The sequence below is a fragment of the Stenotrophomonas veracruzanensis genome, assembly GCF_032911525.1.
Taxonomy (GTDB): Bacteria; Pseudomonadota; Gammaproteobacteria; order Xanthomonadales; family Xanthomonadaceae; genus Stenotrophomonas; species Stenotrophomonas africana.
The window spans coordinates 1-56934 of sequence record NZ_JAWJTI010000011.1; the positions used below are offsets into that span (position 1 = coordinate 1).

52 protein-coding genes and 1 pseudogene (1 of these 53 only partly in view) are annotated in these 56934 nt (G+C 67.2%); 13 read left to right on the top strand and 40 right to left on the bottom strand.

The genetic code is table 11. From position 1 onward, the window contains the following. Nucleotides 1–61 precede the first annotated feature (61 nt). Nucleotides 62–964: a LysR substrate-binding domain-containing protein gene (locus R1H25_RS09660; RefSeq protein WP_317223459.1), complete on the bottom strand. Its 903-nt coding sequence runs from the start codon at nt 962–964 to the stop codon at nt 62–64. Nucleotides 965–1069: 105 nt separating this feature from the next. Here R1H25_RS09660 and R1H25_RS09665 point away from each other — a divergent pair, with 105 nt between their 5' ends. Both R1H25_RS09665 and dkgB read left to right on the top strand, forming a co-directional pair. Beyond that, nucleotides 1070–2284: an MFS transporter gene (locus R1H25_RS09665; RefSeq protein ID WP_317223460.1), complete on the top strand. Its 1215-nt coding sequence runs from the start codon at nt 1070–1072 to the stop codon at nt 2282–2284. Nucleotides 2285–2410: 126 nt separating this feature from the next. Next, entirely contained in the window at nt 2411–3220 is an 810-nt protein-coding gene (gene dkgB, locus R1H25_RS09670; protein ID WP_057500862.1) for a 2,5-didehydrogluconate reductase DkgB, read from the top strand. A gap of 119 nt (nt 3221–3339) precedes the next feature. Here the strand turns inward: dkgB and R1H25_RS09675 are convergent, their stop codons facing one another. Then, nucleotides 3340–4041: an alpha/beta hydrolase gene (locus R1H25_RS09675; protein WP_317223461.1), complete on the bottom strand. Its 702-nt coding sequence runs from the start codon at nt 4039–4041 to the stop codon at nt 3340–3342. Nucleotides 4042–4181: 140 nt separating this feature from the next. Here R1H25_RS09675 and R1H25_RS09680 point away from each other — a divergent pair. After that, a pseudogene (locus R1H25_RS09680) lies at nt 4182–4561 on the top strand (YbjQ family protein). A 62-nt stretch (nt 4562–4623) separates the two neighbouring features. Here R1H25_RS09680 and R1H25_RS09685 read toward each other — a convergent pair. Both R1H25_RS09685 and mgtE read right to left on the bottom strand, forming a co-directional pair. Continuing rightward, nucleotides 4624–7344 carry a bifunctional acetate--CoA ligase family protein/GNAT family N-acetyltransferase gene (locus tag R1H25_RS09685; RefSeq protein WP_317223462.1) on the bottom strand — a complete coding sequence of 907 codons (2721 nt, stop codon included), beginning with the start codon at nt 7342–7344 and terminating at the stop codon, nt 4624–4626. 85 nt (nt 7345–7429) lie between these two features. After that, the gene (mgtE, locus tag R1H25_RS09690) at nt 7430–8800 is read right to left on the bottom strand and encodes a magnesium transporter (RefSeq protein WP_057500866.1); all 1371 of its coding nucleotides are present in this window, start codon (nt 8798–8800) and stop codon (nt 7430–7432) included. 341 nt (nt 8801–9141) lie between these two features. On the opposite strand from mgtE, the gene R1H25_RS09695 reads away from it, so the two are divergent. Continuing rightward, nucleotides 9142–10920: a monovalent cation:proton antiporter-2 (CPA2) family protein gene (locus tag R1H25_RS09695; protein WP_049443710.1), complete on the top strand. Its 1779-nt coding sequence runs from the start codon at nt 9142–9144 to the stop codon at nt 10918–10920. A gap of 39 nt (nt 10921–10959) precedes the next feature. On the opposite strand, the gene R1H25_RS09700 is transcribed toward R1H25_RS09695, so the two are convergent. The 26 genes from R1H25_RS09700 to R1H25_RS09825 all read right to left on the bottom strand — a co-directional run bounded on the left by R1H25_RS09700 (nt 10960) and on the right by R1H25_RS09825 (nt 36762). Next, nucleotides 10960–14298 carry an ankyrin repeat domain-containing protein gene (locus R1H25_RS09700; protein WP_317223463.1) on the bottom strand — a complete coding sequence of 1113 codons (3339 nt, stop codon included), beginning with the start codon at nt 14296–14298 and terminating at the stop codon, nt 10960–10962. Beyond that, nucleotides 14291–14551: a YcgL domain-containing protein gene (locus tag R1H25_RS09705; protein WP_014648833.1), complete on the bottom strand. Its 261-nt coding sequence runs from the start codon at nt 14549–14551 to the stop codon at nt 14291–14293. Before R1H25_RS09705 ends, R1H25_RS09700 begins: the two co-directional genes overlap by 8 nt. A 163-nt stretch (nt 14552–14714) precedes the next feature. Then, a complete protein-coding gene (locus tag R1H25_RS09710) occupies nt 14715–15953 on the bottom strand; it encodes a beta-ketoacyl-ACP synthase (protein ID WP_317223464.1) in 1239 nt (412 codons plus the stop codon). Beyond that, complete coding sequence (locus tag R1H25_RS09715; RefSeq protein ID WP_317223465.1) at nt 15953–16684, bottom strand: 3-ketoacyl-ACP reductase FabG2; 732 nt, start codon at nt 16682–16684, stop codon at nt 15953–15955. Before R1H25_RS09715 ends, R1H25_RS09710 begins: the two co-directional genes overlap by 1 nt. Next, nucleotides 16681–17136, bottom strand: a complete 456-nt coding sequence (locus tag R1H25_RS09720; RefSeq protein ID WP_049443719.1) for a dehydratase — start codon at nt 17134–17136, stop codon at nt 16681–16683. The genes R1H25_RS09715 and R1H25_RS09720 overlap by 4 nt, the downstream gene beginning before the upstream one ends. Further along, on the bottom strand, nt 17133–18317 hold the full coding sequence (locus R1H25_RS09725; protein WP_088480131.1) for a beta-ketoacyl-ACP synthase: 1185 nt from the start codon (nt 18315–18317) through the stop codon (nt 17133–17135). Before R1H25_RS09725 ends, R1H25_RS09720 begins: the two co-directional genes overlap by 4 nt. Next, nucleotides 18317–18802 (bottom strand): DUF3261 domain-containing protein, encoded by a 486-nt coding sequence (locus R1H25_RS09730; RefSeq protein ID WP_249341876.1) that lies wholly within the window; start codon nt 18800–18802, stop codon nt 18317–18319. Before R1H25_RS09730 ends, R1H25_RS09725 begins: the two co-directional genes overlap by 1 nt. Nucleotides 18803–19018: 216 nt before the next feature. After that, complete coding sequence (locus R1H25_RS09735; RefSeq protein ID WP_317223466.1) at nt 19019–21373, bottom strand: MMPL family transporter; 2355 nt, start codon at nt 21371–21373, stop codon at nt 19019–19021. After that, entirely contained in the window at nt 21366–21995 is a 630-nt protein-coding gene (locus R1H25_RS09740; protein WP_317223467.1) for an outer membrane lipoprotein carrier protein LolA, read from the bottom strand. Before R1H25_RS09740 ends, R1H25_RS09735 begins: the two co-directional genes overlap by 8 nt. Then, a complete protein-coding gene (locus R1H25_RS09745; RefSeq protein WP_317223468.1) occupies nt 21992–22423 on the bottom strand; it encodes an acyl-CoA thioesterase in 432 nt (143 codons plus the stop codon). Before R1H25_RS09745 ends, R1H25_RS09740 begins: the two co-directional genes overlap by 4 nt. Then, a complete protein-coding gene (locus tag R1H25_RS09750) occupies nt 22410–23960 on the bottom strand; it encodes an aromatic amino acid ammonia-lyase (protein ID WP_317223469.1) in 1551 nt (516 codons plus the stop codon). The genes R1H25_RS09745 and R1H25_RS09750 overlap by 14 nt, the downstream gene beginning before the upstream one ends. Next, nucleotides 23950–24891 carry an acyltransferase gene (locus tag R1H25_RS09755; protein ID WP_049443731.1) on the bottom strand — a complete coding sequence of 314 codons (942 nt, stop codon included), beginning with the start codon at nt 24889–24891 and terminating at the stop codon, nt 23950–23952. Before R1H25_RS09755 ends, R1H25_RS09750 begins: the two co-directional genes overlap by 11 nt. Nucleotide 24892: 1 nt before the next feature. After that, nucleotides 24893–25663 carry a glycosyltransferase family 2 protein gene (locus tag R1H25_RS09760; protein ID WP_088480126.1) on the bottom strand — a complete coding sequence of 257 codons (771 nt, stop codon included), beginning with the start codon at nt 25661–25663 and terminating at the stop codon, nt 24893–24895. After that, entirely contained in the window at nt 25653–27338 is a 1686-nt protein-coding gene (locus tag R1H25_RS09765; protein WP_317223470.1) for an AMP-binding protein, read from the bottom strand. Before R1H25_RS09765 ends, R1H25_RS09760 begins: the two co-directional genes overlap by 11 nt. Continuing rightward, nucleotides 27331–27882: a hypothetical protein gene (locus R1H25_RS09770; protein ID WP_317223471.1), complete on the bottom strand. Its 552-nt coding sequence runs from the start codon at nt 27880–27882 to the stop codon at nt 27331–27333. The genes R1H25_RS09765 and R1H25_RS09770 overlap by 8 nt, the downstream gene beginning before the upstream one ends. Before the next feature lie 22 nt (nt 27883–27904). Continuing rightward, nucleotides 27905–28162 carry an acyl carrier protein gene (locus R1H25_RS09775; RefSeq protein WP_046983476.1) on the bottom strand — a complete coding sequence of 86 codons (258 nt, stop codon included), beginning with the start codon at nt 28160–28162 and terminating at the stop codon, nt 27905–27907. Between the two features lie 18 nt (nt 28163–28180). After that, a complete protein-coding gene (locus R1H25_RS09780) occupies nt 28181–28438 on the bottom strand; it encodes a phosphopantetheine-binding protein (protein WP_046983475.1) in 258 nt (85 codons plus the stop codon). Then, complete coding sequence (locus R1H25_RS09785) at nt 28425–29222, bottom strand: lysophospholipid acyltransferase family protein (RefSeq protein WP_049443742.1); 798 nt, start codon at nt 29220–29222, stop codon at nt 28425–28427. The genes R1H25_RS09780 and R1H25_RS09785 overlap by 14 nt, the downstream gene beginning before the upstream one ends. Next, nucleotides 29215–29955, bottom strand: coding sequence for a beta-ketoacyl synthase chain length factor (locus R1H25_RS09790; protein ID WP_057500882.1), 741 nt, complete (start codon nt 29953–29955; stop codon nt 29215–29217). The genes R1H25_RS09785 and R1H25_RS09790 overlap by 8 nt, the downstream gene beginning before the upstream one ends. Nucleotides 29956–30169: 214 nt before the next feature. Continuing rightward, nucleotides 30170–31183, bottom strand: coding sequence for a cytochrome d ubiquinol oxidase subunit II (gene cydB, locus R1H25_RS09795; RefSeq protein ID WP_049443745.1), 1014 nt, complete (start codon nt 31181–31183; stop codon nt 30170–30172). A 1-nt stretch (nt 31184) separates the two neighbouring features. Continuing rightward, the gene (locus R1H25_RS09800) at nt 31185–32582 is read right to left on the bottom strand and encodes a cytochrome ubiquinol oxidase subunit I (RefSeq protein WP_317223472.1); all 1398 of its coding nucleotides are present in this window, start codon (nt 32580–32582) and stop codon (nt 31185–31187) included. 129 nt (nt 32583–32711) lie between these two features. Next, a complete protein-coding gene (locus R1H25_RS09805) occupies nt 32712–33911 on the bottom strand; it encodes an ABC transporter permease (RefSeq protein ID WP_317223473.1) in 1200 nt (399 codons plus the stop codon). A 1-nt stretch (nt 33912) separates the two neighbouring features. After that, entirely contained in the window at nt 33913–35208 is a 1296-nt protein-coding gene (locus R1H25_RS09810) for an ABC transporter permease (protein ID WP_317223474.1), read from the bottom strand. 321 nt (nt 35209–35529) lie between these two features. After that, a complete protein-coding gene (locus tag R1H25_RS09815; protein ID WP_317223475.1) occupies nt 35530–35745 on the bottom strand; it encodes a hypothetical protein in 216 nt (71 codons plus the stop codon). After that, nucleotides 35742–36395 (bottom strand): sigma-70 family RNA polymerase sigma factor, encoded by a 654-nt coding sequence (locus R1H25_RS09820; RefSeq protein WP_317223476.1) that lies wholly within the window; start codon nt 36393–36395, stop codon nt 35742–35744. The genes R1H25_RS09815 and R1H25_RS09820 overlap by 4 nt, the downstream gene beginning before the upstream one ends. Before the next feature lie 37 nt (nt 36396–36432). Continuing rightward, nucleotides 36433–36762, bottom strand: a complete 330-nt coding sequence (locus tag R1H25_RS09825) for a hypothetical protein (RefSeq protein WP_317223477.1) — start codon at nt 36760–36762, stop codon at nt 36433–36435. A 167-nt stretch (nt 36763–36929) separates the two neighbouring features. Here R1H25_RS09825 and R1H25_RS09830 point away from each other — a divergent pair, with 167 nt between their 5' ends. The 7 genes from R1H25_RS09830 (at nt 36930) to R1H25_RS09860 (ending at nt 45326) form a co-directional block, all read left to right on the top strand. Continuing rightward, complete coding sequence (locus R1H25_RS09830; protein WP_317223478.1) at nt 36930–39299, top strand: S9 family peptidase; 2370 nt, start codon at nt 36930–36932, stop codon at nt 39297–39299. Further along, entirely contained in the window at nt 39296–39715 is a 420-nt protein-coding gene (locus tag R1H25_RS09835) for an NUDIX domain-containing protein (protein WP_057500890.1), read from the top strand. The genes R1H25_RS09830 and R1H25_RS09835 overlap by 4 nt, the downstream gene beginning before the upstream one ends. Before the next feature lie 30 nt (nt 39716–39745). Beyond that, entirely contained in the window at nt 39746–40303 is a 558-nt protein-coding gene (locus R1H25_RS09840; RefSeq protein ID WP_317223479.1) for a hypothetical protein, read from the top strand. A gap of 35 nt (nt 40304–40338) precedes the next feature. Further along, nucleotides 40339–41460, top strand: coding sequence for a hypothetical protein (locus R1H25_RS09845; RefSeq protein WP_317223480.1), 1122 nt, complete (start codon nt 40339–40341; stop codon nt 41458–41460). A 37-nt stretch (nt 41461–41497) separates the two neighbouring features. Further along, nucleotides 41498–43114 (top strand): hypothetical protein, encoded by a 1617-nt coding sequence (locus tag R1H25_RS09850; protein WP_317223481.1) that lies wholly within the window; start codon nt 41498–41500, stop codon nt 43112–43114. 54 nt (nt 43115–43168) lie between these two features. After that, nucleotides 43169–44065, top strand: a complete 897-nt coding sequence (gene hemF / locus R1H25_RS09855; RefSeq protein ID WP_317223482.1) for an oxygen-dependent coproporphyrinogen oxidase — start codon at nt 43169–43171, stop codon at nt 44063–44065. Nucleotides 44066–44162: 97 nt separating this feature from the next. After that, entirely contained in the window at nt 44163–45326 is a 1164-nt protein-coding gene (locus R1H25_RS09860) for a hypothetical protein (protein ID WP_317223483.1), read from the top strand. 42 nt (nt 45327–45368) lie between these two features. Here R1H25_RS09860 and R1H25_RS09865 read toward each other — a convergent pair whose 3' ends face one another. Both R1H25_RS09865 and polA read right to left on the bottom strand, forming a co-directional pair. Continuing rightward, entirely contained in the window at nt 45369–45848 is a 480-nt protein-coding gene (locus R1H25_RS09865; RefSeq protein WP_317223510.1) for a YetF domain-containing protein, read from the bottom strand. A gap of 328 nt (nt 45849–46176) precedes the next feature. Then, nucleotides 46177–48951 carry a DNA polymerase I gene (gene polA, locus R1H25_RS09870; RefSeq protein ID WP_317223484.1) on the bottom strand — a complete coding sequence of 925 codons (2775 nt, stop codon included), beginning with the start codon at nt 48949–48951 and terminating at the stop codon, nt 46177–46179. Between the two features lie 98 nt (nt 48952–49049). Here polA and R1H25_RS09875 point away from each other — a divergent pair, with 98 nt between their 5' ends. Then, nucleotides 49050–49334, top strand: coding sequence for a DUF2782 domain-containing protein (locus tag R1H25_RS09875; protein ID WP_049443782.1), 285 nt, complete (start codon nt 49050–49052; stop codon nt 49332–49334). 135 nt (nt 49335–49469) lie between these two features. Here R1H25_RS09875 and R1H25_RS09880 read toward each other — a convergent pair whose 3' ends face one another. After that, complete coding sequence (locus R1H25_RS09880; RefSeq protein ID WP_005411629.1) at nt 49470–49916, bottom strand: universal stress protein; 447 nt, start codon at nt 49914–49916, stop codon at nt 49470–49472. A gap of 183 nt (nt 49917–50099) precedes the next feature. Between R1H25_RS09880 and R1H25_RS09885 the strand changes: the two genes are divergently transcribed. Next, complete coding sequence (locus tag R1H25_RS09885; protein WP_317223485.1) at nt 50100–50246, top strand: hypothetical protein; 147 nt, start codon at nt 50100–50102, stop codon at nt 50244–50246. Between the two features lie 85 nt (nt 50247–50331). Here the strand turns inward: R1H25_RS09885 and R1H25_RS09890 are convergent, their stop codons facing one another. The 7 genes from R1H25_RS09890 to rpmB all read right to left on the bottom strand — a co-directional run. Next, a complete protein-coding gene (locus tag R1H25_RS09890) occupies nt 50332–50886 on the bottom strand; it encodes a hypothetical protein (protein WP_317223486.1) in 555 nt (184 codons plus the stop codon). Between the two features lie 107 nt (nt 50887–50993). Then, the gene (locus R1H25_RS09895; RefSeq protein ID WP_057500899.1) at nt 50994–51320 is read right to left on the bottom strand and encodes a low molecular weight protein tyrosine phosphatase family protein; all 327 of its coding nucleotides are present in this window, start codon (nt 51318–51320) and stop codon (nt 50994–50996) included. A gap of 105 nt (nt 51321–51425) precedes the next feature. Beyond that, on the bottom strand, nt 51426–53618 hold the full coding sequence (gene uvrD, locus R1H25_RS09900; RefSeq protein WP_317223487.1) for a DNA helicase II: 2193 nt from the start codon (nt 53616–53618) through the stop codon (nt 51426–51428). A 9-nt stretch (nt 53619–53627) separates the two neighbouring features. After that, entirely contained in the window at nt 53628–55049 is a 1422-nt protein-coding gene (locus tag R1H25_RS09905; protein WP_317223488.1) for an FAD/NAD(P)-binding protein, read from the bottom strand. Nucleotides 55050–55094: 45 nt separating this feature from the next. After that, a complete protein-coding gene (cls, locus tag R1H25_RS09910; RefSeq protein WP_317223511.1) occupies nt 55095–56513 on the bottom strand; it encodes a cardiolipin synthase in 1419 nt (472 codons plus the stop codon). A gap of 192 nt (nt 56514–56705) precedes the next feature. Next, on the bottom strand, nt 56706–56873 hold the full coding sequence (gene rpmG / locus R1H25_RS09915; RefSeq protein WP_170272460.1) for a 50S ribosomal protein L33: 168 nt from the start codon (nt 56871–56873) through the stop codon (nt 56706–56708). 10 nt (nt 56874–56883) lie between these two features. After that, nucleotides 56884–56934 carry the 3' end of a 50S ribosomal protein L28 gene (gene rpmB, locus R1H25_RS09920; protein ID WP_005411638.1) on the bottom strand. It continues 186 nt past the right edge of the window, so only the last 51 of its 237 coding nucleotides appear in the window; its start codon lies off the right edge, out of view; its stop codon occupies nt 56884–56886.

Sequence of the window (56934 nt, forward strand, 5' to 3'; positions counted from 1 at the left end):
GTCCCGCACCCACCGTAACCTGCGGTAGTGCCGGCCGCTGGCCGGCAACCCCACCACGACCTCAGCGCACGTAATCGCTCTGCGCCATTGCTTCACCCAGGTAATCCACGAACGAGCTGATCCGTGAGGACACCGCGGTGTTGCGGTAGTACACCGCGTGGATCGGCTGGTACACATCCAGCGTCTGCGCCGCCAGCACCGACACCAGCGTGCCGGCAGCGCGGTCGCGGTCGGTGACGAAGTCGGACAGGCAGGTGATGCCGACGCCTTCCACCGCCAGTCGGCGTAGTGTTTCCCCGCTGGACACCGCGATATCCGGACGCACCCTCAGCAGGCCATTGGCATCGCCCGGCAGCGGCCAGTGATTCAACGATTCCGGCTCGTTGAAGCTGAGCAGCGTGTGCTGGCCCAGCGCGGCGACGCTGGTCGGTTCGCCGTGTGCAGCCAGGTAGGCCGGGCTGGCCACCAGTCGCAGCTGGCACCGCCCCAACGGCCGCGCATGCAGGGTGGAGTCGGCCAGCGGCCCGATCCGGATCGCCAGATCGGTGCGCCGCTCGAGCAGGTCGATGTAGCGGTCGGAGCTGTTCAACTCCAGCTGCACTTCCGGGTAGCGCGCACGATAGCCGCTCACCAGCGGCGCGATCACGTGCAACACGAACGGCATCGCCGCATCCACCCGCAGGCGCCCAGCCGGGCGCTCGCGGCGCGCCGCCATCTGTTCCTCGGCCGATTCCACCGCATCGATGATCGCCCGTGCATGGCGCAGGAATGCCTCGCCCTCGGCGGTCAGGTGCAGTCGGCGGGTGGTGCGGGTCAGCAGGGTGATCCCCAGCTTGTCCTCCAGCCGGCCCAGCGCACGGCTCACGCCCGAGGGCGTCTGCCCCAGCTGCTCGGCAGCGGCACTGATCGACCCGCTGTCGATGACCGTGAGGAAGGCCTGCATTTCGTCCAGAGTGGTCTTCATGCCGCCATTATTGACTGAGCGGCAATAGTGATTGGCGTGAAGACCGGTTTTTCGGCAAAGGTGCGCCGCGCACACTGCGCGCCTTCCTTCCCTCCGGAGCCGGCCATGATCCGTGGCATTCCCCTCGCCCTGCTGGCGTTGACCCTCGGTGCCTTCGCCATCGGTACCACCGAGTTCGTCATCGTCGGCCTGATTCCCACCATTGCCGCCGACCTCCAGGTCAGCCTGCCCTCGGCCGGCCTGCTGGTCTCGCTGTATGCCCTCGGCGTGGCCATCGGTGCGCCGGTGCTGACCGCGCTCACCGGCCGCGTACCGCGCAAGTCGCTGCTGGTGGCCCTGATGGTGCTGTTCACCCTCGGCAACGTCATCGCCTTCCTGGCGCCGGGCTACACCTCGCTGATCATCGCCCGCATCCTCACCGGCCTCGCCCACGGCGTGTTCTTCTCGATCGGTTCGATCATCGCCACCGCGGTGGTGCCGAAGGAGAAGGCCGCCAGCGCGATCGCGATCATGTTCACCGGCCTGACCGTGGCACTGGTGACCGGGGTGCCGCTGGGCACCTTCATCGGCCAGCACCTGGGCTGGCGCGCCACCTTCCTGGCGGTGGCCGGCCTCGGCGTGATCGCCCTGCTCGGCGCGCTGCTGTTCGTGCCGCGCAGCCTGCCGCAGAGTACGCCGGCCAGCTTCCGCCAGCAGCTGGCCGTGCTCGCCCGGCCCCGCCTCCTGCTGGTGTATGCGATGACCGCGCTGGGCTACGGCGGCACCTTCCTGGCCTTCACCTATCTGGCGCCGATCCTGCAGGACGTCACTGGTTTCTCCGCCAATGCGGTCAGCCTGGTGCTGCTGGTGTACGGCGTGTCGGTGGCGATCGGCAACCTGTGGGGTGGGCGCATGGCCGACCGCATGGGTCCGGTGCCCGCGCTGAAGCGCATCTTCGCCCTGTTGGCCGTCGTGCTGTTCGTGCTCACCTTCACCGCCTACAACACCTGGCTGATGCTGCTGACGGTACTGGCGCTGGGTGCGGTGGCGTTCGGCAACGTGCCCGGCCTGCAGGTGTACGTGGTCAAGCAGGCCCAGCGCTATGCGCCGCAGGCCACTGACGTGGCCTCGGGGCTGAACATTGCCGCCTTCAACATCGGCATCGCGCTGGGCGCCTCGCTCGGCGGCCTGGTGGTGGAGCACATCGGCCTGATGCACACGCCGTGGCTGGGCGCACTGGTGGTGGTAGGCGCGTATGCGTTGACGGTGCTCAGCGGCCGCCTGGACCGCCGCGACGGCATTGATGACCGCGCCGATGGCATCGCCGTGGCCGCGCATTGAGCGATGTCATGCCGTGCCGGCGCCTTGCCGGTACGGTGGTGCAATGCACCGTTGCCGGCACGCATGCAGCCAGTGGCCTACCCTTTGCCGGATATTCGCATCCCTCCCCCTCTGCTGGAGCTCCCCATGACTGTCCCCGCCTTCGGTCTCGGCACCTTCCGCCTGAAAGACCAGACCGTGATCGACTCCGTGCGCAACGCGCTGGATGTCGGCTACCGCGCCATCGATACCGCGCAGATCTACGGCAATGAAGCCGAGGTCGGCCAGGCCATCGCCGATTCCGGCGTGCCGCGCGAAGAGATCTACCTGACCACCAAGGTCTGGATCACCGAGTTCAAGCGCGAAGCGCTGCTGGCCAGCCTGCGTACCAGTCTGGAGAAGCTGCGCACCGACCACGTCGATCTGGCACTGATCCACTGGCCGTCGCCGAACGACAAGGTCGACGTGCCGATGGAGGAGTACCTGACCGCACTGGCCGAGGCCAAGGCACAGGGTCTGACGAAGGCGATCGGCATCTCCAACTTCACCATCGCGCAGACCCGCAAGGCGATCGGCATCCTCGGTGCCGACGCCATCGCCACCAACCAGATCGAGATCCACCCGTACCTTCAGAACCGCCTGCTGGTGAAGTTCCTGCAGGACAACGGCATCCACATCACTGCCTACATGAGCCTGGCCTATGGCGAGGTGATCAAGGACCCGGTGATCCAGGCTATTGCCGGCCGTCACCAGGCCACCCCGGCGCAGATCGCACTGGCCTGGGCGCTGCAGCAGGGCTTCTCGGTGATCCCGTCGTCGACCAAGCGCGAGAATCTCTCGAGCAACCTGGAAGCGGCAGCAATCCGCCTGACCGACGAAGACATGGCGCAGATCGCCAAGCTGGACCGCGGCCATCGCCTGGCCAACCCGGAAGGGATTGCACCCGCCTGGGATTGAACCCAACTGCGGTTGCGGATCGCAATCGGTAGGTGCCGACCTTGGTCGGCACTGACCTCTGATGGATCATTGAAACACCGTGCGGACCAAGGTCCGCACCCACCAGAAGCGGCTTTGGCCTACGCCTGCAGCAACCACCCGCGCATCGCCGCACTGACTTCGTCTGGCTTTTCCATCGGTGCCAGGTGCCCGCAGTCGGGCACCACCACCAGCTGCGAATGCGGCACCAGGGCGTGCATTTCCTCGCTGACCGCCAGCGGCGTGATGCGGTCGTTTGCGCCGCACACGATCAACAGCGGATCGCGGTAACCGGCCAGCACATCATGCCCATCGCGGCGTTCCAGCCCGCTCTGGCGCAGGAACACTTCCGCGCCCAAGCGAGCGGTCATATCGCGCACGCGCTGCACCAGTACGTAGTCATCCAGCCGCGAGGCATCGATGTAGCTGCGCATCAGCGCGTCGCCGAAGCCATGGAACTTGCCGGGCAGGCGCACGCTGGCGCGCTGGCTGCGGCGCTGTTCGGCACGTTCCGGTGAATCAGCGTGGATCGAGGTATCGATCAACGCCAGCTGCAGCACGCGATCCGGCGCGATGCGCAGGATCTGCTGGGCGACGAAACCGCCCAGCGAGAAACCCGCCAGGGCGAAGCGCTCGGGTGCCTGCGCCAACACGTCCTCGGCCACCGCCTGCAGCGTCTCACCACGGGTCTGGTCACCCACGGTGCAATCGGCAATATCGGCCAGGTCGGCCAGCTGTGCGCGCCACAGCTCGGCGTCGTTGAGCAGGCCGGGCAGCAACAACAGGGGGATACGGTCGGTCATGGTGGGTATTGTCGCGCCATCACGGTGACGGAACCATGCCGCAACGGGCGGTTGCATTGTGGAGTCGAGCCATGCTCGACTGCTGCACAGCCAGTCGAGCACGGCTCGACTCTACAGAAGGCAGCGACACGGACGCGGCCATGGCAGACCCCCGCAACAGCGGCAATCCGACGACCTCGCTGGCACGTTTCGACGATTCACTGGTCACCACCACCTTCGAGCTGCCCGGCTTCCGCATCACGCGCAACCTGGGCGTGGTGCGCGGCATCACCGTGCGCTCGCGCTCGATCGTCGGCAACTTCCTCGGGGCATCCAGACGATTTTCGGTGGCAACATCACCCTCTACACCGAGCTGTGCGAACAGGCCCGCGAGGAAACCTGCCGCGACCTGATCAAGCATGCGCGGCAGCTCGGCGCCAACGCGATCATCGGCATGCGCTACGACGCCACCGACGTGATGACCGGGCTGACCGAGGTGCTGTGCTATGGCACGGCGGTGGTGGTGGAACCGTTGCGGTAGCCTGGTCGTAGAGTCGAGCTTGCTCGACTGCTTTCGATGGCAACAGTCGAGCAAGCTCGACTCTACAGCGGTGCCGTCGGCACCTCGACCTGCTGCACCGGCAGGGTCACCATCATCACCGTCGGGTCGTCCGGATCGAGCTTGGTCTTGAAGCCCAGGCTCTGGCACATCGCCAGCATGGTGCTGTTCTCGCGCAGCACCTGGCCTTCGACCACGTCCAGGCCCAGCCACTTGGCATACTCGATCATGATCGCCATCAGCCGCCAGCCGATGCCGTGTCCCTTCAGGTCCGAGCGGATCAGGATGCCGTACTCGCCACGGTGGTAATCGGCATCGGCGTGCAGGCGCACCGCGCCGAGCATTTCGCCACTGCGCGGTTCGATCGCCACCAGCGCGATCGAGCGTGCGTAGTCGAGCTGGGTCAGGCGGGCGATGAACTCGTGGCTGAAGTGCTTCACCGACTGGAAGAAGCGCAGGCGCAGATCCTCGTCGCTGACGCGGGCGAAGAACGCACGGAACAGCGCATCGTCCTCCGGCCGCACCGGGCGCACGAAGGCGCGGCCGCCATCGGACAGTTCGATGGTGCGCTCCCACTCCTTCGGGTATGGGAATACCGAAAAGCGCGGATGGCCACGGCCCTTGTGCAGGATGCGCGACGGTGCCACGGCCACACGTGCGTCGAGGGCGAGGATGCCCTTGCTGTCGACCAGCAACGGATTGATGTCCAGCGTGCGTACTTCGGGAATGTCGGCGGCCAGTTGTGCCAGCTTGACCAGCGCCAATGCCAGTGCGCGCTCGTCGGCGGCAGGCACATCGCCATAGGCCTTGAGGATGCGCGAGGCACGGGTCTGGCCGATCAGCTCATGGGCCAGGCGCAGGTCCAGCGGCGGCAGCGCCAGCGCCTTGTCGTTGATCACTTCAACGGCAGTGCCGCCGCGACCGACCACGATCACCGGACCGAACGTCGCGTCATCGGCGATGCCGACAATCAACTCGCGCGCCTTCGGGCGAACGATGGTCGGCTGTACCAGCAGGCCATCGATGCGTGCATCCGGCCGCAGCTGGCGTGCGCGCGACAGGATCGCGTTGGCCGCGCTCTGCACCGCCGGCAGCGTGGACAGATTGAGGCGCACGCCATCCACTTCCGACTTGTGCGGAATATCCGGCGAGAGAATCTTCAGTGCGACCGTGGCACCGCGCTCCAGCAGCGGCTGCGCCAGGTCCATCGCCTCGTGCGCATCGCGCGCGTGCATCACCGGCGCGGACGGAATGCCATAGGCCTTGAGCAGTTCATGCGTGGCCAGCGGGTCCAGCCACTGCTGGCCGTTGGCCAGCGCTGCATCAACCAGGGCACGCGCGGCCGCCGCATCGACATTGAAGTCCTGCGGCAAGCTGGGCGGCGTTTCCATCAGGGCGTTCTGCGCTTCGCGGTAACGCACCAGATGCTGGAAGCCACGTACGGCCTCCGCCTCGGTCGGATAGGTCGGCACCCGCGCCGCGTTGAGCGTGGCGGTGGCCTGGTCGTCGTTGCCCAGCCATACCGCGAAAACCGGCTTGTCGCGATGGTGGCGCGGGCGCAGGCCCAGTGTGCGGGTGAGCGCCTGCGCAGCGTCTGCAGACGAGGTGAATGCGGTCGGCACGTTGACCACCATCACCGCATCATTCTCGTTGTCGGCCAGCAGCGCTTCGATGGCGGTGGCATAGCGCTCACCATCGGCGTCGACCACGATGTCGACCGGATTGCTGCGCGACCAGCCCTGCGGCAGCACCGCATCGAGCTTCTGCACCGTACTGTCGGACAGGTTGGCCAGCGTGCCGCGCAGCGCGATCAGCTGGTCCACGGCAAGGCGGCCGACACCGCCACCATTGCTGAGAATGGCCAGGCGACGACCGGGGAAGGTCCCCAACCGGCCCAGCGATTCAGCAGCGGTGAACAGTTCGTCCAGCGCGCTGACACGCAGCAGGCCGGCACGGTTGAACGCCGCACCGTAGACGTCGTCGGCGCGGGCCAGGGCCTGCACATGGGTATCGCGGCTGCCCGGCTGCACCCGCTCGGCGCGGCCGGACTTCACCACCACCACCGGCTTGGCACGGGCGGCGGCACGCGCGGCCGACATGAACTTGCGCGCATCCTTGATCTGCTCGACATAGAGCAGGATGGCGCGGGTGCGGTAGTCGGTGGCGAAGTAATCGAGCAGGTCGCCGAAGTCGACGTCCATCGTGTCGCCCAGCGAAACCACGGCGGAGAAGCCGACCGAACGCGCCACACCCCACTCCACCAGCGCGGCGGCAATGGCCGAGGATTCTGAGATCAGGGCGAGGTCGCCGGCCTGCGGGAAGTGTGCGGCGATGCTGGCGTTGAGCCGTGCATGCGGTGCGATCACGCCCAGGCAGTGTGGGCCAAGGATGCGCAGGCCGTGCTTGCGCGCCACCGTCTCCACCTGTTCCGACAACGAGCCCGGGCCTTCGCCCAGGTGCGCGGTGAGGATGATCGCTGCCTGCACACCGCGTTCTGCGGCGGTACGCACCACCTGCGGCACGATCGCCGCCGGTGCGGTGATCACCACCAGGTCCGGCACCCAGTCCAGGTCCTTCAACCGTTTGATCGTGCGGATGCCATCGATCTCGGCATGCCGCGGGTTGATCCACGCCACCTTGCCGGGGAAACCGGTGCCGCGCAGGTTGCGCATCACCGCGCGGCCGGCCGAACGCTCACGCGGACTGCCGCCGATCACCGCGACCGACTGCGGACGGAACACAGACTGCAGGTGGTAGGTACTCATGCGCCTACGGTACCCAAAAAAGGGGACGGAGGGGATTAAGTCGTTTGTGCCGCAAACGACTTAATCCCCTCCGTCCCCTTTTTTGTTACAGCAGCGTGCCGTGCAGGATCATCGCGGCGATACTGAAATAGATCACCAGGCCGGTCACATCCACCAGGGTGGCCACGAACGGCGCCGAAGCGCTGGCAGGGTCGAAGCCGAGCCGCTTGAGGATGAAGGGCAGCATCGAGCCGGACAGCGAACCGAAGGTGACGATGCCGACCAGCGCGGCGCCGATGGTGATCGCCAGCAGGATCCAGTGCTCGCCGTAGTCGTGCAGGCCGCCCAGTTGCCAGATCACGATGCGCACGATGGCCAGGCAGCCAAGGATCGCGCCCAGCACCATGCCGGTCGGGATCTCGCGCAGGGCCACCTTCCACCAGTCGCGCAGGCGCAGTTCGCGCAGCGCCAGGCTGCGGATCAGCAACGAGGTGGCCTGCGAACCGGAATTGCCACCCGAACTCATGATCAGTGGAATGAACAGGGTCAACACCACCGCGCGTGCCAGTTCGTCCTCGTAGTGCTGCATCGCGCTGGCGGTCAGCATCTCACCCAGGAACAGCACGCTCAGCCAACCGGCGCGCTTGCGCAGCATCTCGAGGAAGCCGATCTGCATGTACGGCTTGTCCAGTGCTTCCATGCCGCCGAACTTGTGCGCGTCCTCGGTGGATTCCTCGATCAGCGCATCGAGCACGTCGTCCACGGTGACGATGCCCAGCATCTGCTGCTGGTCGTCCACCACCGGAATCGCCAGCAGGTCGTGGCGGCGGATCAGCCGCGCCACTTCTTCCTGGTCCATCAGCGCGTCCACCGTCACCGGCGGATTGACCTGCGCCACGTCCAGGATCGACTCCTCGGGCAGGCCGGTGATCAGCCTGCGCATGGTCACCACCTGCTGCAGCTGTTGGCTGGCCGGGTCCAGCACGTAGATCGCGTACACCGTCTCGCGGGTGCGCTCGACCTGGCGGATGTGCTGCAGGGTCTGCGCCACGGTCCAGCTGGCAGGCACCGCCACGTACTCGGTGGTCATCAGCGCGCCGGCGGTGTTCGGCGGGTAGCTGAGCAGCTTCTGGATGGCTTGGCGGGCGTCGGTGCCCAGCAGCGGGATCAGCCGCGCGCGTTCCTCTTCGTCCAGCTCATGGACGATATCGGTGGCGCGATCGTCGGCCATCAGTCCAAGCAGCGCGGCGGCGCGCGCCGGTGGCAGCTCGGCCACCAGCTCCCCGCTGCGCTGCAGTTCGGGTGCTTCGAGCATCTTCACCGCACGCGGCAACGGCAGCGCGGCCAGCGTTTCCGCGGCGCGGGTCAGTTCCAGCGTGTTGAGGAATTCCACCGCGTCGGCGGTGTTGTAGTTCGCCAGCGGTGCGGCCAGTGCGGCGGCATCGGCCACCTGGCGCAGCAATTGCTTCTGGTTCATCGGGTTTGCCTTGTGGGGGTGCGACCTCGCGCAACGCCAACGCAGGCAAACCGTCCCGATGTCAGGCGGTGGCCATCGCTGGCGTCGAACGAGGTCGACTTCTACTGTCGCTGGACATGGGTTGGGGACTCCGGGATGCGTATGCCGACGGACGCGCCGCCAGCGGCGGGCAGTCTGGACCCGTGGGCCATGCAGGTCAACCCGGCGGCCCTGCGGCGGGACCCGGCCGGTTGTTCTCGTGCGTACACAGACTGGCGCGCATAATGGCGGGGTGGCGTTCGCCACGCTTTTCCCCACCCGACCGGACGCACTGCGGGCTTCCCCGATGACCAGGTATTCCCATGCATAGCGGTGGTCTGGAACTGGCCCTGGTGCTGCTGCTGGCGGCGGTCATCGCCGTGCCGGTGTTCAAGAGATTCGGCTTCGGTGCGGTGCTGGGCTACCTGGCGGCCGGGGTGGTGCTGGGCCCGGACGGGCTGGGCTTCGTGCAGGATGCCGACCGCATCCTTGGCGCCGCCGAGATCGGCGTGGTGATGCTGCTGTTCGTGATCGGCCTGGAGCTGTCGCCGGCACGCCTGAAGGTGATGCGGCGCTCGGTGTTCGGCGCCGGTGCAGCGCAGGTGGCGCTGTCCGGGCTGGTGCTGGGTGGCCTGCTGCTGCTTGACCATTTCCAATGGAAAAGCGCGCTGGTGGTGGGCGTGGCGCTGGCACTGTCGTCCACGGCGGTCGGCCTGCAGCTGCTGTCCGAGCACAAGGCGATCAACAGCGACCATGGCCGGCTGGGCTTTGCCATCCTGCTGTTCCAGGACCTGATCGCGATCCCGCTGCTGGCAGCCATCCCGCTGCTGGGCGGGGCGAAGAACGAGACCCTGCGCATCGAGGATGCGATGGTGGCGCTGGGTGCGCTGGCAGTGGTGATCCTGTGCGGGCGCCCGGTGCTGCGCAGGGTGTTCAGCATCATTGCACGCACCCGCAGCCCGGAAGTATTCACCGCCACCGCCCTGCTGGTGGTGCTCGGCACTGCCTGGTTCATGCAGGAGGCCGGCCTCAGCCCCAGCCTGGGCGCGTTCCTGGCTGGCGTGCTGCTGTCCGATTCGGAGTTCCGGCACGAACTGGAAGCGCAGATCGAGCCGTTCAAGGGCCTGCTGCTGGGCCTGTTCTTCATCGCTGTGGGCATGGGCATCGACCTCGACCGCATCGCCGCCGAGCCGTGGCTGATCGCGGCCGGGGTGGCGATCCTGCTGGTTGTGAAGTTCAGCCTGCTGTACGTGATCGGGCGTATCGCCAAACTCAGTTCGCGGCAGTCACTGCTGTTGGGCAGCGTGCTGTGGCTGGGCGGCGAGTTCGCCTTCGTCGTATTCAACGAGGCGCAGCGCGCGCACCTGCTGGGCAACGCCAACCACGACCGGCTGGTGGCGATCGTCGGCCTGTCGATGGCGATCACGCCGCTGCTGATGATCGCGCTGCTCAAGCTGCTGGGCCAGGAGAAGGCGGCGCCGCGCCAGGCCGCCGAGGCCGACAAGGTGGCGCCGGACAACCGGCCCAAGGTGCTGATCGCCGGCATGGGCCGCTTCGGCCAGGTGATCGCGCGCCTGCTGACCGCGCAGAAGGTGCCGTTCGTGGCGCTGGAAGCGAATCCGGACACCGTGGCCGACCTGCGCCGCTTCGGCAACCAGCTGTACTACGGCGACCCGACCCGGCCGGAGATGCTGCGTGCGGCCGGCGGCGAGCACATCGATGTGTTCGTGATCACCGTGGATGACCCGGAGACCAACCTGCGCGCGGTACGCATGGTGCGCCGGCTGTACCCGGACGCGAAGGTGCTGGCCCGCGCACGCAACCGCCAGCATGCGTGGCGCCTGATGGACATGTCGGCCGAGCCGTTCCGCGAAGTGTTCGGCACCAGCCTGGAGATGAGCGGCCGCGTGCTGACTGCGTTGGGCGTGGCGCCGGACGTGGCCGAGCGCCATGTGCAGCGCTTCCGCGAACACGACGAACAGCTGCTGCGCGACCAGTACCTGGTGTACGACGACGAGGCGGCGGTGATCCAGACCTCGCGCGATGCGCGCAACGACCTGATGCACCTGTTCGAGGCCGACGCGGAAAGCGACGGCAAGTAGGCGTGGCGGCCAGCGGCCGGCACTACCCTTTTCCAGGGATCAACCGTTGTCGCGCAGGAACCGCGCCATCGACGAAACACCCGGCACGCGCGGCTCGAACTCGCCGGCCACGTCGATGAAGCCACGCATCACCGCGATCTCGCGCGGGCTGCGGTTGAGGCTGTCGCGCGCTTCCGGATCGGCACCAGCGCGCAGCAGGCGCTGCACCAGCAACGGCAGGCCATGCAGCGCGGCCAGATGCAGCGGACCGAAGCCGCGCGGATCACGCACGTCCAGGCTGACGTCCTCATCCAGCAGGCGCTCTACCGCCGCCATCACCACCTGCTCGTCGCAGGCAGTACCCGGCTCGGCACGCGCACCCAGCAGCAGCAGCAGCGGCGTGACCGAACCGGCGGCGGCTTGGTCCGGTTCGGCACCGGCCAGCAGCAGGGTGTCGAGCAGGGCCAGCAGGCGCGAGCGGTCGCGCGCACTGAAGCCGTACAGCGCGGCACAGTGCAGCGGGCCCAGCTGCTGCGCATCACCGGCATGCACGTCGGCGCCGGCGGTGAGCAGGCGCGCGACGATGTCCGGCAGGCCCAGCGCCGAGGCCAGCATCAGCACGGTCACGCCGCCCGGCAGGCGGTGTTCCAGCTTGGCGCCGGCATCGAGCAGGGCCGAGACGATATCCACCTGGCGCATGCTGACCGCCGCCGACAGCGGCGTAGCCCCACTGGCCGCAGCGTGCTGCGGATCGGCGCCACGCGCCAGCAGCAGGTCGGTCACCGCCAGATGACCACCACCGGCGGCACGCAGCAGCGCGGTGCAGCCCTGTGCGTCGACCGCGTCGACGGCGAAGCCCAGGTCGATCAGGCGGCGCACGGCGTCCACATCACCGGCCATCGCGGCGGCCGGCAGATCGGCCTCGCGCAGCGTACGGCGCGGCAACGGCCATACCCGCCAGTCGAGCCAGTCGGCCAGATCACGGCGACCGATCGACAGCGCCACGCCCAGCGGCGTCTGCCCGTCGGCAGCACGGGCTTCCGGCGAGGCACCGTGCTGCACCAGCAGCTTCAGCGCACCTTCGCGGGCCAATGCGGTGGCCAGGTGCAATGCGGTCATGCCATGGCTGTCGCGCGCTTCGCGATCGACACCGGCCTTGAGCAGGGCCTGCTGCAGGCGCAGCCAGCCCAGGCGCACCGCCAGCGACAACGGCGGATCACCCGCCGGCGAAGCGGCGAACGGATCGGCGCCACGTTCCAGCAGTTCCAGTGCCAGCTGTTCCAGACCACGGGCGGCCTGGTCGTGCTGCGCGCAGGCGGCGAGGAAGCGCGCCAGGCCACCTCGTCCGGCCGGTGACAGGCCACGCTGCAGCATCATCTGCAGCGCCGGCACCGCATCGATGCCACGCGACAGCAGCGCGAACATCGGCGTGTCCGAGCAGGCATCGCGTACGTAGGGATCAGCACCATGCGCCAGCAGCCAATCGACCGCGTCCGGCTCAAGCGCAAGTTCGGGGTCAAGCAGCAGGCTGCCCAGTTCTTCCGGCTGGCACAGCTTGGCCAGCGCGGCCATGCCGTCGGTGTTGCCGAAGCCCAGCGCTTCGCGCAGCAGGGTCAGCGGCGGGCGATCCGGCAGCAGGCCGCTGGCCGCGGCCGCTTCGCCGCGCTCGGCCAGACCATCGCTGACCGCAGCCGGCAACGGATAGGAGAGATCCAGCAGGGCCACGATCGCCCAGCGGCCGGCTTCGGCGGCGTAATCCACCGCGCGACGGCCGACCGGATCGGTCGCATCGGCAGCAATGCCCAGATCGACCAGGCGCTTGATCAGCAGCGGGGAGACGTCCTCGGCCATGACGGCCAGCTGCACCGCATTGCGGCCTTCGCCGTCCACCGCGATCAGGTCGGGCTTGTGCGGCAACAGATGTTCAATCACACCGGCGCGACCGGCGCGGGCCGCTTCCAGCCACGGCGTGCGACCAAGCGCATCGCGCGCTTCCAGATTGGCGCCGGCGGCGAGCAGCACACCGATGATTTCCACGTGGCCGGCCAGCGCCGCCTCGTGCAGCGCACTGCGGCGCTGGCGATCACGGGCGTCGGCGCGCGCCTTGTGCTTGAGCAGCAGCTGCACGCCGGCCGGATCATCGTCTTCGGTGGCAGCAGCGGCGAGCAGCACCGGCGTGCCCTCGGCCGGTTCGCTGCGCGCACCGCGTTCGAGCAGGAAGCGAGCCAAGCGCCAGTTGCCGACCTGGCAGGCCACGGCCAGCGGTGACCAGCCCTCGTTGTTCAATGCATCGACTTCGGCGGCAGCATCGCGCAGCAGCGCCGCCACGCCCGGGTCGGAACTGCGCGCGGCATGGTGCAGCGGGGTGTTGCCATCGCTGTCGGTAGCACGCGAATCAGCGCCGTTGGCGAGCAGAGTCATGACCGCTTCGGGGCGACCATGCCAGCTGTCACGGGTGGCGGCCAGCAGCGGGGTCATGCCCCGGTGCGGTGCATTCACATCAACGCCGCGGGCGATCAGTTCGCGCAGCAGGCGCAGATCGGGCAGCACCGCCGCCAGCACCGCCAGGCTGCGCTGGTCGCGCCAGTTCGGGTCCGGCAGCGCATACGGATCGGCACCGGCCTGCAGCAGCTGCAGGCCGCGGTCGATGCGGCCATGGCGGGCGGCTTCATACAGTGCCGGGGTCAGCTCCTGCGGTGCCATCGCCTCCAGCGGCACGGATTCGGCCGCGGCGGCAAACATCGGTTCGTGCTCGTTGCTGGCCGTGGCCAACGGGCTGGAGCGCAACGACACCAGCGGCGCCGGCGCCACCCGCTGCAGCAGCAGGTGCAGCAGCGGCGACAGCACCAGCACCGCCAGCGCGGCAGGCCAGCGTGCGCTTTCCGGCAGCAGGTCGGGCCAGGCCGGCAACACCACCAGTGCAGCCAGTGCGATCACCAGCGCGGCCACGCCGAGGCCACGCCAGGCGGTCAGATCGCGCCCTGCCAGCGCCTGCCAATGCTGGGCCAGGCTGCCGTCAAGGCGTTCAACGTCGTTCCACAACGGCCAGGTACGCCAAGCCGCCAGCAGGCCGGCACTGACCAGCACGCTCAGGCCCAGCACAGCGGCCAGGCTGCCGCTGTCGCGCAGCGCCGCCAGCGGCCAGGCCAGCAGCAGCGCCAGCAGCAGCGGTGCGGCGGCCCACAGCGCCAGCAGCGCGGGCAGGTCCTGGCGTGCGACCACCTTCAGCGGCAGAAGCGCACGGCTGCGGCGCCACCACGACACACCCAGCGCGAACGCAGGCTGCGCCAGGGCGGCAAGGATGGCACCCGGAATGCCGCCCACGGCGGCGCCCAGCGCCAGTACGGCACCCACGGCGAAGGCGATCGACAGTACGCGCGGACGGGAGGCGTCAGTCATAGTGCCGCGGCATCAGGCTGGCCACCGACGGCGGCACCTGCAGGTAGAACCCGCGTTCGCTCATTTCGCTGCGGACCTTTTCGGGATCGGCCTGGGCCAGGCGGCGCTGGGCATCCAGGGCCACCTCCAGGACGAAGGCAAGCGTCCCCAGCGAGGTGAGCAGCGGCGCAGGCAGCGCGCTGAAATCATCGCGTCGGGGAACGTAGACGTAGGTGTCCGGCTTGAGTTGGCTTTTATAGACGTAGGCGTGCATGTCCGCGGGACGATAACCCGGGAAGAGCCATGATTGTGTCGGAAAGCCGACACCGGGGAAAGCCGTCAGCCGACGATGGCGGCGCGATCGGCGGCGTTTCCCCTGCGGGGTTCAGCAATGTGGCGGTGGCGTTCAGCCACTCGCACACCTGGCGGCTGCGGAATCACTCGCCCCAGCGACGGAACACCAGGGACGTGTTGATGCCCCCGAATGCGAAGTTGTTGCTCATCACGTACTCGGCCTGGAGTTCGCGGCCCTGGCCGGTGATGAAGTCCAGCTGGCCGCAGCGCGGATCGACCTCCACCAGGTTCAGGGTCGGGGCAAACCAGCCGGCACGCATCATCTCGATGCTCACCCAGGCCTCGAATGCACCGCAGGCGCCCAGCATATGCCCGACGTAGCTCTTCAGCGAGCTGATCGGCATCCGCGAGCCGAACACCTGCGCGGTAGCCTGGGTTTCGGCGATGTCGCCGTGCTCGGTCGCGGTACCGTGGGCGTTGACGTAGTCGATCTGCGCCGCGTCCAGTCCGGCATCCTCCAGCGCCAGGCGCATGGCCTGGGCCATGGTGTCGGCACTGGGCTGGGTGACGTGCTGGCCGTCGCTGTTGGTGCCGTACCCCACCACCTCGGCAAGGATGGTCGCACCGCGCGCCTGCGCGTGCTCCAGGTCTTCCAGGATCAGCGTACACGCGCCCTCGCCCAGCACCAGGCCGTCGCGGCCGGCATCGAACGGGCGTGGCGTCGACTGCGGGGCGTCGTTCTGCACGCTGGTCGCGAACAAGGTGTCGAACACGGCGGCCGCGGCGGCGTCCAGCTGCTCGGCACCGCCGGCCACCATCACCGTCTGCTTGCCGCTGCGGATTGCCTCATAGGCCGCGCCGACGCCCTGGCTGCCGGATGTACAGGCACTGGACGTGGTGTAGACGCGCCCGGACAGACCGAAGAACACGCCGATGTTGACCGGTGCGGTGTGGCTCATCATCTTCAGGTAGGTGGTGGCGCTGATGCCATCGGTGGTGAACTCGTTGAGCATGCGGCCGAGTTCGCCGATGGCCTCATGGCTGCCTGAGGAGGAGCCATAGGCCACTCCGGTACGCCCGCTGCGCAGCACCGGATGGTCGTGCAGCCCCGCTTCGTGCAGGGCGATTTCGGTGGCACGCACCGACATGATCGCCACCTTGCCCATCGAACGGGTGCTTTTGCGGTTGTAGGTCGGCGGCAGCTCGAACGGCTGCGCCGGTGCGGCCAGTCTGGTGTTCAGCCCGGCATAGACATCCCACTCGGGCATCGTGCGCACGGCGTTGCGGCCGCTGCGCAACTGCGCGTGGATGGTCGGCCAGTCGTGGCCGAGCGGACTGATGGCGGCGGCACCGGTCACCACCACGCGATGGTCGATGCCCATCAGAGCATGCCTCCGTTGACCGAAATCACCTGCCGGGTGATGTAGCCGGCCGGCTCGGACAGCAGGAAGGCCACCGTCGCCGCCACCTCATCGGGACGACCAATGCGGCCGGCAGGAATCAGTTTCAGCGCGTGCCCCACCACTTCCTCGTTGAGCATCTCCGTCTCGATCAGGCCCGGCGCCACGCAGTTGACCGTGATCTGGCGGCTGGCCAGTTCCAGTGCCAAGGCCTTGGTAGCGCCGATGATACCGGCCTTGGCCGCGCTGTAGTTCACCTGGCCACGGTTGCCGGCAATGCCTGACACCGACGACAGGGTGACGATGCGGCCCGGCTTGCGCCGACGCACCATCGGCATGATCAACGGATGCAGCACGTTGTAGAAGCCATCCAGGTTGGTGTGGATGACCTGGTCCCAATCCTCCGGCGACAACGCCGGGAAAGCGCCGTCGCGGGCGATGCCCGCATTGCAGACCACGCCGTAATACGCGCCATGCGCGTCCACGTCGGCCTCCAGCACCGCGCGGGCGGCATCACGATCGGACACATCGAAGGTGAGCACGCGCGCCTGCACGCCCAGGGCCTGGATCTCGGCGACCACGGCCTGTGCCTCCTCCACGCGGCTGCGGCAATGCACCGCCACATCGAATCCGTCATGGGCAACACGCAGCGCAATGGCGCGGCCGATCCCCCGGCTGGCGCCTGTCACCAGCACGCATCGATTCCCAGTCATGCCTGTCCACTCTCCAGATAGGCCTTCGCGTCGAGCGGCTCGTACACCGACACGTTGGCAACCGCCCATTCTTCCTCGCCCGCCAGGATCCGGCAGGCGAACATCCCCAGCCCATTGTCGCCCAGCAGTTCGCGACGCGCCTGCACACGCAGGCGGGTTCCGCTCGGGAAACCACTGCGCAGGCTGCTGTAGCGCCGACTGCCGAGCAGGAAGCCCAGCTGCGGCGCTGCGCCAGCCGCACGCGCGCGACACCCCGACCAGGCGGCAATCGCCTGCGCCATGTACTCGATGCCGATCCAGGCCGGCATTTCACCGTTCTCGATGAACAGACCCGTCCCGGGTACCACCAGTTCGGCCTCGATGCTGTCCTGGTCCCATCGCAGTATCCGCTGCAGCAGGCACATGTCCTGGCGATGCGGCACCACTTCCTCGATCGCGTAGAGAGGGTTCATCGGCGTTCCAGTGCCAACACCGCATTGCTGCCGCCGAAGGCAAACGAGTTGCTCAGTATCCGTCGCAGCGGGCGTGCCAGGCGGGTGCCTGGTGCCACCAGTGACAGTTCCGGCAGCGCCTCATCCACGGCGCCATCCCACCAGTGCGGTGGCAGCCGCTGCAGCGGGTTCTCGGCCAGCATCATCCAGCACAATGCCGCCTCGATCGCGCCGGAGGCGCCGAGCGTATGCCCGGTGAGCGGCTTGGTCGAGCTGGCCGGTACATCGGTACCGAGCACCTCCGAAACCGCCAGGCTTTCCATGGCATCGTTGTGGTCGGTGGCGGTGCCATGCAGGTTCACGTAATCGACATCGGCGGGCGACCAGACAGCGCGCTTCAGTGCCTGCCGCAGCGCATCGATGGCGCCTTGGCCTTGCGGGTCGGGTGCGGACATGTGGTGGGCGTCGGAGGACTCACCCCATCCTGCCAGCGCCACCGGGCCGATGTCGCGGGTGAGCAGGAACAGCGCGGCGCCTTCCCCGATGTTGATGCCGGATCGATGTTGCGAGAACGGATTGCAGCGCAGCGCGGACACCGACTCAAGCGCGCTGAAACCCGCAACGGTAAAGCGGCACAGAGAATCGGCGCCACCGGCGATGACCGCATCGACCACCCCGGCGCGTAACAGGCGCGCAGCCGACACCAGGGCCTTGGCACTGGATGAACATGCCGTGGACAGCGTCCATGCCGGGCCCTGCGCACCACTGCGCAGCCGCACGAACTGCGCGGTCGTTCCCATTTCCTGCTGCGCGTAATCGTAGTCCGCCGGCCAATGACCGTTGCTGGCGTGGGAGCACATGGCCCGCTCGCCTTCGCCAATACCCGAAGTGCTGGTCCCCATCACCACAGCCACGCGCTCGGCGCCATAGCGGGCGATGGCCGCGGCCACCGCAGGCGCGATCTGCGCCAGCGCAACCGCCAGCAGCGCGTTGTTGCGCCCACGCAGGGCCAGCGGGAGTTCGTCCAGCGTCGGCAGCGGCGTGCACACCTCCCCCAACGCCAGGGTCCGCCCCGGCAACAGGTTGTCGTTGTTGCTCAACCCACCCGGCACCTCGGCGAACATCGCCTCCGCCACCGCCGCGCGGCCCTCGCCCAGCGCGCAGACAATGCCCAGGTCGTTGAGGAAAACGGCAGTGTCCATCAGTCCTGCCCAGCCATATCGATCGATTCGATGCGCAGCGCGTAGCCTTCTGCGCGGTTGTCCAGCTGCAGGCTGCCATCCTGCAGGCGCTGCAGCTGCAGCCACACCGTACCGTCGCGCGACAGACTGCGCTGGTGGCCGTCATCACCGACCTGCCAGCCAGGCGGCAACACGGCGGCGATCGCGGCCGTCGGCCACAGCGCGAACTGCAGATCGTCCAGCACACGCTCCGCGCGAACCTGCGGCGGCAACCACGATGCACGCTGTTCGGTCAACTGCCGGCCATCCCAGCGCAGACGAACGCCGGTCTGGCCCATGGCCTGCACCGCCAGCTGTACCTGCTGCGCATCGGCTTCCAGCAGAGCGTCGAGATCACGTTCGTGGCGCCCGAAGCGGAAATGCAGCTGCTGCTGCAGCGCCAGTGGCGTCGGCAGGCTGGACGGAGCCAACCGCAGCGGCGGCAGCTCGACCTGCGGCCTTGGCATGCGCCCGGCGCAGGCGGACAGCAGCGCGCACAGCAGCAGCGCCGCAATGTTGCGCACGATCAGCTGCGGCACGCGGCCTCCAGCACACGTGTACGGCAGCCGCTGTTGATGGGATTGTTCATGTAACGCCCTTCCGGATACGGGTCGAGGGGGGATAGATGATGTTCCCGAAGTGGTCGCCGCGCCAGCGTCGGGCCAGGGCGCCAGCGCTCCGATTCAGGACGGCGGCAATGCATGGGGTGACGGTCGGAACAACGGCGAGATAAGCCAGACCAGGCCGATGCCGAACAGCAGCGTGAGGCCAAAGGCGCGCAGCGCCGGGGTCTGCGACAGCCCCAGAAGGCCGAACGACAGCCAGGTGCTGGCCGCGCCCACGCACACCGCCAGCCATGCGCTGGCATCGCCGCGGTGCTCGATCAGGAAGATGCCGTAGTCGATGCCCATGCCGAGCAGCAGCATCAGCGCCAGTACGTTGAACAGCTGCAGCGGCTGGCCGAACAGGCCCAGCAAACCCAGGGTCAGCGCACCGGCAATGAGCGTCGGCGCGAATACTCGCCAGGCCTGGCGGCGGTAGCGCAGCCACAGCGCGCCGAACACCAGCGCGATACCGACCAGCAGCAGCCCTCCCATCAGCTTGCGGTAGTGACCCAGCAGCTGCGAGAAATCGGCAGTGCGGTCCACCCAGCGCACGCCCGGCAGGCCTTCGGCCGCGCCCTGAAGGGTGGCCAGCGCATCGGCACGCGAGAGGTCATCGACCATCACCACGCTGATCATCTGCCCGCCCACGTCGCCCACCCACAGGTGGCGGAACGGCTGCGAGGCCGGCGAGGCCAGGAAGGCTTCGGCGGTGAGCGGCGCATTCGCGAACTGCGGTCGCTGCAGCGGCTCGCCCACGGCCTCGGACACGGCGGACAGCACACCCGGTTCGACCTTCGCGGTCAGCGCGGCATCGGCCTGCTGTCGCGACGGCGACGGCAGCCAGTCGCTGATCGCGCGGTAGCCACCAATGCGTTTTTCGTTGGCCAATACACGCAGGCGCCCGGTCAATGCTTCCTCACGCTGCAGCAACTGCGCGGCATCCACACCCTGCACCAGGTAGAACTGCGCCGGGCTGGGCATGCCCAGCAGCTGGCTGAGGCGGATCTGCTGTGCCATCAATGCCGGCGGCGAGGACTGCAGGCTGCGCAGGTCGTCGTTGCTCTGCAGGCGCGCGATGCCGATCGCAGACAGCGCCAGCGTGATGACCACGAACAGCGTCACCGCACGGCGACCATGCAGACGCGGGAAGCGCTCCAGCGTGCTGCCCAGCCACTGCGAGAAACGGGTCTGGCGGATTTCACCACCATCCAGCCACGGGAACCAGAAGATCACCGTCAGGAACGCGGCCGCCAGGCCGACCACCGAGAACAGCGCCATCTGGCGCAGGCCCGGGAAAGGCGTCAGGCCAAGCGCCAGGTAGGCCAGTGCGCTGGTCAGCAGCGCCAGCCACAGGCCAGGCAGCAGATGCCTCAGCAGCTTCCAGCGACGATCAGCCGGCTCGGCCTGGCGCGAGGCGAACCAGTGAATGCCATAGTCCTCGGCCACGCCCACCAGCGATGCACCGAACACCAGGGTCAACACGTGCACGTTGCCGAACACCAGCACGGTCACCGCCAGCGCCACGCCACAGCCGATCAGCAGCGACGTGGCCACCAGCAGGATCGGACGCAGCGAGCGGAACGCGAGCCACACCAGCAGCAGCACCGCCGCCAGCGAGCCCCAGCCGATGGTATTGATCTCCCGGTTGGCCTGCACTGCCGCCGCTTCGGCATGCAGCGGCACGCCCGCATGCAGGATCTCCAGGTCCGGAGCGGCAGCCTTCGCCGCCTGCCCGGCGCGTTCCAGCAATCCATCCAGATGGCGCTCGCCATCGAGCTTGAACGCCGAGCCCGGCGTATCGAACTGCAGTGCAGCCCAGTGCCTGCCTTCGGCGTCGAGCAGGCCATCATCGCCCAGCCGCAGGCCCGAGCCCTGGGCCTGCTGCTGCCACCATTGCGGCCACAGCGACAGCGGATCCTGCCGCCACTCGGTCAGACGTGGGGCCCCCATCGGGCCGTACAGCGCGGCCAGCGCCTGCTCGGCCAACGCGCCCGGTTCGCCGCCCTGCAGCTGCTCGCGCTGGGCCGGGGTCAGCAGGCGGTCGCGGTACGGCGCGTAGAATGCGCGTGCCTCATCGAACCAGCCTTCGATCGAGCCGCTGGGTACCAGCAACGCGTGATCGGCGTCCTTGGCCATGGCCGCAGCAAACGCGGCCTGCGCACGCTTGGCGGCAGCGCCGTCCTTGCTGCCGAGCAGCACCACCACCTGCCGCGAACTGCCATCGGCGATGCGCCGGGTGACGTCGCTCAACAGACGGTCATGCGCGTCCTGCGGCAGCAGCGCGAGGATGTCGGTGTCGATCCGCGATTGCTGGCTCCACAGGTGCCACTGCTGCACGCCCAGCGCCAGCAGCAGCACCAGCCAGGCGATGCCCAGCCAATGCCACCAGCGGCGCAACCGGTCCGGTGCATTCAACGCCACGTCCTCACTCAAAGCGGCGCGCCTCGTCTGCGCTGAGCGCGGCCGGAGCCTCGCTGAGCGCGTTGAACTGGATCAACGTGCGGTCCTTGCTGGCCTCGACAATCTCGACCTGGCGCACATAACGGTCGCCCTGCAGGGTCAGCGACTGGAACGCCTTGGCCAGCATCGCTGACTTCGGCGTCAGCTGCAGGCGCCAGCCCTGTCCTTCGCGGCTGACCGTCACGTTGAACGGGCCGGACAGCGCCTGCACGTCGCCACTCATCAGCGCGAACATGATCGCGTTCACCGAGCGCATCGCCGGCTGCTGCCGCGCATCGAGCTCGACGCGGGTGCTGCCGTCACGCTGGCGGCTGAGGATGCGGTCGGCAGTGACCACCACCTCGGAGGGAAACGGCTTCAGCGTGGTCCAGATCACGCCATGCTGGCGCGCGACCACGAACCGGCCCTGCGAGCGCAATGGGTTCCTGAAGCCGCTGACCTGCTTTTCCTGCGTGAACTGGCCACGCAATATGTCCGGCCGCGCCACCGCCTGGGTGATCGCGTCGATGGCCGGATCGGCGGCCTGCACCAGCGGTGCGGCCACCAGCAACACCGTGCACAGCAGCGCACGCGCGAAACGGTTGGCTCGGTTCATGGCGCAGGCACTCCCAGGCGTTCCCACAGTACCGGCGGGCACTGGTACAGCATTTCCCTGCTGGCAGCGTCCACCGCCACCTGGATGGTCATTGCGCGCGTCAGCACCTGGCCGCTCTGCGCATCGAGGATTTCATAGTCGATCTTCAGCCGGTTCTCCCATTCCACGAGGCGCGCGACCACGCGCAGCGGCTGGTTGAACAGCAGCGGGCGCACATACTTCACCCGTGCATCGACCACCGGCCAGAGGTAACCCGATTCGAGCATCTGCGGGTAGTCGTAGTTGTAACGACCCAGCAGTGCACAACGCGCGATCTCGAAGTACTTGAAGTAATGGCCATGCCAGACCACGTTCATCGGGTCGCAGTCATGGAAGGCCGGGACCAGCGCAACTTCGGCCACCCGTTCGATTGCTTCATTCACCGGCATACAGCTCCCAACGTTGCGCGCGGATCTCCACCAGCAGGTCCCGCAGTTCGCGATCCAGCGCGCGGTCTTCTTCGACCAGGGCAATGCGCTGCCCCAGGTCGGCGTACATATCGGCCAGACTGCCATGCAGCTGCGCGTTCAGGCCAACCCGTTCGCGCAGCGCCAGGCCCTGGCGGGCAGCCACCAGCATCGCGGCCACCACCTGTTCGGTCAGTTCGATCACGCGCAGGCAGTCGCGCGCGGCGATGGTGCCCATGCTGACCTTGTCCTGGTTATGGCATTCAGTGGACCGCGAGAACACGCTGGCCGGCATGGTCTGCTTCAGTGCTTCGGCTGTCCACGCCGAAACGCTGATCTGCAGTGCCTTCAGGCCATGGTTGATGGCCGCACGCGGGCCGGTGGCGGCCGACAGGTTGGCCGGCAGTCCATGGCTGTAGCGCGCATCGACCACCAGCGCCAGCTGGCGGTCGAGCAGGTCGGCAATGTTGGCGACCGTGTTCTTCAGGGTATCCATCGCCAGCGCGATGTGGCCTCCGTAGAAGTGGCCGCCGTGCAGGATGCGCTCGCCATCCGCATCGATCAGCGGGTTGTCGTTGGCGCTGTTCAGTTCGGTTTCGATCAGCTGGCGCAGGAACGGCAGGCTGTCTTCCAGCACGCCGATCACATGCGGTGCGCAGCGCAGCGAATAACGGTCCTGCAGGCGCTGTTCATTGCGCGGCGGGCGCTCGCTGTGCAGGTCGCTGCGCAGGCGCGCGGCAATGCGCATCTGGCCCGGGTGCGGTTTGGCCGCGAACAGGTCTTCGTCGAAGTGGTGCGCGTTGCCGTCGCTGGCCAGCACATTGAAAGCGGTCAGGCGCGTGGCCATGCGTGCCAGGTAGTCGGCGCGCTGCCAGGCGAGGCAGGCCAGGCCGGTCATCACCGCGGTGCCGTTCATGATTGCCAGGCCTTCCTTCGGCCGCAGCTTCAGTGGCGCCATGCCGATCTTCGCCAGCACTTCGCCCGCTGGCTGCACGCGGCCGTCGTGCAGCACCTCGCGCTCGCCACACAGCACCGCCGCCACGTAGGACAGCGGGGTCAGGTCACCACTGGCACCAACCGAACCTTCGGCCGGAATCAGCGGCAGTACATCGTGCTGCAGCAGCGTAGCCAGGCCTTCCAGCAACGGTACGCTGACACCGGACATGCCACGCACCAGCGACGCCAGGCGCGCGGCCAGCACCGCGCGGGTCTCGACCGGGTCCAGGTAACGGCCAAGGCCGCAACCATGGTAGGTGTACAGATGGTGCGGCAGTTCCGCTACCAGCGCCGGCGGGATGTTGACCGTGCACGAGTCGCCGTAGCCGGTGGTCACACCGTAGATCACGCCATCATCGCGCAGCAGGCGGTCGAGGAAGTCGGCACCGCGCTGGATGTGCGCGCGGAACGCCGGCACCTCGCTCAGCGCGGCTTCGCAACGGCGCCGGGCCAGGGCAACCACGTCTTCGATGGTCAAGGGTGCATCGCCAAAGCGGCACACAGGTACGGCGTCAGTCGTCATGCGGAGCCTGATCCCAGAAGGGGAAGAAATTGAACCAGTCCAGCGGCGACTGGATGACCTGCTGCTCCAGCCAGCCCGCATAGCGCTGCACCTGCGCGGACAATGCCGCATCACGCGACCCCCGTGGCAGCACGATGCGATCAGCGAACGGCTCGAACACGACCCGATAGCCCTCGCCCTCATGCAGGCAGGCCATGGTGTAGACCGGGCAGCCCAGTGCGGCGGCAAGTACATACCCACCGATGGGGAACGGCGCACGTTGCCCGAGGAAATCGGCGCTGAGGCAGCGCCCACCACCGACCGGCGTTCGATCGCCGACAATGGCCACGAAACCGCCAGCGGCCACCTTGTCGGCCAGCATCATCGCCGTGGCAGGCCCCATTTCGGTGACCTGCACAAGCTCCACTGCTGCAAGCGGATCCAGCCGACGCAGCAGGCGGTTGAAGCGCTGCGCATGCGCGGTATGCACCAGCACGGTAATGCACAGGCCGGGGACCCGCTCGGCCAGCACCTGGCACAGTTCCAGGCAGCCGATGTGCGCGGTAAGGATCAGCCCGCCTTCGCGCTGCGCGATCCTCTCCAGCACCGGGGTGCGATGCAGGTGGATGCGTTCGGGCGGATAGCGCCCACCGATGCCGAGGATCTTGTCCAGCATCGTGTCGGCAAATGCAAAGAAGTGGCGCAGGCTGTCGCGCCGAGTCGGCGCGCGACCCAGCACGCCGCTGTAGGCCTGCAGCCGCTGCAGATACTGCATCGAGGCCTCGCGGCCAACGCGGTTGCCCAGCCAGTGGCAGGCCACCACCGGCCACACGCACATGCGGAACGGCCAGCGCCCGAACCAGCGGTGCACCCAGTACAGGACCAGCACGCCGGCCACCGAAGTGGATTCACCGATATCGGCCCAGTGCGGGGCACCCTGAGGGGTCGCCATTTCAGCGCTGCCCCCGCAGGCGGCGGCGCAGCAGGCGCGGTGCGCGCCAGAGCATGCCGAAGAACAGGCGGGTGTGCATGCGGGTGATGCGTACGTTGTCGCGCCACATATCAAAGTGCGACACGCCATCGGAAGGATAGGTCACGCGCGTGGCCAGGTGCTCGACCGGCACCTGCCGCCAGTACAGGCGCACGATCACCTCGGTATCGAAATCCATGCGCCGGCCGATGGTCTCTTCGCCGGCCACGCGCAGAACCGGTGGCAGTGGGTAAACGCGGAAGCCGCACATGGTGTCGCGCAGGTGCAGCGACAGCGTATTGATCCAGACCCAGATGTGGGTGGCGTAGCGGCCATACAGCCGTGCCTTCGGTACGCTGGCATCGTAGGCCGGGATACCACAGATCACCGCATCCGGATGGGCACGCGATACCTCGATGAAACGTGGCAGGTCACCGGTATCGTGCTGGCCGTCGGCATCGATCTGCAGCACGTGGCTGTAGCCACGCGCGTGGGCCTCGGCGAAACCGGCCAGCATCGCCCCGCCCTTGCCCTGGTTGATGTCCAGGCGCAGCAGGTCAACCCCCTGGCGCTGCGCCAGCGAACGCAGCACTGCCGCACACGCGTCATGTGAACCGTCGTCCACCAGCAGGCATGGAAGGCCGGATGCCAGCACGCCGTCGACCACCGCCGCGATCGCATGTTCGTGGTCGTAGACAGGAATCACCACCAATGGCGCGAACGCGGCACTGGCACTGGAGGAATCAATCCGCATCGGCGAACACCACTTTTCCGCTGGAGTGCATTCCGTGGCTGGAGGTATAGCGGAAACCCAGCACGCCACGCGCCGCATCCCAGTCCAGATGCAGGGTCAGCACGTCACCCGGCCGCGCGACGTGCTGGAACTTCACCGCGTCCATGCGCAGGAAACCCGCCGGCATCGCGAACGCCTGGCGGCCGAAACGCACCGCCCAGTCCAGCTGGGCCACACCGGGCAGGATGGGTGCCTGCGGGAAGTGGCCCTGGAACGGCCGTAGCGCCGGGTCGAGGGTCATGCGCAATGTCGCGCTGGACGTATCGCGGTGATCCCACAGCGGTACCGGCATCAGCGGCTGGAACAGTGCCGCCAGCGCCGCCTGGGCCACCTTGCCCTGCGCATTGAATGGCAGCGACTGGACCAGTCGCCAGCGACGTGGACGGGTCACTGCGTCGTGGCTGTGGGCCAGCCGCGCACCCAGGCGCTGGCCGAGTGCACGACGCGCCTCGTCACCACCGTCCAGCAACGCGGCATCTGCCGGCACCACCACCGCTGCAAGCTGCTCGCGCTGGCCCGGCAGCACCAGCACGCGTGCATCCTCCACTTCGGTGTCTTCGCGCAGCGCTCGTTCCAGCGCATCCAGCGAGACGCGCCGCTCTTCGATCTTGACGATGCGATCGGTTCGGCCCAGCAGGCGGAAACACCCGTCGGCCAGCGCTTCGACGCGGTCCTGGGTGCGCCACCAGCCGGCGTTCTCCAGGTGTGGCGACGCCACGGCCAGGCATCCCTCCTCGATCCGCCACTGCACGCCCGGCAGTGGCTGCCACGGCGGCAGGTCGGTTTCCCAGCGACGCCAGGCGATGCCGCCGGTCTCGCTGCTGCCATACACCTCGGTGGGAGCCACGCCCAACCACTGCCGCACCTGCCGCGCCGCTTCTTCAGGCAGCGGGCCACCGGAGGAGAACACTGCGCGCAGGCGGCCATGCAGGCTGAACCAATCCAGCTGTTCGGGCAGGCGCTTGAGGTGGGCCGGGGTGGCCACCAGCACTGTTTCGGTACCGGACAGCGCCGCCACCAGATCTTCATGGAAGAACCGGCGCGGATGAATCAGGCGACCGGCGGCCAGCGGCCACAGCACACGGAACAGCAGCCCGTAGATGTGCTGGTGCGAAACCGTGCCATGCACCTCCGCCCCTTCCAGCTGCGCACCGAACGCAGCCTGCAGCGCGTCGACTTCGCGCGCCAGCTGGTCCAGGCGCTTGCTGATCGCGCTGGGTTGGCCGGTGCTGCCAGAGGTGAACACGCACAGCTCGCAGGCGCGCTCGTCCAGCATCCGCAACGTGCCGTCCACCTCTGCATCCACCACCGCCAGCGGGCGGTAGTCGGCGGGGACATCGCCAGCAAAACCACTCACCTGTGACTGCAGGGCCTGCAGCGTGGCCGGCAGGTTGTCAGCCGCCAGGAACACCCGCTTGCCGGCATGCCAGGCACCGTACAGCGCTGCAGCGAAGGCCACGGCATCGTCGAAGTACAGGGCCCAGTCGCGCCCCTCGGCAGCGGCAAAGGCCGAGCGCCACGCCAGCACGCGCCGGTGGAACCCGGCGTGGTCGAGCAGCACACCGTCGCAGACACCGACCGGGCGTTGCGGCCGCGCATCCAGCAGCAGCCGATCCAGGGCAATCCACTCAGCCATGCGTGTGCACCCCCCTGACCCGTTGCCGCACCAGCCACTCACCCGCAAACAGGATTCCCATCAACACGTACGCCAGCAAACCGTTGTAGAGCATCCAGACCCGGTCCGACGCATACAGCGCGGTCAGCAGGGCCAGGCTGCCGTTGAAGACAAAGAAGCCGCACCACACCTGGGTGACGCGACGGGTATAGGGCACCGCCGACGCAGGCAGGTCCGGCTCCTGCAAGCGGGCCAGGCGCTCGACCACGGGAGGACCGAATCGAAGGCTGCCGGCAAACACGACCAGCATTACGGCATTGACCAGCGCCGGGTACAGCTTCAATGGCAGCGCCTGGTTGAGTACCGTCGCCAGCACCGCGAGCAGGCCGGCACCCGCAGCCGCGCCCCACCACACCGGTTGCCGTGTGCCCAGTGCCCGCAGCAGGGCCAGCGCGAACAGCAGCAGCGACGACCAGCGCGGCTCGAAACGGCCCATCGCCAGATAGACCAGCAGCGGATAGGCCAACGAGATCGCAGCCACCGCCACCGTGCGTGCGCGTGCCATGGGAACGACGCCCGCGCTGCGGTCAGGCGGCCGCCTGGTCCGGCAGCAGGCCATGCGTCACATCGACGATGTCCTGCACCGTACGCACGGCCTTGAATGCTTCCGGCTGCAGGTTGCGACCCAGCAGCGGCTTGAGCTGGACGATCAGATCGACCGCATCGATGCTGTCGATGTCCAGATCGTCGTACAGGCGGGCCTGGGGCGTGACCCGGGCCGGTTCGATCTCGAAGCTGTCGGTAAGGATGGAAACGATGCGATCGAACAGTTCATTCTTGGTCATGGCAGTTCCTGGCACCGGTTACGACCGATGGGCGGCGACGAACTCGCCAAGCGCGCGCACGCTGGAAAAATGGCGGCGGGTCTCTTCCGAGTCGGATGACAGGCTCACACCGTACTTCTTCTGCAGCGCCAGGCCCAGTTCCAGCGCATCGATCGAATCCAGGCCAAGGCCCTCGACGAACAGCGGCGCAACCGGATCGATATCCTCCGGCGTGATGTCCTCCAGTGAAAGCGAGGAAATGATCAATACCTTGATCTCGTGCTCAAGTGCTTGCACGGGTGGGGTCTCCAGACAGGTCGAAGTAACGGGAAAGGTGCTCGGTGACGCGACGTGCCGCCAGGGCATTCCCTCCTGGCGAGTCGTCTTCGACCAGAAATGTCGAGATCGGGATATCTTCGCCGATCTGCAGCCGAACGTGAAAGCAACGTGAGGGAATACGATACCACTTCTGCCCTTTGGCCAGGGTCGGCGGAGTACAGGTGATCCGCACCGGCGTGATGTCCAGACGGCCGCGGACGGCGATGTTGGCGGCGCCGCGCTGCAGCCGCAGTGGCTGCCCGGGCACGCTGCGGGTGCCCTCCGGAAAAATGACCAGGCTGCCACCCGCACGGACCGCCTTCACGCAGTCATCGACCAGGCCCGGCCCATCGTCGTTGGCAATGTAGCCGGCGGCCCGCACCGCACCGCGCATGAACGGGCTGCTGGCTACCGCGCGCTTGACCACACAGTCCGCGTTGGGCAGCAATGACACAAGGCAGACCACATCGATGAGTGTTGGATGGTTGGCCAGCACCAGCAGGCCGTCGCGCTGCAGGCGTTCGCGCCCTTCGATCTCGCAGGTCATCACACCCAGGCTGCGCATCAGCCGCAGCTGGCCGGCAAAGGCGAGCTGGACCAGGCGGCGGGCACGGCGGCGCCGCGCGAGTGGGTCGCGCATCAGCAGCAGCAGCGGCATTACCACCGTTCCCAGCACCAGCCCGCCCAGCCCAAAAGCAAGAAAGCACAGCGCCGTGCCGAACACACGCCAGGCATGATCGAGGCGGCGCAGCCCCTCAGCCACGGCGGCCCCAGGACCAGCGTTGTCCCTGCGTTACATGCTCAAGCGCCGGCATCCCTGACAACAGGAAACGGTGCAGGTCCAGTGCGTGCGGCAGATGGCCCGGCACGCCCTCGGCAGCACCCGCCGGTTCCCAGCGCAGTGACAGGGTCGGGCAGCCCTCGCGGGGCTGGGTGAGACGCCAGCACCATGCGAAGAACACGTCGGGTTCGTCGGCGAACGGCGCGTATATGCCCGGCAGGGGCGATTCGTACACCACCACACGCACCTCACGGGCGCCGTCGGCCAGCAGACCGACCGCTTCCAGGCAGGCGGCTTCCGCCGTGGCCCGGCCCGCGGCCAGCGCCAGGTAGTTGCCGCGATGACCACGGGCAATCGAGTACAGGGCGGCAATGGCGTTGTGCACCGACAGCCCGAAGGTCGTGGGCGACAGGGGTTCTTCGGCTGCCAGCGATGCCAGCAGATCCATCGAGCGGGGCACATCGCCATGTCGGCTGGCGAAAACCAAGGGCACCTGGCTGTCGGCACCCTGCGCGTCCTCGCACCAGCAAGCGGCCTGGATCGCCATCCGGCCCAGCCGTTCGATACGCCGACGCTGCATCGCCGGGATTTCGGTGAGCGCTGGCGCGCCCTCGCCCACGGGCAGGAACGGCGCATCGGCCCAGCGCAGCCATTGGCTGCGCTCGGTCAGGCCAGGCGCCCAGGCGGCCCAGTCGACGACGGAGAATTCAATCATCTAGCGGTGGTGTTTCACTGGGGGAACGATAGGCACGGGCCACTCAAGGCGACGCGCGGCTCCCCCTTCCTGCAGCCGTGCGTCCGTCCAGGACGTTGCCGGCTACCCCCTTGGCTGCCGGAAAGGAGCGCACGCTATCACGTCCAACGCAGGGAATGCAGTCTTCACAAACAACAACGCGGGAACGGCCAGCCGCAGTTCCCGCGCAGGGTTCTCAGTGGTAGCCGGCGTCAGCGTGCACTTTGCCGCGAAATACCCGGTAGGACCACGCTGTATAGCCGAGGATGACTGGCAGCAATATGACCAGCCCGACCAGGGTGAATCCCAGCGAAGACGCCGGCGCGGCGGCCTGCCACAGCGTCATCGACGGCGGCAGCAGGTACGGCCACATGCCCAGCACCAGGCCAAGGAAGCCAAGCACGAACAGGGCCAGGCTGAGCAGGAACGGCGGCAGGTCGCGGCGCGGATGAGTGGCGCTGCGCCACAGCGCGGCAGCCACCGCCAGGGTCAGCAACGGCACCGGCGAGAGCCACCAGAAGTTGCCGTCGCTGAACCAGCGTTCCATCAGGCGCGAATCGAGGAACGGCAACCAGCTGCTGACCAGGCCCATCGCCGCGATCACCGCCACCACCAGCGGGCGGGTCATCTGCCGCGCGAGCGCCTGCACGCGCCCTTCGGTCTTCAGGATCAGCCAGGTGCTGCCCAGCAGCGCATAGCCGGCCACCAGCGCGGCACCGGTCAGCATGGCGAACGGGCTGAACCAGGCGAACGGGCCGCCGTGGTAGGCACCGTCCACCAGCGGGATGCCCTGCACCAGGGTGCCGAGGATCACCCCCTGGGCGAACGTGGCCAGCAGCGAACCGAGGCCGAACGCCACGCTCCACAGCCGGCGCGAACGATGTGCCTTGAAGCGGAACTCGAACGCCACGCCGCGGAACACCAGCGCCACCACCAGCAGCAGCACCGGCAGGTACAGCGCCGACAGCAGCACCGCATACGCCTTCGGGAACGCCGCCAGCAGGCCGGCGCCACCGAGCACCAGCCAGGTCTCGTTGCCGTCCCAGATCGGCGCGGCGGTGTTCATCATCAGGTCCAGCTGTTCCTCGTCCTCGGCGAACGGGGCCAGGATGCCGATGCCGAGCACGAAGCCGTCCAGCACCACGTACATCAGCACGCCGAAGCCGATCACCGCGAACCATGCCACCGGCAGCCAGGTCATCAGGTCCATGTCAGCGCTCCTCCAGTGGTTCGTCGGCGGCGGACAGCGGGCGCGCCGGGGTGTGGCTGCCGTGGTCCAGCGACGGACCTTCGGCATGCGGCTGCGGCCCATGGCGCAGGATCTTCACTAGGTACCAGATGCCCCAGCCGAACACGAAGGCGTAACCCACCACGTAGACGGCCAGCGACAGCGCGGTCATCCACGCGCTCTGCGGGCCCACTGCATCGGCGGTGCGTAGTACGCCATACACCACCCACGGCTGGCGGCCCATCTCGGTGACGAACCAACCCGACAGCAGCGCGATGAAACCGCTGGGCAGCATCCAGTTCCAGCCGCGCAGCAGCCACGGCGAATCCAGCAGCTTCTTCCGCCACAACTGGAAGGCCGACACCCAGGCCAACAGCAGCATCAACGTGCCCAGCCCGACCATGATGCGGAAGGCGAAGAACACCGGCGTCACCGGCGGCCGCTCACTGGCGGGTACCGAGGTGAGTGGATCGAAGGTGCCGTCCAGGCTGTGGGTGAGAATCACGCTGCCCAGCTTCGGGATGGCCACTTCGAAATCGTTGCGCTCTTCCTTCTCGTTGGGCAGCGCGAACACCACCAGCGGTACGCCCTCGCCTTCCCTGGTTTCATGCCAGTGCGCTTCCATCGCCGCGATCTTCATCGGCTGGTGCTTGAGCGTGTTCAGGCCATGCATGTCGCCGACGAAGATCTGCAGCGGCACCGTCAGTGCGGCGAACGCCACCGCCGCGACCAGCATGCGCCGTCCCGCTTCCACGTGCGTGCCCTTGCGCAGGTACCACGCCCCCACGCCACCGATCACGAAGCAGGTGGTGATGAAAGAGCCCAGCGCCATGTGGGCCAGGCGGTACGGGAACGAGGGGTTGAACACCACCTGCCACCAGTCCACCGGATGCACGATGCCGTTGACCATCTCGTAGCCGGCCGGAGTATGCAGCCAGCTGTTGGACGACAGGATCCAGAACGTGGAGAACAGCGTGCCCAGCGCGACCATGCAGGTGGACAGGAAATGCAGGCGCGGCGAGACCCGGCCCCAGCCGAACATCATCACGCCGAGGAAGCTGGCTTCCAGGAAGAACGCGGTCAGCACCTCATAGGTCAGCAGCGGTCCGATGACGGTACCGGCCACCTCGCTCAGCCGCGGCCAGTTGGTGCCGAACTGGAAGGCCATGACGATGCCGCTGACCACGCCCATGCCGAACGACACCGCGAAGATCTTCTGCCAGAAGAAATACAGCTCGCGCCACACGGGCAGCTTCGTGCGCAGCCAACGCCATTCGATGAAAGCCAGCCAGCTGGCCGTACCGATGGTGAAGGCGGGGAACAGCACGTGGAAACTGATGACGAATCCGAACTGGATCCGGGACAACAACAACGCGTCCAAGGGACGCCTCCTGCCTGAGACCGGTGGGATACCGGACCACTTTAGGAGGATTTCGTTAAGGTGGGATGCGACCGGGTGACGCGCTGCTTCACTTTGTCGCAGGGGGACCCGAATTACAGGATGAATGGGCTACAGAGGCTTCAGCAAGGTCAAGGGCGGCTCCTTGGCGATTCGCAGGGCCCGGGGTACCAGTGCAGTCAAGCAGGCCGCCATCACCAGCACGACAGCGCTCGATATCGAGAACCACGGTGAACCTGTGATGCCGTCCTGCGGCGACCCTACCCACTGCAACGACAACGCACCGAGCAGGGCGCCCAACGTGGTGAACAGTGAAACCTCGAACATGATTTCGGCAAAGATCACAGATCCGCGCGCACCCAAAGTGCGTCGGATTGCGATGGAGTGCCGGCGTCGATCAAGCCATGCACCTACAACTCCGGAAATTCCGGCCATCAGCACACCGAGAACAACGGCCGTCATGACCGCGAGCACGGTCGTAGCGAAGCGATCAGCTTTGACGTAGGCGTCGCGATATCCCGCCAGCGTCTCGACACCGGTCGGATTCACGATCCGATAAGGCCGTTGCAGCGCATCGACAATGCGATCAAGCGATGAACGATCGACCATAGACCTCCACTTCGCCAGATAATAGCGACTCGCGCCCATGGGAAGGCCCGGAAGCAACGCCCACTGCGAGTCTCGCTCATTGCCTCCTGGCGCCGGCCCAGCAACAGACGCAAATACGCCCACGACGACCCGGCTGCTGCCGGGGCCGAAGTACAGGTGGCGGCCAACAGCACTCTCCGTTCCGAACAAATGTGCAGCCAGCGTTTCACTTATCATCACCACCGGAGCGCCTTCAAGCATGTCGTCCTCTGCGGCATCCCGCCCCAGGACGATTCCCGCGCCCAGCATCGCCAGCAAGCCAGCGCTGGCAGTTACCACGGGAATGCGATCACATCCAGCAATGTCTGTCGTGCCGGAGCTCATCGAGTGCGCCATGGCCGACTCGCTGGTGCACACGCCGTATCGATGAGCTCTTCCCCCGAACGGAACGGAGTCGCTCACAGCCGCGCCCTGAACACCGGGTAGCCGGATCGCAGACAGGTCTGCCCGCAGCACTGCTTCATCCGCGCCTTCTTCGACATCCGAGACTCTGACCACACCAATCGATGCTGCCTCCCGGATGCTCCCGGTGTTCAATCTGGCGAAGCTGTCCAGCGTAGATTGCAGTGCGAACGCACATGCCAGGCTTGCAAGCGCTGCCTGCACTGCAAGCAGTGCGGCGCTTCCCAGGTGTCGTCGGGTCTCCCTCATCGATTCGAACATTTCAGGCAGCTCCCTTCGCGAAGGCACTCGACAGTGAGCTGACCCTGCAGATTTCAAACGATGGGACCAATGAGCAGAGCAACGTCGTGACGACTCCCAGGGCAGCCGCCATCAGCATTGCCCCAGCATGCATGGCTGTGATCGCGCTGGGCAGAACGTCTCCCGCAGCAACCACCCGGATTCCCAGTGCATAGGTGCCGACAGCGAGTGCACCGCTTGCGACTCCCGCCGCGATGGATTCCCACATGAGCTGGACGAACACGTCCCGGCGTCGCGCTCCCAGTGCACGTCGTATCGCGAGCTCCCGCCTACGGCGCCCCAGACTGAAGCTCAGCAGTGCCGCCGCATTGACGACGCACACACCGAGAAGGATCAGTGACAGCCGAAGCTGCATCCTGGCCCGCTCCGGAACCAATCCCAGCCTGTCCAGCCACTCCATCAACGGCCAGAGTGCCACCTGTTGGGTACCTGGCTCGGTCCGAAGGCCCTTTGCCTGCGCATAGGCGTTCAGACCCGCGCGGTAGGCGGCGACATCATCTGCGGTAGGCAGCCACGCCCACAGTTGAAGCCATGAAACGTTCCCCCCTGCAAGATCCGTGTCCTGGTCACCACCCCAGATCGCCGTCCCGTCCACAACAGTCAACTTGTCCGCGATTGCGGTTTCAACTGGCAGGTAGATCTCGTCAGGCTCCACAAACGGCCGGCGTGTGAGATCTCCCTGAAACATCGGCACCGGATGCCAGTCCTCCGCGACACCCACTACGGTGTAGGTGCGTCTGCCCAGTTCCAATGGATGACCAACGCAGTTCTGTGCACACTCACGCTTGGCGAGTGCACGCGACAGGACCACCATTCGACTCGCAGCATGTCCCTCCTCGGCAGTCCATGCCCGCCCTTGAACAACGGCAATGCCAAGGACACGGAAGACTTCGGACGTGGCGAACCTGGCGCGCAGTCTTGCGCTGGACTCTCCCGGCCGGGAGAGCGTCACTGCCCCCCCTGCCATAGCTGCCTGTTTCCACGTCCCGCCTTGGTTCAGAAGCGCCTTCGCGTCTGGCCAGGTCAGTGCCTGACCAGAATCCGGAGAACCACTGCGGAGTGCATCTGGACGCGCGTCAAGGTACGGGCGGAACAATGTCGAGCTCCGGTCTGGTGCGGGATCGGACGATGCCTGGAAAACAATGGAGAGCATCACAGTCGTGATCCCTACCCCTGCACCCAGCATGAGAGCGATTGCCAGATGAGTGCCGATTCGCTGCTTGAATCGGGCAAGCGAAAGCTGGATGTAGTAGAGCATCATCCAACTGCATCCGGTGTTGACTTACTGGCGCACCTGTCCATGTGATTCTCACTCCAACCCGTGGAAGCTGATGGGTTGAGAGTCTCTGATTGTGAAACTCCGCCTCAAGCGGAGGCATGGAATTTGCAACTTTCCTCAGGAAACATACGTAGCTCGTGGACCTTGGATAGAGCGCCCGCCACTGATGACGAGACCGACGTGACGGAATCTGTCGGGAAAGGCCAACTGTCGATTTGCGGACAACGCCCGATGCCTGGATTTCTGATCGGGAGTTGGAGGAAGAAACGTCCCAAGGCAGGTGCAGACGTCAATGTTTCCCTAGACCCAGAAGTACCAGACCGCCGCAGCCACCAACGCCCCCAGCAACACCACCTGCACCACCACATAGCCCACGCCACTGTCGCGTGACTCAGCGGCGATCCGCTTCTGCAGCGCCTCGCTCACATCCGGCGTTTCTTCCTGCTGCACCTGCTCACGCAACGCCTGCGCCAGCGCGCGCTTTTCCGCATCGCGAGGGTCGGTCGGTCGGTTCACAGCAGTTCTCCGGCGGCGGCATGCCGCGTCAGTTCCTGCTTCAGGACCTGGCGCGCGCGGTACAGGTGGCTCTTGATGGTACCGCGTGCCAGTCCGGTCACCTGCTCGATCTCGGCCAGATCGAAATCCTCCAGGTAATGCAGGCCGACGATCAGCCGCTGCGGCGCACTCAGCCGCTCGAGTGCCGCACCAAGCTGGCGCCCGGCCTGCAGCGCCTCGCTCAACTCAGCGGGCCCGGGACCTTCATCGCCGATCCCAAGTTCCTCCGGCACCTCCACCGCCACCCTCCATTGCGCCTCCAGCCGCCGCCGGCGCAGGTGCTGCAGCGCCGTGGTGTAAGCGACCCGGGAAATCCAGGTGCGCAGCGAGGATTCAAAACGAAACCGATGCAACTGGCGGAACACGGCCAGGAAGGTTTCCTGCAGCAGGTCGGCCACCTGATCGCGGTCGCCCACCATGCGCCCGATCACGTGCGCGCAGGTGCGTTGATGGGTCTCGACCAGCTGCGAAAACGCCGCCTGCGAGCCGTCGATGATGGCTCGCACCAGAGCTTGGTCCGCATCCAGCGGTGCAGCGGGTGCCGCCGTCGCCGCCGTATCGTGGCGGCGACGGCCCCGCAGTGCCGACAATGCTTCGCCGAGCAGGCTCATCTATGGGGCGCCCCCTGTGCCCATGGCATGGGCCGGCTCAGCCCTTGCGCGCGGCAGGACGGGTGAAGTGCCAGGCCAGCAGCTGGCCGAGGCCGGCACTGCCGACCAGCGCGGCGGCGGCACCAAAGGTCAGTTCGCGCGCACCGATGGCTTCCAGCAGGGCCATGGCCAGCGCCAGGCAGACCAGGCTGATGCCCCAGCGCAGCGCGCCCTGGCGGCGGCGTTCTTCTTCCAGCACGGCCAGCGAGCGGATCACTTCCTCCGGCACGTGCGGGGCCACCAGTTTGCTGCGGGCGCGGGCATCGGCAATGGCATGGATCGCGTAGGCGATGCAGATGAAGAGGGTGATCGGGATCAGTTCCTGCATGGTCGGGCTCCTGTTCGGTGGATGATGCGGGTTCAGGAGAATGGATGCGCGAGGCCGGCCACCGGTTGCACCACTTTGCCAATCCCGCTGCCATGACCTGTGGCCCCTGCCCCGGGCCCTTGCGGCTGCTACGCTTGGCCGGTTTCCTCTACTGGTGCCGTCCGCCCATGTCCCGAGTGCTGCCCCTGTCCCTCCTGCTGTCGGCCGTGCTGGCCGCACCGGCTGCGCATGCCGCGCCGACGCCGATCACCATCGAACAGGCCATGGCCGACCCGGACTGGATTGGCCCGCCGGTCGAGAAGGCCTGGTGGTCGTGGAACAGCCAGCAGGTGGAATACCAGCTCAAGCGCAACGGCAGCCCGGTGCGCGATACCTTCCGCCAGCCGGTGGCCGGTGGCGTGGCCGCGCAGGTGGCCGATGACCAGCGCGGCACCCTGGACGTGGCCGAGCCGGTCTATGACCGCAGCCGCAGCCGCAGCGCCTTCGTCCGCAACGGTGACGTGTTCGTGCGTGACCTGCGCAGCGGCGCGCTGACCCAGCTGACCCGCAGCAACGAGCGCGCGGGCAACGTGAACTTCGCCGCCGACAACGGCGTGATCTGGCGCGTCGGCCAGAACTGGTTCCACTGGACCGCCGCCAGCGGCGTGCAGCAGGTGGCCAGCCTGAAGGCCGAGAAGGACCCGCGCACGCCGCCGAAGGCCGACGTGCTGCGCGACCAGCAGCTGCGCACGCTGGAAACCCTGCGCCGCGACCGTGACCAGCGCGAAGCACTGAAGGACCAGGACCAGCGCTGGCGCCAGGCCGACCCGACCCGCGCGCCGGGCCCGGTGTACCTGGGCGCCGACGTGGAGATCGCCGACAGCGTGCTGTCGCCGGACCTGACCCACCTCATCGTGGTGACCAAGCCGAAGGACTTCGACGACGGCCGTGGCGGCAAGATGCCGCTGTACGTGACCGAGTCGGGCTACGAGGAAACCGAAGACACCCGCACCCGCGTCGGCCGCAACGGCTTCGAGCCGCACACGCTGTGGTACGTGGACGTGCGCACCGGCAAGGCCGAGAAGGTCTCGCTGGCCGGCCTGCCGGGCATCAGCACCGACCCGCTGGCCGAACTGCGCCGCAAGGCCGGCAAGGACGCGCTGAAGGGCGAGCGCAGCCTGCAGGTGATGAGCGACTTCATGGGCGGTGGCATCCGCTGGAGCCCTGATGGCCAGCAGGCCGCGGTGATGCTGCGTGCCAATGACAACAAGGACCGCTGGATCGTCAGCGTCAACGCCGCCGATGGCCGCGTGCAGAACCGTCATCGCCTGACCGACAACGCCTGGATCAACTGGGGCTTCAACGATTTCGGCTGGATGGCCGATGGCCGCACGCTGTGGCTGCTGTCGGAGGAATCGGGCTTCTCGCACCTGTACACCCAGGCCGGCACTGCCAAGCCGCAGGCGCTGACCAGCGGCAAGTGGGAAACCTCGGCGCCGGTGCCCTCGGCCGATGGCAAGGGCTTCTACTTCCTGTGCAACCAGCAGGCGCCGCATGACTACGAAGTCTGCGCGGTCGACACCGGCAGCCGCCAGGTGCGCGAGCTGACCAGCCTCAACGGCGTGGAAGACTTCTCACTGTCGCCGGACGGCCAGCAGCTGCTGGTGCGCTACTCCGGCGCCTACCTGCCGCCGCAGCTGGCCGTGCTGCCGAGCACCGGTGGCCAGGCACGCGTGCTGACCGACACCCGCACCGCCGACTACAAGGCACGCCAGTGGATCCAGCCGAAGCTGGTGGCGGTTCCATCCAAGCATGGTGCCGGCGTGGTCTGGGCCAAGTACTACGAGCCCGAAAACAAGGAACCCGGCAGGAAGTACCCGATCGTGATGTTCGTGCACGGTGCCGGCTACCTGCAGAACGTGCACCAGCGCTACCCGGCTTACTTCCGCGAGCAGATGTTCCACAACCTGCTGGTGCAGAAGGGCTACATCGTGCTGGACATGGATTACCGCGGCAGCGAAGGCTACGGCCGCGACTGGCGTACGGCGATCTACCGCAACATGGGCCACCCGGAACTGGAAGACTACAAGGACGGCCTGGACTGGCTGGTCGACACCCAGCAGGGTGACCGCGACCACGCCGGCATCTACGGCGGTTCCTACGGCGGCTTCATGACCTTCATGGCGCTGTTCCGCTCGCCGGGCACGTTCAAGGCTGGCGCCGCGCTGCGCCCGGTGGTCGACTGGCACCAGTACAACCACGGCTATACCAGCAACATCCTCAACACCCCGGACATCGACCCGGAGGCGTACCGCGTGTCCTCGCCGATCGAATACGCGCAGAACCTGCAGGACAACCTGCTGATCGCCCACGGCATGATGGATGACAACGTGTTCTTCCAGGACTCGGTGAACCTCACTCAGCGCCTGATCGAACTGCACAAGGACAACTGGTCGATCGCACCGTACCCGCTGGAGCGCCACGGCTACGTGCGCGCCGATTCCTGGCTGGACCAGTACAAGCGCATCCTGAAGCTGTTCGAGCAGAACCTGAAGTGAGCAACGCCGCGGCCACGATCCATATCGTGGCCGCGGTCATCCTGGATGACCGCGGCCGGGCGCTGGTGGTGCGCAAGCACGGCGCCAGCCGCTTCATCCAGCCCGGTGGCAAGCCTGAAGCCGGCGAAGCACCGCTGCAGGCACTGGCGCGCGAACTGGACGAAGAACTCGGTGTGCAGGTGTGCGCCGGGACCGCCGTCGCGCTGGGCACGTTCGAAGACTGGGCGGTGAACGAGCCCGGCCACCTCGTGCAGGCGCAGGCATGGTGGGTGCAGGTGGACGGCACGCCACAGGCACGCGCGGAGATCGCCGAACTGGCCTGGGTGCCGCTGCAGCCGCCGCACGGCCAGCCCTTGGCACCGTTGAGCGAACACCATATCCTGCCGGCCGTCGCCACCCGGGTGACGGCCCGCTGAGCGTGCGGGCACCGATTGCAAGGACACCGGATGTCAGTGCCGCTCCCGCCGCCCTCTTCGCAGCCTTCGCCCTACCACGCGTGGATTCGACCACTTGTCCAGGCGTCCTTCTGGCTGTCCGCGCTGCTGACCGGCTATTTCGTGCTGCAGGGGCTGCTGGCGTGGCCGCTGCACGACGCTCCACTCTGGCGGCTGCTGGCGGGTGAAGCACAGCATAGGCAGATGCACAGCCTGACCTGGCTGCTGGCGCACCCGGTGGGTGCCTCGATGACCACTGCACTGCTCTGCCTGGTCTCGGCCGTGGCCAGCTGGGGGCTGCTGCGCGAGCGCCGCTGGGGCCTGTGGAGCTTCGTGGTGATGCTGCTGTTGAGCGCGCTGGCCAATTTCGCAATCACTTGGTGGCTGGACGTGTTCATGCGCGACATGATCGTGCTGCTCGCCGATCAGCCGGACATGCAGCAATCGCTGCAGCCGCGTCGCTGGATGATGACCTTCACCCTGCTCGGCACTTCGGTGCTGTTCCTGGGTCTGCAGGGCTGGCTGGCATGGCGCCTGCTGCGGCCGGATATCCGCTCGCGCTTCCACTGAGCCCCATCCCCTTCTCGCACGACAAGGACCGTCGCATGCGCTTGCTGACCCTTCTCCCCGCATTGCTGCTGTTGGCTGCGCTGCCTGCTGCCGCCGACGCGCTGCAGTGTGGCGAATACCGCAGCACCGACGGCGGTGTGGCGCTCGTGTTCACCACCCCCGGCATCGGCTATCGCCACAACGACGGCAGCGAGCCGCAGCCGCTGTGGGTTGATCGCGGTGCGGCACAGACACGGTTGGTCATGCTCGACGATGGCGTGGCCGAGCCGATCCGGATCAGTGTCGATGGGCAGCGCATCGAAGACGACGTGGTGGTGACCTACACCCTGCGCCGGTCCCGCGCCTGCGCCAGCGAGCCCACCGCGGTGGCTGGCAGCTGCCGCGCGGCCGGCAGCTACTGCATGGTGCAGCTGCCAACGGCCTCGGCCGGCCAGGCCCGGCGCGCCTGCGACGAGGGCGTAGGCTCCGGCTGTTCAACGCTGCTGCGGCTGATGCGTGATGGCAGCGCAACAGATGCAGCCGGAGACGCCGGCCCGGCAGTCTTCGAGCGCCCGCCGCCCTGCCACGAACACACGGCCGGGCACGATCCGCAGGCCTGCGAAGCCATGACCGACGATGCACTGGCCGCCGCCATGCGGCGGGTGGACCAGCGCCTGCAACAGGAAGACGAGGGCACACTGGGTTCGCCTCTTCCCGTCGCTGCACGCGATCGCCTGCAGCAGTTGTGCCTGCAACACCGTGGTGGCCGCTTCTGCGTCGAAGTGGCCGCGCAACAGTTGGACGCGCTGCAACCTGCGCTGGCGGTGCAGGCCCTGCAGGTGGTCTGCGATGCTGGACGCGTCAGTGCCTGCGAACGTACCGCACCACTGCGTGAACTCGGCACTGACCTGCGCCTGGTAGCGCTCCAACATGTGCCGTGTGGTCGCTACAAGGCCGACGGTGGCGTGATCGACATGCTCGACTTCGGCGATGGCACGCAGGCCCGCCTGCACGAAGGCGCCGTCCAGCTGCAACAGAACGGCGAAACGTTCGTACTGCGCCAACTCGGCAACGGCGACCTGCTCGGCATGGACAACCAGACGGCCTACCAGCGTTACCAGCCCGTGCCCGGCACGGCACAATGCACGCCCCCGCGCGAGGGCCGTGGTTCGCCGTAGCGTCTGGAGTTTCCCGTTCGATCGTCAAGGAGACGACATGCATTCACCCGCACCGCGCCGTCGCTGGCTGGCCTGGGCGTTGCTGCTGGCCGCGCCGATGGCCGCCGCACAGTCACCGCAATGCGGCCTGTTCAAGGCCGATGAAGGCAGCAGCACGCTGCGCATCAGCGCACCCAACCGTGGCGAGCAGAAGCACTTCGGCAGTGCGCCGTCTCCGGTCGTGTTCCAGCAGATCGACGGAAAGCTGCAACTGGTGAGTCTGGAGTACGGCCTGCCCAGCGCACTGCAGGTCCGCGATCGTGGCCGCACGGTCGAGGTGGATGGCACGGTCTACCTCCTGCAGGCCCCCGCACAGTGCGCCGCAGCAGCCACGCCGGCTGAAGGCAGCTGCCTGGCTGATGCGGCGGCGTGCCTGGACAACCGTCGCGGAGCGACCCCGATCGCGCTGGAAGCAGGGTGCCGGGAAGGTGTGCCCGGCATGTGCCTGCAACTGGCTGATCGTTGGCAGGAGGAGGCCAAACCCACGGTCGAGGCCGATCCCGACCTGGCAAAGGCAGCGCTCGACGCCGCTCTGTCTGGCATCAAACTCCCCGCCGCCTGTGACGATGGTGGCTTCGAACAGGAAACCCCAGCGTGTGCCGCCGCACTCGAGGCCGACCCTGCAGTGCAGGAGCAGCTGGTCAAGGCCTCGATGACGGCCGCCATGACCGAAGCCATGGTGACGATGACGGCGCCGACCGTGCCGGTGATCATTCCGGCTGAGCGGCGGCAACAGTTGTTGCGGCTATGCCGCGAGGTACCGCATGGCGGCTTCTGCACCCGCGTAGCTGAGCTGTCCTGGGAGGCAGGAGATCCCCTGCAGGCAGTGCAGGCCCTGGCTGCGGCCTGCCCCCCCGGCAATGACACCGCCACCTGCGAGCGCCTGCCGGCATTGCAGGCGGTGGGTGCATCGTTGCAGCCGCAACCGGCAACGGCCCTGCCCTGCGGCAACTACCGGGCCGACGGCGGCCTGATGGACACGCTCGATTTCGGTGATGCCGGCCTGGTCGGTGTCGGCTGGGGCAGCCATCTTCGTGCGCGTGTCGAAGAGGGTGACATCCGCATCCACCACGACCGGGGCGGCGACTTCGTGCTGCGCCCGCTGCCGGGTGGCCAGCTGCTGGGCCTGGATACCTGGACCCGCTTCCAGGTGTTCACCCCCACCGGTGAAGGCCCGACCAGGTGCAGTGCGCCGAAGCAGTTCAAGGTGCTGCCACTGCCACAGGATTGCCCGCTGGCGCTGGCCAACGAGGACGGGGCCGAAGCCTGCTGCACGCAGGGCAAGCTGCAGGGCTGCAACATTCTCGGCAACCGCCTTGCGCTGTCCGGGAACTGGCTGCAGGCCGCCGGGCACTACACCACGGTCTGCCGGGCTGGCGTCCGCGAAGGGTGCGAGAACCTGGTCACCGCGCAAGGCAACGGTGCGGAGGTGGATGCACGGGCAACCCTGGAGCAGCTGTGCAAGGCCGACCGCAGCGGCCTGCACGTGGCCTGCGACGTGCTCGGCACCCAGAACTGGGAGCTGATCACGCTGGGCGGTGCCTTGCAGAAGGCGGTTGAAGAGGCGGCTGTGGACAACGCTCCGACGCCGCGCAACTCCAACCGCAAGCGCTGAGCCCGCCAGGGCCTGTCCGCAGCTTCGGGCGGGCCCTGCGGTAAAGTACGCGCCATGAACGAATTCGAGCGCGTGCGCGCCTACCTCACCGACCTGCAGGACCGCATCTGTGCGGCGATCGAGGCCGCCGATGGCCAGGCCCGCTTCCAGGAAGACCTGTGGCAGCGTGCCGAGGGCGGTGGTGGGCGCACCCGCGTGCTGCGCGACGGCGCGGTGTTCGAGCAGGCCGGCATCGGCTTCTCCGACGTGGCCGGCAGCCGCCTGCCGCCGTCGGCCTCGGCCAACCGCCCGGAACTGGCCGGCGCCTCCTGGCGCGCCACCGGCGTGTCGCTGGTGTTCCACCCGCTCAACCCCTACGTGCCGACCACCCATGCCAACGTGCGCTTCTTCCAGGCCCAGCGCGACGGTGAAGTGGTGGCCAGCTGGTTCGGCGGCGGCTTCGACCTGACCCCGTTCTATCCGTTCGACGAGGACGTGCAGCACTGGCACCGGGTCGCACGCGATCTGTGTGCCCCGTTCGGCGACGAACGCTACAGCGCGCACAAGCGCTGGTGCGACGAGTACTTCTTCCTGCGCCACCGCAATGAAACGCGTGGCATCGGCGGTCTGTTCTTCGACGACCTGCACGGCGACTTCGAGCGCGATTTCGACTACCTGCGCGCGGTGGGCGATGGCTTCCTCGACGCTTACCTGCCGATCGTGCAGCAGCGCAAGGACACCACCCATGGTGAACGCGAACGCGAATTCCAGCTGTACCGTCGCGGCCGCTACGTGGAGTTCAATCTGGTCTACGACCGCGGCACGCTGTTCGGCCTGCAGAGTGGCGGCCGCAGCGAGAGCATCCTGATGAGCCTGCCGCCGCGGGTGCGCTGGGAGTACGGCTTCACCCCGGAAGCGGGCAGCGCCGAAGCGCGCCTGGCCGACTACCTGGTGCCGCGCGACTGGCTCTGATCTTCCGGCGGCACGTCTGACGCGTGACGCCCTTCCCTGCCTGTGGTGTGCCCTGCACCGGACGGGCCCTGCCCCCACTTCCTTCAAGGATGACCTCATGCCTGCTGGTGTTTCCCTCCGCCCCCGCGTTGCGGGCTGGCGCTCCCTGCTGTTGCTCGCCCTGGCCTCGGCCAGCCTGCCGGCCGCCGCGCAGTCGATGGCCTGCGGCACCTACAAGGACAGCGGCGGCAACACCACGCTGACCCTGGAGAGCGAAGGACACGGCTTCCTGTCCGGCCCCTACCAGGCCACCGAGGAACTGCGCGTTGCCCGCCAGGAAGACGTGCTCGGTACCGGCAACCTGTCCACCGGCCAGCTGGAAAACTGGTACTTCTCGGACAACGACCGCACGATCAGCACGCCCTATCGCGAGTTCACCCGTGAGCACGCCGCCGCCTGCAAGACGATGCCGGAACCCATCGAGGGCGGTTGCGTGATGAACACCTCCGACTGCCTGGAAGCGCTGCCGGAGGCCGCTCCCCAGAAGCTTCATGCATGGTGCGTTGAAGGCGTGGGCGCAGCCTGCATGCGTCTGCTGGAGACCTACCAGCAGCAGGCCAAGGACGCCGCGCCCAAAACGGAGGAACCGCCGATTCCCGAGATCTGCAGGAAGGAGCTGCCGTCGTTCGACGCCGAGGGTTGCATGACGGCAGCCAAGGAGATTGCCTCGGAAATGATGGGCAAGGCCCTGCTCGGCCTGCAGCATTCCGTGGATGCGCCCCTGCCGCCCGCGCAGCTTGATGAACTGATCGACCTTTGCCGCTTGCAGCAGGGCGAAACGTTCTGCGCCGACACCGCTGAAACCTTGTGGAGCAGTGGCCGCCTGCAGCAGGCCCGCGATGCGCTGCAGCGATCCTGTGCCCAGCGCGCCGATGCCCCGGCCTGCGGTCCGGCCAAGGACCTTGCCGTTCTCGCCAGCGCCTCCACCTCCGCGCTCACGCCGGTGCCGGCCACCGCACTGCCCTGTGGCAGCTTTGAAGCCGAGCGCAGCGTGTTGTCGCAGCTGCGCTTCCTCGAGGGGGGTGTGGTTGAGGCCGGTGGCCGCGAACAGCCACTGCGGGCGAGCCTGCGCGACGGCCGCATCTTCATCCATCGCGATATCGGCAGCGACTTCGTGCTGCAGCTGCTGCAGAACGGCAACCTGGTCGGCATCGACAGCGGCAACCGTTTCGCCTACTACGAGCGCAAACCGGCGGCCGGCACTACCCGCTGCACACCATGAATGATGCCGTGCAGCGCCGAGCCCATGCTCGGCGCTGCACGATCAGGTGCTCTTCCGCGGAATGATGGTGATGTGTCCGGTCGTCTCCAGCAGGGCGATCTGCACGTCTTCGATCTGCAGCCCGCCCTGCTGGCGCAGCGCGGCGTCGAAATCAGCGCGACTGATCAGTTCGCGGCGGAGAACACCCTCCAGAAGCCGGCCATCGCGCGCGATCACGGTGGGTTCTCCTTCGATCATCCGCTCCATACGGCGATTCCGGGTGGTCAGCCAGCCCACCCCGTAATTGAGCAGGATGAGGGTGGCGGCCAGCAGCAGGCCTCCACCCAGCGAAGTGTCCGTGCCCAGCAGCGCGTTCTGCACCGCATTGCCCAGCAGCACGATCAACAGCACGTCGAACGGCGTGATCTGGCCCAGCGCGCGTTTTCCGCCGAGGCGGACCATGCCCAGCACCACGACATAGACCACCACCGCGCGCAGGATGAATTCCCACCAGGGCATTGCCAGTACGAACAGGTCGGGCATGGTCTTCCCCTGTGGAACGGTCGCCCAGCCTAGCATCTGGGGTCCGAAGTGCCGGCAGCGCAAATAAAAAGCCCCGCTGACCAGGGGGAGGTCAACGGGGCCGGGGAACGGGCACTTGGGGAGGAGTCCCCGTTCCGAGATCTGCTCCAGGGGATGGGAGAGATCCACAACAGGCATTGCGCCTGTCGAGAGTTATAGAAGCACTCCGAACACTAACGGTTCGTGAAGGGGCCCAATTTAATGAACATCGATCGGGGAAACATTCATGATCGAGTCAGAAACCTCTGACGAATGAACGAATTCACGTCGTTTTCCGCCTGAAACACCTTCAGTGCGCTTCGTCCCAGTTGTTGCCGATGCCGGTATCGACCACCAGCGGCACCCGCAACTTGGCCGCTTGCGACATGCGCTCCACCACCTGCAAACGCAAGTCTTCAACGAAACTGCTTTCGGTTTCGAACACCAGTTCATCGTGCACCTGCAGGATCATCCGTGCCGGTGCGCCGCTGTCACGCAGCCACTGATCCACGTCCACCATCGCGCGCTTGATGATGTCGGCGGCGGTGCCCTGCATCGGCGCGTTGATCGCCGCGCGTTCGGCACCGGCGCGCAGGCCCTGGTTACGTGCATGAATGTCGTTCAGGTACAGGCGACGACCAAACAGGGTTTCCACATAGCCCTGGTCGCGGGCCTGCTGGCGCATCCGCTCCATGAAGTCGCGCACGCCCGGGTAGCGGCTGAAGTACAGCGCCACGTAGTCCTGCGCCTGGCCACGGTCGATGCCCAGGTTGCGGGCCAGGCCGAAGGCGCTCATGCCGTACATCAGCCCGAAGTTGATCGCCTTGGCGGCGCGGCGCTCGTTCGGCGTCACGTCCTCCAGCGTACGCCCGAACACCTCGGCGGCGGTGGCACGGTGCACGTCGGCACCCTGCTCGAAGGCGCGCACCAGGCCCGGGTCTTCGGACAGGTGGGCCATGATCCGCAGCTCGATCTGCGAGTAGTCGGCGGCCAGCAGCTGGAAGCCCTCCGGGGCGATGAACGCGCGGCGGATGCGGCGGCCATCCTCGGTGCGGATCGGGATGTTCTGCAGGTTCGGGTCCGACGAGGACAGGCGGCCGGTGGCGGCACCGGACTGGTGGTAGCTGGTGTGCACCCGGCCGGTGTCCGGGTTGACCATCTCCGGCAGCTTGTCGGTGTAGGTGCTGCGCAGCTTGGCCAACCCACGGTAGTCCAGGATCACCCGCGGCAGCTCATGCTGGTCGGCAATCGCCTCCAGCGCCTCTTCATTGGTGCTGGGCTGGCCCTTCGGAGTCTTCACCACCGCCGGCAGCTTCAGCTCGTCGAACAGCACCGCCTGCAACTGCTTGGGAGAATCCAGGTTGAAGCTGCGTCCGGCCAGTTCGGTGGCCTTCTGCTGCGCCGCCAACATGCGTGAGGACAGGTCCTGGCTCTGCCGGCGCAGTTCGTCGGTGTCGATCCGCACGCCGTTGGCTTCGATGCTGGTCAGCACCGGCACCAGCGGCATCTCGATGTCGCGGTACACGCCGTCCAGCGCCGGCTCGACCAGCAGCTGCGGCTGCAGCGCGCGGTGCAGGCGCAGGGTGATGTCGGCGTCCTCGGCCGCGTAGCGGCTGGCTTCGTCGATGCCCACCTGCGAGAACGGAATCTGCTTGGCACCCTTGCCGGCCACGTCCTCGAACTTGATGGTGCTGTAGCCCAGGTAACGCAGCGCCAGCGAATCCATGTCGTGGCGGGTGGCGGTGGAGTTGAGCACGAAGCTCTCGAGCATGGTGTCGTCGTGATAGCCCTGCACGTCCACGCCGTGGCGGCGCAGTACATGCAGGTCGTACTTGCCGTGCTGGCCCAGCTTCTTCTTAGCCGGGTCCTGCAGCGCCGGGCGCAGTGCGTCCAGCACCTGCTGCATCGGCAGCTGGGCCGGCGCGCCTGGATAGTCGTGGCCGACCGGAATGTAGGCGGCCTTGCCCGGCTCGACCGCAAGGCTGATGCCCACCAGGCGCGCACGCATCGCGTCCAGCGCATCGGTTTCGGTATCGAAGCTGATCAGGTCCGCCTGCTGCAGGCGCTCGACCCAGGCCTGCAGCTGCTCGGCGGCCAGCACGGTCTCGTATTCACCCGGTGCCGCCAGCGCCGGATCCAGCGTGCCCGCTGCCGGTGCCTCGGCGCTGCCGCGGGCGAAGCCGGCGGCGGTGCCACGCAGGCTCGGGGTGGCTTCGCTGGCGGCCGTCGGCGCCGGCAGTGGTGCACCCAGCTCCTTCAGCGCCTGGGTGAAGCCGTAGCGCGCATACAGCTCGGTCAGCTCCGGCACGTCCTGCTCGCGCAGGGCCAGCGTGGTCGGGCTGGCGTCCAGCTCCACGTCGGTGCGGATGGTCACCAGCTCGCGGTTCAGCGGCAGGCGCTCCAGTGCCGCGCGCAGGTTTTCGCCGATCTTGCCCTTCATGGTCGGCGCGGCCGCCATCACCCCATCCAGGTGCTGGTACTCGGCCAGCCACTTGGCGGCGGTCTTCGGCCCGCATTTCTCCACGCCCGGCACGTTGTCGACCGCGTCGCCCATCAGCGCCAGCAGGTCGATGATCTGGTCGGCGCGCACGCCGAACTTCTCCATCACCGCCGCATCCGAATCCATGCGGCTGCCGGTCATGGTGTTGACCAGCTCGATGCCCGGGCGCACCAGCTGGGCGAAGTCCTTGTCGCCGGTGGAAATGGTCACCTTCAGGTCCTGCGCCACGCCCTGCAGGGCCAGCGTGCCGATCACATCGTCGGCTTCCACGCCGGGAATGCGCAGGATGCTGATGCCCAGCGCCTCGACGATGCGGCACATCGGCTCGACCTGGCTGCGCAGCTCATCGGGCATCGGTGGGCGGTTGGCCTTGTACTGGTCGTACAGGTCATCGCGGAAGGTCTTGCCCGGCGCATCGACCACGAACGCCACGTAAGCCGGGCGTTCCTTCAGTGTCGAGCGCAGCATGTTGACCACGCCGAACAGCGCGCCGGTGGGTTCGCCCTGTGCATTGGACAGGGGCGGCAGCGCGTGGAACGCGCGGTACAGGTAACTGGACCCGTCGATCAGGACTAATCTGCTCATGGGTCGATTCTACGCGCCCGTGCCTGCATCGCGGCGACACGGCAGGCGCCCGGCGATGGGGCATAATCAAGGCTCATTCCAGGCAAAGGCCCCCGCCGATGAAGACCCTGATGCTGGCTTCCCTGCTTCTGCTCGCTGGCTGCGCCAGCATGGGTGGCGCGGGCGCTCCCCCGGTGGACGTCAAGGGCGCGGATGTGTCCAGGCGCACCATGGACAACGGCGATGTCATCGAGGAATACCGCGTGTCCGGACAGCTGCGCATGGTCAAGGTGACCCCGTCGCGCGGTGCGCCGTTCTACATGTACGACAAGAACGGCGACGGCCGTTTCGACAACGACAAGGATGGCGTGTCGCCGGTGTACTGGAAGCTGTACAGCTGGTGATGTAGCCGGGGTCGGATCCCTGCAATTCAGTAGATCCACGCCATGCGTGGATACGCCCTGCCGGCCCCACAAGAAAAACAACGCCGGCGCGCATCCTGCGGCCGGCGTCGGGTCCCCTCCCCGGGAACGCTTGAATCAGCGGATGACCAGCACCGGCAGCGTGCTGCGTGCCAGCACCTCGGCGGTCTGGCTGCCCAGCAGCACACGGGTCACGCCACGGCGGCCGTGCGAGGTCATCACGATCAGGTCACTGTTGCGCTCGCCCGCCGTCTCGATGATGCCGTCGGCCGCATAGCGGTCCAGCACATGCACCGGATTGGCGGTGATGCCCTGCTCGGCGGCCTTGGCCAGCGCCGGCTGCAGCACTTTCTGCGCGCCTTCCTCGCGGTCGGCCTTGTACTCAGGGCTGTTCATGTAGCCCACGCTCCAGCCCATGGCGTCGTACATGCCGACGGCCCACGGCTCGGAAACGGTCACGATATCGACCTCGGCATTGAGGTCCTTGGCCAGCTCCAGGCCCTTGGCCAGGCCCTTGTCGGCCAACTCGGAACCGTCGGTGGCAATCAGGATGCGCTTGTACATGGTGGGGCTCCGTGGCGGTCTGCCAGATGGGAACGACACCATTGCACACCGGATGTGGAGGCCGCGCCTTGAGCAGGATCAATCCGGCGCCGCGCAGCGGCGTGTGCGCATCGTCCGCTTGCCCACCCCCCTACCGCAGCGCATGCTGGACCAGCGGCACCGCGCCGCCCCGGGAGAACGCACATGCAGGACAGCAAGCCAACACCACGAAGCCCCCTCAGGATCATCCTTTGGAGCCTCATGGCCACCTTCGTCCTGCTCTGCGGCGGCTATCATCTGGGCAAGGATCTTGCCCAGCGCGACAACGCCCGGCAGTCAGCCGGCCGATAACCTGCTGCCGTAGAGTCGAGCTTGCTCGACTGCTTCTGCTCATAAAAGGCAGTCGAGCAAGCTCGACTCTACAGCGCCCCCACCTTCAGGCGATCTGCACCACGCGTGCGTTCTGGCACAGCGGATAACTGGCCACGAATCCGGCAATCGCATCACGCATCGTCTCGAACGATTCGCCGTACATGTACAGCGCGGTCTCGGTCGGGCCCTGCCACCAGCTGCAGATCTCGCCCAGGCCGTCGATGTTCTCCGACAGCTGTTCGAACACGTGGTTGGAATCGCACTGTTCGTAGACTTCGTCCGGCAGATTCAGGCCATCCAGGTAGATGCCCAGGCCTTCGGTCACGCCGAAGCTGCGGTCGGCTTCACCCGCGCCCTGCAGCTGCGAACCCTTCGGAGCACCCAGCTGTTCCAGCAGGTCGATCAGCTTTGGCACGCCGGCCGCATCGACCAGGGCAACTTCGATATCACCGTATTCGACCTCGCCGAGATCGGACATCGCGGTGCCGCCGCCAGTCAGCTCGCCCACCTGGGCCGCCTGCAGCAGCGCGTCGAGCGGATCCTCGAACAGTTCGTGGCGATGCTCCGGCTGCAGCCGGGCGTTCAACTTCACGGTGACGTGCAGCGTGGGTTCGGTCATGGGGGCGGTCCTGGAAGAAGTGCCGCCTATTGTAGAGCCGAGCCCATGCTCGGCTGCTTCTGGCGCGAAAAGCAGCCGAGCATGGGCTCGGCTCTACAACACCGCGGTCAACGCAGGAACGGCGCCACCTTGCGCTTCAGCAGCTCCACCAGCACCGGGTCCATGTAGTCGTAGTCGTCCGGGATATCCAGGCAGATCACCCGCTTGCCGTTCAACCAGGCCTTGTAGCGGCTGGACAGCCGATTGCGGTGGGCGCGCTCCATCACGAACACCAGATCGGCCCACTGCAGCAGCTCGGGGCTGAGCACTTCCTCGGCGTCGGCCAGCAACCCGGCCGAGGCGGTCTCGATGCCCGGCCAATCGGCGAATACCTGCTCGGCCGTCGGGCTGCGCAGGCGGTTCTGGCTGCAGAGGAAGAGCACGTTACGGGTCATGAGTACTCGCCTTTGTAGAGCCGAGCCCATGCTCGGCTGCTCTTTCCCGCCAGAAGCAGCCGAGCATGGCTCGGCTCTACCGGAATTCCCGCCCCCTGACGGTGATCAGATCACCGTCAGGTTGGCGTACGCCATCACCAGCCACTTGCTGCCGGCATCGGCAAACTCGACCTGCACGCGGGCGTGGGCGCCGCTGCCTTCGTAGTCGGTCACCATGCCCTCGCCGAACTTGGGATGGGTGACCAGCGCGCCGAGCTTGACCGGTGGCGCCTCGATCGAGGCATGGCCCATCACCCGGCTGGCACCCATTGAGGCCGGCCGCGAGACCTGTACCCTCGGGCGCACTTCGTGCAGCAGCTCGCGCGGAATCTCGCGCAGGAAGCGCGACGGCAGGCTGTAGTTGTCCTGCCCATGGATGCGGCGCGATTCGGCGTAGCTCAGCACCAGCTTCTGGCGCGCGCGGGTGATGCCGACGTAGGCCAGGCGGCGCTCTTCTTCCAGCCGCCCGCTTTCTTCCAGCGAACGTGCGCTGGGGAACAGGCCGTCTTCCATGCCCGCCAGGAACACCAGCGGGAATTCCAGGCCCTTGGCCGAGTGCAGGGTCATCAGCTGCACGCCGTCCTCGCCGGCCTGCGCCTGGCCCTCACCGGCCTCCAGCGCGGCATAGGCCAGGAACGCGACCAGCTCGTCCATGTCCTCGCCCACTTCCTCGATGTCGTCGGCGCGGCGCACGAAGCGCGAGGCGACCGAGACCAGTTCATCGAGGTTGTCGGTGCGCGATTCCGAATCCAGCGCGTTGCGGCTTTCCTTGCTCCAGTGCTCGCGCAGCTGCGAGCGGGCCAGCACGTGGTCCACGCGCTCGGCCAGGGTCATGTGCACGGTCTGCGCCTGCAGCTCGTTGACCAGCCCCAGGAAGCCGGCCAGTGCATTGCGCGCGCGCGCGGCCAGCGCACTGCCCTGGGTGACCAACATCGTTGCTTCCCACAACGAGATGCCCTGCGCGCGTGCCTCGCGGCGCACTTCGTCCAGCGTGCGGTCGCCGATGCCCCGGGTGGGGGTGTTGACCGCGCGCTCGAAGGCGGCGTCATCGTTGCGGTTGGACAGCAGGCGCAGGTAAGCCAGCGCGTCCTTGATTTCGGCACGCTCGAAGAAGCGCATGCCACCGTACACGCGGTACGGCACCTGTTCGCTCAGCAGCGCTTCTTCCAACGCGCGCGATTGCGCGTTGCTGCGGTAGAGCACGGCCACTTCGGTGTAGCTGCCACCATCGCGCACCCACTGGCGGGCGCGCTCGACGATGTAGCGTGCCTCGTCCATCTCGTTGTACGCGGCGTACAGGTCGATCGGCTCGCCGTCGCCACTGTCGGTCCACAGCTGCTTGCCGATGCGATCCGGATTGTGCGCGATCACCGCATTGGCGGCGCCGAGGATGTTGGCGGTGGAGCGGTAGTTCTGTTCCAGGCGGATGGTCTGCGCACCGGGGAAGTCACGCAGGAAGCCCTGCACGTTCTCGACCTTGGCACCGCGCCAGCCGTAGATGGCCTGGTCATCGTCGCCGACCACGAACACGTGGCCGGAATCACCGGCCAGCACGCGCACGAAGGCGTACTGGATGGCGTTGGTGTCCTGGAACTCGTCCACCAGAATCTCGCGGAAGCGGGCGCGGTAGTGCGACAGCAACGCCGGGTTGTCGCGCAGCAGTTCATGCGCGCGCAGCAGCAGCTCGGCGAAGTCCACCAGGCCGGCGCGGTCGCAGCGCGCCTGGTACTCGATGTAAGCCTGGCGCATGGTTTCCAGCCACGCATCGTGCGGCTCGGGCTGGATGTGCTGCGGGCGACGGCCCTCGTCCTTCTGTGCGTTGATCCACCATGCAATCTGCTTGGCCGGGTACTTGCCGTCGTCCAGCTCCAGCGCCTGCACCACGCGCTTGACCAGCCGCAGCTGGTCGTCCGAGTCCATCACCTGGAAGCCTTCGGGCAGCTTCGCGTCCTGCCAGTGCAGGCGCAGCAGGCGGTTGGCCAGGCCGTGGAAGGTACCGATCCACATGCCACGGCTGCCATGGGGCAGCTGTGCGTCGATGCGGTGGCGCATTTCGCCGGCCGCCTTGTTGGTGAAAGTCACCGCGAAAATGCCGTGGGTCGGCACGCCGTCGACTTCATGCAGCCAGGCGATGCGGTGGGTGAGTACGCGGGTCTTGCCGGAACCGGCACCGGCCAGCACCAGGTGGTGGCCGGGGGGAGCGGAGACGGCTTCGCGCTGGGCCGGGTTCAGGCCATCAAGCAGGTGGGAGACATCCATGCCCCCATTTTACGGCATCGCCGTCGCGGCTCCTGCGACCACCTGGGTGGCCAGTGCCTGCGCCTGCTGACGCAGTTCAGGCACCGCCAGGCTTTCCCACAGGCTGCCGATGCGCAGGCTGCCGAGCACGCCCAGCCGTGCCTGCGGCTGGCCCCCGGCAGCACACAGGCGGTCGCCCGGCACCGTGCTGTCCAGGCCCAACCCATGCGGGCCGGGGCGGGCCAGCCCATCGGCCTGCAGCTGCTGCAGCAGCGGATTGCGCAACGCGCTGGCGCGGGTTTCCACGCCGGTGGCGTTGATCACGCCGCCGATCGTCCAGTGCTGTTCATTGCCAGACGGAGCGCGACCAGAGAGCCGCAGGGTGTCGCCTTCGCGGCCGATGCGTTGCAGGCGGGACCGGTGAATACGCAGTTGGCCGCTTTCGATCAGCGCCTGCAGCTGTGCGTCGGCCTCTTCGGCGATGCGGTGGCGATGCACATCCCAGTAGCGCACCACATGGCGCAGGAAGCGGCGCTGGTCGGCCGCGTCGAGGCTGCACCACAGCGCCTGCCCGTGCGGACGGATACGGTCCATCACGCCCTGCCACGGCAGGCCGTCGGCCTGCGCCTGACGAGCGAACCGGCGCAATGCGCGCAGGCGCTGGCGCAGGTTCATCGGCAGCAGCGTGGCCGGGTCGAACGTGGGCAGGCCGCCATGCGCATGCGGCAACGGCAGCAGGCCATGGCGCGAGATCACATGCAGCGGGCCGGTGTGACCAGCGGCAACCAGGGCCAGCACGGTATCGGCCATGCTCAGGCCGGAGCCGACAATGGCCACAGCCTGCTCGCCGGCCAGGGTGCGTACGCCGTCGTAGTCCCAGGCCTCGATCACGTCATCGGCGGGCAGTGCCTCGGCACCGGCCACCGGCAGCGGCCGCATGCTGTTCCCGGTGGCGAGCACCGCCTGCGCGGCGTGCAGCGTGCTGCCATCGCCGAGTGTCAGCTGGTAGCCGTGGTCATCCGGCTGCAGGCCCAGCACCGGCTGCGCGATCACCTGCAGCTGCGCCGGGCTGGCCGCAGCGGCCTCCTGCAGGCGCTGCTGCAGGTAGGCCGCAAAGTAGTGGCGGCATACATAGCGCTCGCCCAGCACCTCGCGCGCCTCGCCCGGGTAGGCGTTGGCGGCCATCAGGTAGTCGAGGAAATCGCCGGGCTGGTCGGCAAACGCACTCATCTTCGCCGCCGGCACGTTCAGCAGGTGCTCCGGCCACGGCGTGGCATAGGCGATGCCCTGGGCCAGCTGCGAGGCGGGTTCGAAGATGGCCAGCGCCAACGGCGCCTTGGCCTGGCGCAATACCTGGATCGCCACCAGCACCCCGGCCGCACCACCGCCGATGATTGCCAGGTCCAGTTCGCCATTACGCGGTGAATCAGTCATGTGCCGATTGTAGGCCATCGGTGATGATGGGCCGGGTTGCCGAAATGGGCGGTTGCCGCCGCGTCACATCAACGCGTCGGCCAGGCGTGCGATGCCCTCGCGGCTGCGCCGCCACGTGGGGCGGCTGCGCCACTGCTGCAGATCCAGCTGCCGCGACTCACGCAGATAGCCATCCTCGATCGCGCACAACTGTTGCACCAGCGCACGGTCGTAGCAGATCAGGCCGATTTCGGCATTCAGCGCGAACGAGCGGATATCCATGTTGATCGAGCCGAGCACGGCAATGTCCTCGTCCACGCTCATGTGCTTGGCGTGCAGGAACTGCGGTTCGTACAGGGCAATGCGCACGCCACAGCGCAGCAACTCGTCGTAGTACGCCTCCTGCGCCCACGAGGTCAGCCGCTGGTTGTTGCTGGCCGAGAGGATCAGCTGCACCTGCACGCCGGACAATGCGGCGATACGCAGCGCACTCAGTGTGGCTTCGTCAGGCACGAAGTACGGGGTGACCATCACCAGCCGGCGTCGCGCCAGATGAATCAACGCCGCAACCGCATCACGCGCGTTGCTGTACGGGTAGGCCGGGCCGCTGGGCAGCAGCTGGGTGGCGATGTCGTCGCTGCACTCGGGCACATCGGCGATGACGTCCAGCCGCTGGCCGGTTTCCATGTACCAGTCGCTGGCGAACACCGCTTCCAGATGTGCCACTGCCGGGCCGCGCACGCGCGCCACCAGCTCGCGGTTCGGGTGGCCGGGCACGAACTGCGGACCCGCCAGGTTCTGTGAACCGACATAGGCCACTTCATTATCGATCACCGCGATCTTGCGGTGGTTGCGCAGGTCCATGCGGCCGCTGCGGCGCCAACGCAGGCCGCCGGGCAGCATCGCGCGTACTTCAACGTCACGTGACCGCAGTCGCTTGCTGTACGCGCGCAGCCCCCGTTTGGCGCCCACCGCGTCAAGCAGCACGCGGCACTGCACGCCACGTGCGGCGGCACGCTGCAGTGCTTCGACAATGGCCTCGCCTACCGCGTCGTCGAACATCAGGTAGTACAGCAGGTGCACGCGGTCTTCGGCCTGATCGATGTCGGCAATCAGCGTGTGCAGCGATTCGTCGTAGTCGGTCAGCAGGTCGACCGCGTTACCGTGCACCGGCATGAAATCGCCCTGGCGCTGCACCAGCGGCACGATCTCGGCACCGGCGGTATCCGGCTGCGGGGTCCAGCGCAGGCGATGCTGCAGCGCCTGTTCCTCGCGGATGACCTGGGAGGCCTCGGCCTGGCGGCGGATGCGCTCTCGCGACAGCCATGGGTGGCCGAACAGCAGGTACAGCGGCAGGCCCAGCAGCGGCACGAAGCCGACAAGCAGCAGCCAGCTGCGCGCCGCACCCGGCGTGGTGCGGGTGGGAATCCAGCACAGCGCGACCAGCCGGATCAGCCAGTCGATCAGCAGCAGGTACGAACCCAGCAACCACTCGAACAGCATCGCGTCGCCCGTCGGGAGGTGATGGGCCATTCTGCCCAGCAGGGTGTGTAGAGTCGAGCCGCGCTCGACTGCGTTGAACCAGCGTGTCGACCAAGGTCGACACCCACAGGCACCCACCGGCCCCACCGTCGGGCATGAAAAAACCCGCCACGAGGGCGGGTTTCTTCGGAAGCGACCAGCAATCCTTGCGAATTACTTGATCTTGCCTTCCTTGTACGGGACGTGCTTGCGCACGACCGGATCGTACTTGGAGAATTCCATCTTCCCCGGGGTGTTCTTCTTGTTCTTGTCGGTCGTGTAGAAGTGACCGGTACCAGCGGTCGAAATCATACGGACCTTATCGCGCTTGCCTGCCATGATCGTCTACTCCTCAGACCTTTTCGCCGCGCGCACGCAGCTCAGCCAGAACGGAATCGATACC

Coding starts and splice junctions, on each gene's coding strand:
- R1H25_RS09885 (WP_317223485.1), top strand. CDS start 50,100: ATGCAGGACAGCAAGCCAACACCACGAAGCCCCCTCAGGATCATCCTT.
- R1H25_RS09750 (WP_317223469.1), bottom strand. CDS start 23,960: ATGACGACTGACGCCGTACCTGTGTGCCGCTTTGGCGATGCACCCTTG.
- R1H25_RS09715 (WP_317223465.1), bottom strand. CDS start 16,684: ATGACTGGGAATCGATGCGTGCTGGTGACAGGCGCCAGCCGGGGGATC.
- mgtE (WP_057500866.1), bottom strand. CDS start 8,800: ATGAACCAGAAGCAATTGCTGCGCCAGGTGGCCGATGCCGCCGCACTG.
- R1H25_RS09700 (WP_317223463.1), bottom strand. CDS start 14,298: ATGACTGACGCCTCCCGTCCGCGCGTACTGTCGATCGCCTTCGCCGTG.
- R1H25_RS09875 (WP_049443782.1), top strand. CDS start 49,050: ATGAAGACCCTGATGCTGGCTTCCCTGCTTCTGCTCGCTGGCTGCGCC.
- dkgB (WP_057500862.1), top strand. CDS start 2,411: ATGACTGTCCCCGCCTTCGGTCTCGGCACCTTCCGCCTGAAAGACCAG.
- R1H25_RS09765 (WP_317223470.1), bottom strand. CDS start 27,338: ATGGCTGAGTGGATTGCCCTGGATCGGCTGCTGCTGGATGCGCGGCCG.
- R1H25_RS09705 (WP_014648833.1), bottom strand. CDS start 14,551: ATGCACGCCTACGTCTATAAAAGCCAACTCAAGCCGGACACCTACGTC.
- R1H25_RS09810 (WP_317223474.1), bottom strand. CDS start 35,208: ATGCTCTACTACATCCAGCTTTCGCTTGCCCGATTCAAGCAGCGAATC.
- R1H25_RS09805 (WP_317223473.1), bottom strand. CDS start 33,911: ATGTTCGAATCGATGAGGGAGACCCGACGACACCTGGGAAGCGCCGCA.
- R1H25_RS09845 (WP_317223480.1), top strand. CDS start 40,339: ATGCGCTTGCTGACCCTTCTCCCCGCATTGCTGCTGTTGGCTGCGCTG.
- R1H25_RS09820 (WP_317223476.1), bottom strand. CDS start 36,395: ATGAGCCTGCTCGGCGAAGCATTGTCGGCACTGCGGGGCCGTCGCCGC.
- R1H25_RS09660 (WP_317223459.1), bottom strand. CDS start 964: ATGAAGACCACTCTGGACGAAATGCAGGCCTTCCTCACGGTCATCGAC.
- R1H25_RS09825 (WP_317223477.1), bottom strand. CDS start 36,762: ATGCAGGAACTGATCCCGATCACCCTCTTCATCTGCATCGCCTACGCG.
- R1H25_RS09755 (WP_049443731.1), bottom strand. CDS start 24,891: ATGGCGACCCCTCAGGGTGCCCCGCACTGGGCCGATATCGGTGAATCC.
- R1H25_RS09895 (WP_057500899.1), bottom strand. CDS start 51,320: ATGACCCGTAACGTGCTCTTCCTCTGCAGCCAGAACCGCCTGCGCAGC.
- R1H25_RS09745 (WP_317223468.1), bottom strand. CDS start 22,423: ATGCCGGTGAATGAAGCAATCGAACGGGTGGCCGAAGTTGCGCTGGTC.
- R1H25_RS09905 (WP_317223488.1), bottom strand. CDS start 55,049: ATGGCCTACAATCGGCACATGACTGATTCACCGCGTAATGGCGAACTG.
- R1H25_RS09775 (WP_046983476.1), bottom strand. CDS start 28,162: ATGACCAAGAATGAACTGTTCGATCGCATCGTTTCCATCCTTACCGAC.
- R1H25_RS09860 (WP_317223483.1), top strand. CDS start 44,163: ATGCCTGCTGGTGTTTCCCTCCGCCCCCGCGTTGCGGGCTGGCGCTCC.
- R1H25_RS09675 (WP_317223461.1), bottom strand. CDS start 4,041: ATGACCGACCGTATCCCCCTGTTGTTGCTGCCCGGCCTGCTCAACGAC.
- R1H25_RS09685 (WP_317223462.1), bottom strand. CDS start 7,344: ATGAGTACCTACCACCTGCAGTCTGTGTTCCGTCCGCAGTCGGTCGCG.
- R1H25_RS09665 (WP_317223460.1), top strand. CDS start 1,070: ATGATCCGTGGCATTCCCCTCGCCCTGCTGGCGTTGACCCTCGGTGCC.
- R1H25_RS09695 (WP_049443710.1), top strand. CDS start 9,142: ATGCATAGCGGTGGTCTGGAACTGGCCCTGGTGCTGCTGCTGGCGGCG.
- uvrD (WP_317223487.1), bottom strand. CDS start 53,618: ATGGATGTCTCCCACCTGCTTGATGGCCTGAACCCGGCCCAGCGCGAA.
- R1H25_RS09720 (WP_049443719.1), bottom strand. CDS start 17,136: ATGAACCCTCTCTACGCGATCGAGGAAGTGGTGCCGCATCGCCAGGAC.
- polA (WP_317223484.1), bottom strand. CDS start 48,951: ATGAGCAGATTAGTCCTGATCGACGGGTCCAGTTACCTGTACCGCGCG.
- R1H25_RS09850 (WP_317223481.1), top strand. CDS start 41,498: ATGCATTCACCCGCACCGCGCCGTCGCTGGCTGGCCTGGGCGTTGCTG.
- cydB (WP_049443745.1), bottom strand. CDS start 31,183: ATGGACCTGATGACCTGGCTGCCGGTGGCATGGTTCGCGGTGATCGGC.
- R1H25_RS09880 (WP_005411629.1), bottom strand. CDS start 49,916: ATGTACAAGCGCATCCTGATTGCCACCGACGGTTCCGAGTTGGCCGAC.
- R1H25_RS09725 (WP_088480131.1), bottom strand. CDS start 18,317: ATGGACACTGCCGTTTTCCTCAACGACCTGGGCATTGTCTGCGCGCTG.
- hemF (WP_317223482.1), top strand. CDS start 43,169: ATGAACGAATTCGAGCGCGTGCGCGCCTACCTCACCGACCTGCAGGAC.
- cls (WP_317223511.1), bottom strand. CDS start 56,513: ATGCTGTTCGAGTGGTTGCTGGGTTCGTACCTGCTGCTGATCGACTGG.
- R1H25_RS09840 (WP_317223479.1), top strand. CDS start 39,746: ATGTCAGTGCCGCTCCCGCCGCCCTCTTCGCAGCCTTCGCCCTACCAC.
- R1H25_RS09770 (WP_317223471.1), bottom strand. CDS start 27,882: ATGGCACGCGCACGCACGGTGGCGGTGGCTGCGATCTCGTTGGCCTAT.
- R1H25_RS09730 (WP_249341876.1), bottom strand. CDS start 18,802: ATGCCAAGGCCGCAGGTCGAGCTGCCGCCGCTGCGGTTGGCTCCGTCC.
- R1H25_RS09760 (WP_088480126.1), bottom strand. CDS start 25,663: ATGCGGATTGATTCCTCCAGTGCCAGTGCCGCGTTCGCGCCATTGGTG.
- R1H25_RS09710 (WP_317223464.1), bottom strand. CDS start 15,953: ATGGGCATCGACCATCGCGTGGTGGTGACCGGTGCCGCCGCCATCAGT.
- R1H25_RS09790 (WP_057500882.1), bottom strand. CDS start 29,955: ATGATTGAATTCTCCGTCGTCGACTGGGCCGCCTGGGCGCCTGGCCTG.
- R1H25_RS09740 (WP_317223467.1), bottom strand. CDS start 21,995: ATGAACCGAGCCAACCGTTTCGCGCGTGCGCTGCTGTGCACGGTGTTG.
- R1H25_RS09865 (WP_317223510.1), bottom strand. CDS start 45,848: ATGCCCGACCTGTTCGTACTGGCAATGCCCTGGTGGGAATTCATCCTG.
- R1H25_RS09890 (WP_317223486.1), bottom strand. CDS start 50,886: ATGACCGAACCCACGCTGCACGTCACCGTGAAGTTGAACGCCCGGCTG.
- R1H25_RS09830 (WP_317223478.1), top strand. CDS start 36,930: ATGTCCCGAGTGCTGCCCCTGTCCCTCCTGCTGTCGGCCGTGCTGGCC.